The sequence below is a fragment of the Tropicimonas sp. IMCC34011 genome, assembly GCF_003390865.1.
Lineage (GTDB): Bacteria > Pseudomonadota > Alphaproteobacteria > Rhodobacterales > Rhodobacteraceae > Tropicimonas_B.
Map to the genome: position 1 here is coordinate 450681 of NZ_QMEJ01000004.1, position 57399 is coordinate 508079.

Below are 57399 nucleotides of genomic sequence, written 5' to 3' on the forward strand. Positions count from 1 at the left end.
ACCTCCGCCGAGGTCTGGACGCCCGGAGGCAAGGTGCCGGAGCCTCATACGATATTCCGCAACCCGCAGCTCGCCGAAACCTACGACCGCCTCGCCACCATCGCCGATGACGCCGGCGGGCGCGTCGACGGGATCGAGGCTGCACGTCAGGCCTTCCGCGAGGGGTTCGTCGCCGATGCGATCTTCGACTACCTGGACGGCACCGAGGTCGCGGACAATACCGGCGGAACCTACGGTGCGGTTCTGGCGCGAGAGGACATGTCGCAGTGGCGCGCGAGCTTCGAGGCGCCTCTGTCCTACGACTACGAGGGCTGGACGCTGCACAAGACCGGGCCATGGGGACAGGGGCCGGTCCTCCTCCAGGCGCTCGCGATCCTGAAGCACACGCGGATCGGCGCGATGGACCCGATGGGCGCCGAGTTCGTCCACACCGTCGTCGAGGCCATGAAACTCGCCTATGCGGACCGCGAAGCCTTCTACGGCGATCCGGATGCGAGCGACGTTCCGATGGCGACGCTGCTGTCGGACGACTACAACGCCGAGCGCGCCAGGCTGATCGGCGAGGACGCGTCCCTCGACCAGCGTCCGGGGCGGATCGAGGGCTACGAGCACCTCGCCGATGCCGCCATAGCGCGCGCGGCGGACGATTTCGGCGTGACCGGCCCGGTGGCTGCCGAACCGACGATGGCACATCTCGCGCCCAAGAGCGGCGACACCGTTCACATCGACATCATCGACCGCTGGGGCAACGCCGTCTCCGCGACGCCGTCCGGCGGGTGGCTGCAATCCTCCCCGGTCATCCCCGGCCTCGGCTTCGCGCTCAACAGCCGTGCGCAGATGTTCTGGCTGGAGGAGGGGCTGAACACGTCCCTGCGCCCCGGCACCCGCCCGCGCACGACACTGACGCCCACGCTGGCGGAGAAGGACGGCCGCCGCCTCGCCCTCGGCACACCCGGCGGAGACCAGCAGGATCAATGGCAGCTCATCTGGTTCCTGCGATTCGTGCATCACGACCTCGGTCTCCAGGAGGGAATTGATGCGCCGCTCTTTCACTCGCAGCATTTCACCGCCTCCTTCTATCCGCGGCACGCCAAGCCCGGCGCCATGCTGATCGAGCCGTCCGCCGGTGAGGAGGTGATCGAGGAGCTGAAGAGGCGGGGCCACCGCGTCACCGTGACGCCGCCGTGGTCCATCGGACGGCTGACCTGCGCTCTTCGGGAGCCGGACGGGATGCTCCGCGCCGCCGCGACGCCGCGCCTGATGCAGGCCTACGCGGTAGGACGGTAGAGGCGCGCCGTCGGCGCGGGAGTGCCGACGGCCGCCCCGGGAGATGGGTCCGGTCTACCCGCGAGCTTGCATTTCCCGCCCGGCGCTTCTATATCCCGCATCAACAGCGGATGTCGGGCTTCCAAACCTCGGCACCACCGGCACAAAAAAACGGGCCGCTGGCCCGTTTTTTTGTGCCTTGCGCCCACCCGCAGGATCACTGGGACCACCATGACCGACCTGATCGCCAAGACCAATATCGACCGCCGCCTGGCCGAGATCCTCACCCCGGTGATCGAGGGGATGGGGTTCGAGCTGGTGCGCGTGCGCCTGATGTCGGGCAAGTCCAAGACGCTTCAGATCATGGCGCAGCGACCGGACGGGGGAATCGAGGTCGACGAGTGCGGCGAGATCTCCACCATGGTGTCGGCCACGCTGGACGTGGAGGATCCCATCGAGGACGCCTACACGCTCGAAGTCTCCTCCCCCGGGATCGACCGTCCCCTGACCCGGCTCAAGGATTTCGACGACTGGCAGGGCTACGAGGCCAAGCTCGAGACGACCGAGCTGATCGACGGGCGCCGCCGCTTCAAGGGCACGCTGCAGGGCACCGAAGGCTCGGAAGTTCTTGTCGAGATCGAAGACAACACGGACGGCGAGGTCGTGATCGGCCTGCAGTTCGACTGGCTTTCGGACGCCAAGCTCGTCCTCACCGACGAGCTGATTCGCGATGTCCTGAAAAGCCGCAAGGAAACGGGCCAGATCGACGAGGCCCAGTACGACGAAGTCATAACCGAATTGCCCGAAGAGGGTGACGAAACCGCCCCGCACGGCGAAGCGAAGGAGCACTGACAGATGGCGATCACCTCCGCCAACCAGCTTGAACTGTTGCAGACCGCCGAGGCCGTCGCTCGCGAGAAGATGATCGATCCGGGCCTCGTCGTGGACGCGATGGAGGAGAGCCTCGCGCGCGCCGCGAAGTCCCGCTACGGCGCCGAGATGGATATCCGCGTCTCGATCGACCGCCGCACCGGCCGGGCGACCTTCACGCGCGTGCGCACCGTGGTCGAGGATGAGGAGCTGGAGAACTACCAGGCCGAGCTGACCGTCGAGCAGGCGCGCCAGTATCTCTCTGAGCCCAAGGTCGGCGACGAGATCCGCGATGAGGTCCCGCCCGTCGAGATGGGCCGGATCGCCGCCCAGTCCGCCAAGCAGGTCATCCTGCAGAAGGTCCGCGAGGCCGAGCGCGACAGGCAGTTCGAAGAGTTCAAGGACCGCGTCGGCACGATCATCAACGGTCAGGTGAAGCGCGAGGAATACGGCAACGTCATCGTCGATATCGGCCGTGGCGAAGGCATCCTGCGCCGCAACGAGAAGATCGGACGCGAGGCCTACCGCATCGGCGATCGCATCCGCTGCTACGTGAAGGACGTGCGCCGCGAGGTGCGCGGCCCGCAGATCTTCCTGTCCCGGACGGCGCCCGAGTTTATGGCCGAGCTGTTCAAGATGGAAGTGCCGGAGATCTACGACGGCATCATCGAGATCAAGGCCGTGGCCCGCGATCCCGGCTCCCGCGCGAAGATCGGCGTCATCTCCTACGACAGCTCCATCGACCCGGTCGGCGCCTGCGTCGGCATGAGGGGCAGCCGCGTTCAGGCCGTGGTGAACGAGCTTCAGGGCGAGAAGATCGACATCATCCCCTGGAACGAGGACCTCCCGACGTTCCTGGTGAACGCGCTTCAGCCGGCCGAGGTCTCCAAGGTCGTTCTGGACGAGGAAGCCGAGCGCATCGAGGTCGTCGTGCCGGACGAGCAGCTGTCGCTCGCCATCGGCCGCCGCGGCCAGAACGTGCGCCTCGCTTCTCAGCTTACCGGCCTCGACATCGACATCCTCACGGAGGAGGAGGAGAGCCAGCGTCGTCAGGCCGAGTTCGAGAGCCGCACGCAGCTCTTCATGGATACGCTGGACCTCGACGAGTTCTTCGCCCAGCTTCTCGTCGCCGAAGGGTTCACGAACCTCGAGGAAGTCGCCTATGTCGAGCTGGACGAGCTTCTCGTCATCGATGGCGTGGACGACAGCACTGCCGAAGAGCTTCAGGCCCGCGCCCGTGACTATCTCGAGGAACAGAACCGCAAGGCACTGGAAGCCGCGCGCGAGCTCGGTGTCGAACAGTCCCTCATTGATTTTGCCGGCCTCACGCCCCAAATGATCGAGGCGCTCGCCAAGGACGACGTGAAATCCCTCGAGGACTTCGCCACCTGCGCCGACTGGGAGCTTGCCGGCGGCTGGACGACGACCAACGGAGAGCGCGTCAAGGACGACGGCGTCCTCGAACCCTTCGGTCTCTCTCTCGCCGAGGCCCAGGATCTCGTGATGACCGCCCGGGTCCAGCTCGGCTGGGTCGATCCCGAGGAACTGGCGGCAGAGGACGAGGGCGAAGCCGAGGAAGGCGACGCCGAGGCCGAAGAGGCGAGCGACGGAGAGACCGGGGCCTGATCGGCCTCGGGAGGACCGGACGATGAGCAGAGGCGGTCGCGACAAGGACCGGGATGGCATCCCCGAACGGCGCTGCGCCGCGACGGGCAACACCCTTCCGATCTCGGAGATGATCCGCTTCGTCGTCGGTCCCGAAGACGAAGCGGTACCCGACCTGGCCGGCAAGTTGCCCGGCCGGGGCATCTGGATCACCGCAGACATGACCGCGCTGCGGCTCGCGGTAAAGAAGAAGGCCTTTGCCCGATCGGCCAAGGCGCCCGTCACGGCCCCGGCAGACCTGCCGGAGCGGGTCGAGGCGCTGATGGCCGCCCGGGTGGTGGACCTGCTGTCGATGGCCCGAAAGGCCGGACACGCGGTCTGCGGATACGAGAAAGTAAAGGGATGGATCGAGACCGGCCGCGCCCGGGTCCTGATCCAGGCCTCTGACGGGTCCGAGCGGGGCAAGACGAAACTCCGCGCCGGGCCGGAGATGGATCGGTCCATCGGCTGCCTGACGGCCCGGGAATTGGGTTTGTCCTTTGGCCGGGACCATGCAATACACGCCGCGCTGGCCGCTGGCGGACTCGCCAGGCGTATTGTAGAAGACGCCTCGAGGCTATCCGGTCTGCGCCAAGATCACGGAGCCGATGCTCCGGAAAGGACGAATGGATCGCATGAGCGAGAATGACGGCAAGAAAACACTCGGACTGCGCGGTGGACCCCGGTCGGGGCAAGTGAAGCAGAGCTTCAGCCATGGCCGCACGAAGAACGTGGTCGTCGAGACGAAGCGCAAGCGGGTCGTGGTTCCCAAGCCCGGCGCGCCCGGAGGGAAGACCGGCGGTGCCGGCCCCGCTCCCGCGGGCGATCCCTCGCGCCGTCCCGCTGGCATTTCCGATGCGGAGATGGAACGCCGCATGAAGGCACTCGCCGCCGCCAAGGCGCGCGAGTCCGAAGATGCTGAGCGCCGCGCCGCCGAAGAGAAGGCGCGCGACGAAGAGCGTCAGCGCCGCCGCGAGGAAGCCGAGGCCAAGGAACGCGAAGAGCGCGAGCGCGAAGAGGCGCTGAAGGCGAAAGCCGAGGCCGAAGAGCGAGCACGCCAGGAAGCGGAAGCCGAGAAGCGCCGCGCCAAGGAAGCGAGCTCGAAGCCGGCCGCATCCGCCGCACCCAGTTCCGCCGCCGCTGCCAGCCCCGCCGATGCGGAGGCCGCTCAGGGCCGGGCTGCCAAGGGCGGCGCCACGGGGCCCCGCAAGGCGGACCGCGACGATCGCCGTGACCGCGATCAGAAAAGCGGCAAGGGCGGCGACAAGGGCGACCGCCGGTCCGGCAAGCTCACCCTGAACCAGGCTCTGTCCGGGAACGAAGGCGGGCGGCAACGCTCCCTCGCCCAGATGAAGCGGAAGCAGGAACGTGCGCGCCAAAAGGCGATGGGCCAGAACGAGGCGCGCGAAAAGGTCGTGCGCGAAGTGAAGCTGCCCGAGGCGATCGTCGTCTCCGAGCTCGCGAACCGCATGGCGGAACGCGTGTCCGACGTGGTCAAGGCGCTGATGCAGAACGGCATCATGGCGACCCAGAACCAGACGATCGACGCTGATACGGCCGAGCTCATCATCGAGGATTTCGGCCACCGCTCGCAGCGGGTGTCCGACGCGGACGTCGAAGACGTACTGCACTCTGTCGACGACAAGGCCGAGGATCTTCAGCCGCGTGCGCCGGTCATCACCGTGATGGGCCACGTCGATCACGGCAAGACGTCGCTCCTCGACGCCATCCGCAGTGCGAAGGTCGTCTCCGGCGAAGCCGGCGGCATCACTCAGCATATCGGCGCCTATCAGGTGAAGGCCGACAATGGCTCGACGCTGACCTTCCTCGACACGCCGGGCCACGCCGCCTTCACCTCCATGCGGGCCCGTGGCGCGCAGGTGACGGATATCGTGGTCCTGGTCGTCGCCGCGGACGATGCGGTCATGCCGCAGACCATCGAGGCGATCCACCACGCGAAAGCGGCCGGTGTTCCGATGATCGTGGCGATCAACAAGATCGACAAGTACGACGCGACGCCGGACAAGGTCCGCACGGATCTGCTCCAGCACGAGGTGATCGTCGAGAAGATGTCCGGCGATGTTCAGGACGTCGAAGTCTCGGCGATCTCCGGGCAGGGGCTCGACTCACTCCTCGAGGCGATCGCCCTCCAGGCGGAACTGCTCGAACTGAAGGCGAATCCGAACCGGAACGCATCCGGTGCGGTGATCGAGGCGCAACTCGACGTCGGTCGCGGCCCGGTTGCCACGGTTCTCGTCCAGAACGGCACGCTGAAGCGCGGTGACATCTTCGTCGTCGGCGAACAGTGGGGCAAGGTGCGCGCGCTGATCGACGACTCGGGCGACCGTGTTGATCAGGCGGGTCCCTCCGTTCCTGTCGAGGTTCTCGGCCTCAACGGCACGCCCGAGGCGGGCGACGTCCTGAACGTCGTTGAGACCGAAGCGCAGGCCCGCGAAATCGCCGAGTACCGCCAGAAGGCCGCGAAGGACAAGCGCGCGGCAGCTGGCGCAGCCACGACGCTCGATCAGCTGATGGCCAAGGCCAAGGCGGATCAGAACGTCTCCGAGCTTCCGATCCTCGTGAAGGCGGACGTTCAGGGCTCTGCCGAGGCGATCGTTCAGGCGATGGAGAAGATCGGCAACGAGGAGGTCCGCGTCCGGGTGCTGCATTCCGGCGTCGGCGCGATCACCGAGACGGATGTCGGCCTTGCCGAAGCGTCCGGCGCTCCGGTCATCGGCTTCAACGTCCGTGCCAACGCATCGGCGCGGAACACGGCGAACCAGAAGGGCGTGGAGATCCGCTACTACAGCGTGATCTACGACCTCGTGGACGACGTGAAAGCTGCTGCATCGGGCCTTCTGTCCGCGGAAGTTCGGGAGCACTTCATCGGCTACGCGGAGATCCGGGAAGTGTTCAAGGTGTCGAACGTCGGCAAGGTTGCCGGCTGTCTCGTGACCGAGGGCAACGCCCGCCGTGCTGCAGGTGTCCGCCTGCTGCGGGACAACGTCGTGATCCACGAAGGCAACCTCAAGACGCTCAAGCGGTTCAAGGACGAGGTCGCCGAGGTCCAGTCCGGTCAGGAATGCGGTATGGCCTTCGAAAACTACGAGGACATTCGCCCGGGCGATGTCATCGAGATCTTCGAGCGCGAAGAGGTCGAGCGTACGCTCGCCTGATCGCGACAGCGAGAATGCTACGGAAGGGCGCGTCGTCTTCGGACGGCGCGCCTTTTTCGTGGAAGGAGGTTCCGGGGCGCTCGGGGCATCTCGCCGACGTCCTGTCGCCCGCCGCTTGCCGATCGCCCGGAACGAAAAAGGGGCGACCTCGCGAAGGCCGCCCCGTTTCCTGAAAATCAGTTGTTTGCCGCAGACATCCAGAGTGCGGCTGCCAGCGAACCCGCTTTCTGCTGCCTCAGGCCACGAGGGTCCGGCTGACGGGCATGCCTTGGTAAAGCCGCTCGCCGACTTTCACGAGGATCTTTCCGTTGGCCAGATCCTGCACGAACGTGCCCTGAACGGAGACACAGCTCCCGACGATGATGGTTTTCAGCATTGGCTTCCCTCCGGCTGCACTGATGTCGTTCAGAAACGTTAACGGCAAGCCGAGCAGGGATCACGTATAAAAAAGTCACATACTGTCAAATTGCGCTTATTTCGGCGGCATTCACCGAAAAAGACACAAAATTTTCATCTTCAGGTGGAACAAGCCCGGGTCTCGCGGTTTGTCACACCCAATCGCGCAAGATGGGGATGAGCGGGATGTCCGCAGGGGGCATCGGATAGTCGCGGAGCCTCTGCGGTTTTACCCATGCCAACGTCTGCCCTTCCTGCGCGGCAGGAATTCCCTCCCACTTCCGGCAGGCGAAGAGCGGCATGAGCAGGTGGAAGCTCTCATAGGCGTGGCTTGCGAAGGTCAGGGGCGCGAGGCAGCTCGACCACGTGTCGATCCCCAGCTCTTCCTTCAGCTCACGGACGAGCGTGGCCTCGGGGGTCTCCCCCGCCTCGACCTTCCCGCCCGGAAATTCCCAAAGCCCCGCCATGGACTTACCCTCCGGGCGCTGCGCAAGCAGCACCCGTCCGTCCCTGTCGATCAGGGCGACCGCCGAGACGAGGAGGATCGTCACGACCGGTAGTCGGCGTTGATGTCGATGTAGGCGTGGGTGAGGTCGCAGGTCCATGCCGTGAACGCGCCGGACGCGAGCCCGAGATCGACGGCGATGCGCAGGTCCTGCCCCTTCATGTAGGCAGCGGCGGCCTCTTCGCTGTAGTCGGGGGAAACCCATCCCTTCTCGGCAACGAGAATGTCACCGAACCGGATGGCGAGGGCGTCCCGGTCCGCTTCGGCCCCGGATTTGCCGACGGCCATGACGACGCGTCCCCAATTGGGATCTTCGCCGGCGATGGCGGTCTTCACGAGCGGGGAATTGGCGATGGACAGCGCGATGCGTTTGGCATCGGCGTCGTCCCTGGCGCCGGAAACGGCCACCTCGACGAACTTGGTGGCCCCCTCCCCGTCCCGCACGACCTGATGCGCAAGGTCGAGCATCACGGCATGAAGCGCCTCTGCGAAGGCCGTACCCGTGGCGCTGGCAGCGTCCTCTATGCGTGCGGAGCCGCGGCCCGTCGCAGCGAGCATGAGGCTGTCGGAGGTCGATGTGTCGCCGTCCACCGTGATCGCATTGAATGTGGAGGGCGTGGCACCGGCCAGGAACTCCTGGAGGAGGGGCTGCGGCACGGCGGCGTCGGTGAAGATGTAGACGAGCATGGTCGCCATGTCGGGCGCGATCATGCCGGACCCTTTGGCGAAGCCGGCGATGCGGATCGGGCCGGCCTCCGTCTCGATCACGCGGCCGGCGCCCTTTGGATAGGTATCCGTCGTCATGATCGCGCGAGCCGCATCCTCGCCCGCATCTTCGGAAAGGTTGGTCGAGAGAGTTTGGAGCGCGGCGACGATCCTGTCATGCGCCAGTCGCTCCCCGATCACGCCGGTGGACGCGGTGAAGACGCGCGAGGCCGGAAGATCCAGAACGTCCGCAACGCCGGCACAGACGGCCTCGACCGACTCATCGCCTGCACGGCCCGTGAAGGCGTTCGCATTGCCGGAATTGACCAGAATGGCGGCTCCCCGATCGCTCTCTGCCGGCGCGGCGAGCTTGGCCTGGCAGTCGAGCACGGGTGAGGACCGCGTGGCGGAGGTGGTGAACACCCCCGCCACGGTGCTGCCCGGCGCGAGCCGGCACAGCATGACGTCGGTTCGGCCGGCATAGCGGACGCCCGCTGCCGCCGTCGCGAAGGACGCACCCTCGATCACGGGCAGGTCCGGAAAGCTCGCGGGAGCGAGCGGCGAGACGGGCAGCTTACCGGCCATGGAGCGCTCTTACTCTTGAACGAGGTTGAGGTCGCCGAGGATGGACGGGTCGATCTCGGCCTCGCTCTCCTCGACATCGGCGCCGGCCACGGCATCGGCAACGTATTGCTGCACGGCGTTCTGCTCGACCTGCGCGGCCAGCTCGGCGCGGACATCGTCGATCGCCGGAGCATCCTGCATCCGGGTCTCGTTCAGCTTGACCACGTGCCAGCCGAACTGGGTCTGGACGGGATCGGAGATGTCGCCCTCTTCCATGCCGGTCACGGCTTCCTCGAATTCGGGGACCATCATGCCGGGGCCGAACCAGCCGAGCTCGCCGCCGGACGGGCCGGAGGGCCCGGTGCTGCGCTCTTGGGCGAGGGTGGCGAAATCGGCGCCCTCCTCGAGTTCGGTCTTCAGCGCCTGCGCCTCTTCCTCGGTCTCGACGAGGATATGCGACGCGTTCCACTCGCGGGTGGGCTCGGCATCGGAGTACTGCGCGTCGTAGGCCTCCTGAATCGCCTCGTCCGTTACGGCGTCTTCCGCCACGGAGAGAAGGACCTCGCCGGCCATCAGGGCGCTGCGCTGGTTGGCAAGGGTCAGCTCGGTCAGACGGGACGGCTCGTCGGCCTCCTGGCTGAGAACGGTCTGCTGCACGAGCTGGTCGAGGACGCCCTGAAACAGCACCTCGGGCGGGAGCTGCTGGTACTGCTGCGGCAGGGTGGAGCGGGCGACGATCATGTTGCCCACGGTGATCTCGGTGCCATTGACGGTGGCGACGACGGTATCCGCCGTCACGTCGCCGCCGGTGGAGGCGCCTTCGGCGGTCTCGTCCTGAGCGGCGGCGGGCATCGCCAGGGCCAGCGTGAGCAATCCGGCCGTCCAGGGTGCTGTGATGACTCGCGTCATGTGGTCTCCTTCCCTGCCGCGATCGTGCGCGGCGTTGACACTGATGGGGGCGGACCTTACATCGCCCTTGCCTCGGCAGGGGCCGGTGCCGCCGTTTCGTCCGCTACTTAGGGCCGCGCGTAGAGGCGGGCAACCGTCCCGCCGACCAGAAGCACAGGCGGGAGCGCACATGATGGGTATCGGCTCGATCGCGAAGAAGGTTTTCGGCACGGCCAATGACCGCAAGGTCAAGGCGTCGCGGCCTATCATCGCGAAGATCAACGATCTGGAGCCCGAGTTCGAGGCCCTGTCCGACGAGGACCTCAAGGCCCGCACCGGAGCCCTTGCAGAGCGCGCTCGCAACGGCGAAAGCCTCGATGACCTTCTCCCCGAAGCCTTCGCCAACTGCCGGGAGGCGGGCAAGCGGGCCCTCGGCCTCCGCGCGTTCGACGTGCAGCTCCTCGGCGGCCTCTTCATGCACCAGGGTAACATTGCCGAGATGAAGACGGGCGAGGGCAAGACGCTCGTCGCCACCTTCCCGGCCTACCTGAACGCTCTGAGCGGCAAGGGCGTCCACATCGTCACGGTGAACGACTACCTTGCGAAGCGCGATGCGGAGTGGATGAGCAAGGTCTACGGCATGCTCGGCCTGACGACTGGCGTCGTCTATCCCCAGCAGCCCGAAGAGGAAAAGCGGCAGGCCTATGCCGCGGACATCACCTACGCCACGAACAACGAGCTCGGCTTCGACTACCTCCGGGACAACATGAAGTCCGAGCTGAAGGACATGGCGCAGCGCGGGCACAACTTCGCCATCGTGGACGAGGTCGACTCCATCCTGATCGACGAGGCCCGCACGCCGCTGATCATCTCCGGTCCCTCCCAGGACCGCTCGGACCTCTACCGCTCGGTGGACCAGATCGTCCCGGAGCTGACGGACGAGCACTTCACCCTCGACGAGAAGACGCGGAACGTCACCTTCACCGACGAGGGCAACGAGTTCCTGGAACAGCGGCTCCTCGCCGCCGGGATCCTGCCGGAAGGCCAGAGCCTCTACGATCCCGAAAGCACCACCGTCGTCCACCACGTCAACCAGGGTCTGAAGGCGCACAAGCTGTTCCAGCGGGACAAGGACTACATCGTCCGCGATGGCGACATCGTGCTGATCGACGAGTTCACCGGCCGCATGATGGCCGGCCGGCGCCTGTCCGACGGCCTGCACCAGGCGATCGAGGCCAAGGAAGGCGTGGAGATCAAGCCCGAGAACGTGACCCTCGCCTCGGTCACCTTCCAGAACTACTTCCGCCTCTACGACAAGCTCGGCGGCATGACCGGCACCGCGCTCACCGAGGCCGACGAATTCGCCGAGATCTACAAGCTCGGTGTGGTCGAGGTTCCGACGAACCGGCCGATCGCCCGGGAGGACGAACACGACGCGGTCTACCGCACGGCGGGTGAGAAATACGCCGCCGTGGTCCAGACCATCAAGGAAGCCTACGAGCGGCGCCAGCCGGTCCTCGTCGGCACCACCTCCATCGAGAAATCGGAAATGCTTTCCGAGATGCTCAAGAAGGAGGACATCCGCCACAACGTCCTGAATGCCCGGCAGCATGAGCAGGAGGCGCAGATCGTCGCCGATGCCGGCAAGCTCGGCGCAGTGACCATCGCCACCAACATGGCCGGCCGCGGCACGGACATCCAGCTCGGCGGCAACGTCGACATGAAGGTGCTCGAAGCGCTCGCGGACGATCCCCAGGCTGATCCCGAAGAGGTCCGCGCCCGGATCGAGGCCCAGCATCGCGGCGAGAAGGACAAGGTGCTGGAAGCGGGCGGCCTCTTCGTCCTCGCCACCGAGCGCCACGAAAGCCGTCGGATCGACAACCAGCTTCGCGGCCGCTCGGGCCGTCAGGGCGACCCTGGACGCTCCTCCTTCTTCCTCTCCCTCGAGGACGACCTGATGCGGATCTTCGGCTCCGAGCGACTGGACAAGGTCCTGTCCACGCTCGGAATGAAGGAGGGCGAGGCCATCGTTCACCCCTGGGTGAACAAGAGCCTCGAGCGCGCCCAGGCGAAGGTCGAGGGCCGCAACTTCGATATCCGCAAGCAGCTCCTCAAGTTCGACGACGTGATGAACGATCAGCGCAAGGTGATCTTCAGCCAGCGTCGCGAGATCATGGAATCGGCCGACCTCGCGGAGATCGTGGGCGACATGCGCCACCAGGTCATCGACGACCTCGTGGCGGAGCACATGCCGCCCAAATCCTACGCCGACCAGTGGGATACCGACGGCCTCGAAGCTCAGGCGAAGGAGCTTCTGGGCCTCGATGTGCCCATCAGCGCCTGGGCCGCCGAGGAAGGCGTGGCGGACGAGGACATCCGCGATCGCCTCGACGAGGCGTCCGACAAGATGATGGCGGAAAAGGCCGAGATCTTCGGTCAGGACACCATGCGCTCCATCGAGAAGCAGATCCTGCTCCAGACCATCGATGCGAAGTGGCGCGAGCACCTTCTGACGCTGGAACATTTGCGGTCGGTCGTCGGCTTCCGTGGCTACGCGCAGCGCGATCCGCTGAACGAGTACAAGACCGAGGGTTTCCAGCTCTTCGAATCCATGCTCGACTCGCTGCGGACGGACGTCACGAAGAAGCTCGCCCATATCCGGCCGATCTCGCAGGAGGAGCAGCAGGACATGCTCCGCCAGATGGTCGCCCAGCAACGTGCGAAACGGGAGGAGGCCGCCCCGGCCGAGACCCGCGCCGAAGCGGAAGCCGAGGCCGCGCCCGGCACCGTCGCCGCGGGCGCGGAGCCCCGTCCCGCCGAGACGACGGCGAAAGCCGGTTTCGACGAGACCGACAGCTCGACCTGGGGCAACCCGTCCCGGAACGACCCCTGCCCCTGCGGGTCGGGCGAGAAGTTCAAGCATTGCCACGGGCGCCTAGCTTAACTATTGAAAACAATGGCTTAGCATTTTCTTGCTAAGCCATTTTTGTTATGCGAATGTTAGTCAAAGCGTGATTTTGGCATGGATGTTAGGCATTTGTCAGGCCCTGTTGCGCAAAGGCGGATGTAGGATTCATCTCGTGAATCCAGCGTGGTAGCTTGCTCGGTATGAGCAGACCTTTCCCGCCGAGCTACAAAACCAAGAACTGGCCGTCCTACAGTAAGCCGGTGAAGGCGCCACTGGTTCGAGCCCACCGGCGTACGCGCTGAAGCAGCGGGGTTCGCTGACGATCTGGTTTGATCCGGATATGATCTGGGTGCCGCCGCCCACAGGCAAGCAAGGCCGTCAGCCGCAGTATAGCGACACCGCGATCCAGACCTGCCCGACGATGAAGGTGCTGTTCGGCATGCCGCTCCGGCAGACAACAGGTTTCGTCGAGAGCCTTTTGCGTCTGATCGGTCTCGACTGGAGCGTGCCGAATTTCAGCACGCTCAGTATGCGCCAGAAGACCATGGCCGTGGGCATTCCCTACCGTGGCTCGCAGGCCCCACTGAACCTGCTGATCGACAGCACAGGCATCAAGGCGGAAGGCGAAGGCGAAGGCGAGTGGCACGCGCGCAAACATGGTGGTGCCAAACGCCGCCTGTGGCGCAAGATCCACATCGGCATCGACGAGCACACGCTGGAGATCCGAGCCATCGAAGTCACCGGTAGCAATGTCGGCGATGCGCCGATGCTTCCCGAGTTGCTGGATCAGATCCCGGCGGGACGTCGAAATTGGATCGGTCACCGCCGACGGCGCCTATGACACCCGCAAGTGCCATGAAGCCGTCGCCAACCGCGGTGCCGATGCTGTTATACCACCCCGCAAGAACGCCAAGCCCTGGAAGCCCTCGACCGCAGGCGCATTGCGCGGAACGAGGCGCTGCTCGCATCGAAATACCTCGGTCCCGCCATCTGGCGAAAGTGGAGTGGATACCACCGCCGAAGCCGTGCCGAAACGAAGATGCCTTGCGTGAAGCTGCTGGGGCAGCAGCCTCATGGCGCGCGACCTTGATCGCCAAGTCGCAGAACTCCAAGTCCGCGCCGCCGTGTTGAACGGCTACACCGCGCTCGGAATACCTGTCACCGAGCCCAAGGGATAAGTGCGTCCTGGGAAAGGGGAGTGCGGGCGTCACGTCCTTTGCGCAACAAAGCCTTGGTGACGTACGCTACGAAGGTGACAAATACCTCGCGTTCACGCGCTGGTGGACGGAGCGCGTGCGAACGAACAAACGGCGCGGCGAGTTTCTGTTCGCGGAACCGCGGCGCACAGCGTCTGTAAGCGTTGTACACAGCGAGGACGAGGCAGCAGCAGCTGTGGGTAGCGAGGACACTGTCCTGATAGCTGTTAACCTTAACACACCAGCGCAAGCTCTTGGACGCAGGCATCGACATGATCTTGCGGAAACAGATGGGTGGGCTGAAGCGTGGGCGGTAAGTGCGCAACCCCAAGTTCAGCCAGGCGCGCTACAGGCTGGGTAAGGCTGTAAAGGCACCGGCGCTGAAGAAGGCGTTCGCCGTGTACGACATACGCAACACCGCTGCTGCTAAGGGACGAAAAATCTCGAACTGGTACGTGGCGAAGCTGGCAAGGCTGGACTATTGTCAGCGAGAGCGGGCTGATGAGGTGCCGCTGGATGAAGTAGAGCAGCGGCGTGTTGTAAGTGCCATCGTTGCACGGCACGTCAAGGACGCTAACAAAATGATTAATAACGCTACTGTCGGTATTTTCCCATAGGCAGCAACGCAGAGAACTAGAACTTATACGATAAAGAACATTACGGAAATTTATATGAAGTATCGTAGCGAGATTGATGGACTGCGCGCGATTGCGGTTGTTCCAGTAATCTTGTTCCATGCAGGCTATGAAGTTTTTAGTGGTGGTTTTGTAGGTGTTGATGTCTTCTTCGTGATAAGTGGTTACCTTATCACTACTATCATCATAAATGAAATGGACGAGGGCAAATTTAGCTTGCTCAGCTTCTACGAGCGGCGCGCTCGGCGCATTCTGCCTGCGCTCTTCTTCGTTGTGTTGTGCTGTATCCCCGCAGCTTGCCTCCTTCTGTTGCCAAGCGACATGGAGGACTTTGCACAAAGCCTCGTGGCTGTAGCAACGTTTTCTTCTAACATACTATTTTGGCGTGAGAGCGGCTACTTTGCGACTGCCGCTGAGTTAAAGCCATTGCTGCATACCTGGAGTTTAGCTGTTGAGGAGCAGTTTTATATTCTGTTTCCACTATTTTTGATGACAGCATGGCGCTATGGTAACCGCGCTATCGTTTGGGCACTTATTTTTATATTCTTTGTGAGCTTGATGACGGCGCACTGGGGCGCATATAACGAGCCAAGTGCTACATTCTATCTCTTGCCAACACGTGCATGGGAGTTGCTGATAGGTTCGCTTGCTGCATTTTACTTGCAGAAACGTTCTGGCGGTACACCACACAGGCTGAATAGCACACTGTCCGCTATCGGTTTGACTGCAATATGCTACAGTATATTTGCGTTTGACGAAGCTACTCCGTTTCCAAGCCTGTATGCCCTCGTGCCATCTGTCGGCACAGGTTTGGTTATCCTGTTTACAACTAAGGGCACTTTAACGCACACGTTGCTGTCACTCAGAGTTTTTGTTGGCGTTGGGACTATCTCTTACAGCCTGTATCTTTGGCACCAACCCTTGTTCGCATTTTGGCGGCAATACAACGTCTTCGAGCCAACGCATGAGCAGATGCTTTTACTTTCGCTGCTCTGTTTGCCGCTTGCCTACTTTACCTACCGCTTCGTGGAGTCACCATTTCGAGGAAGAACGGGTTGTTTAAGCAGGAAGGGTGTGTTTGGCACTTCTAGCATTTCTATTCTTACATTAATTTTAGCCGGATTTGCTGGACACTTCTCAGCTGGGTTTCCTTCTCGCTTAAGTGTCGATGACAGGGCGTTGATGAACTTGGCAGCGCCAAGTCCACTGCGTGATGATTGCCATTTTGGAAGTAAAGATTACTTTTCCGCATCTGAATCGTGCCGATACTTTGAGAACCCCGGAGCCAGTTGGGCGGTTTATGGTAATAGCCACGGAGTTGAACTTGCCTATGGCATTGCACAGCTCTTGGAGAATCGGGGCGAAGGCGTATGGCATTTCACCATAAGTGGTTGCTCCGCAAGTTTCGATTCCAGCGATGTTAGCTACTGTGACGATTTCTTTCGAAGCAGGTTAGAGTACATAACGCAAACAGAGGATATCGAAAACATTATCCTTGCCTTTCGCTCAGAGACATCGGGCTTGGATGCAGCTGAATCCATGATTCAGCTTGCAAATCATCTGCACCGCTTAGATAAAAATGTATACTTGATTCTGCAAGCTCCCACACTGCCTAACGACATAAATGCATTTATCAGGAGGGCTATTGTGTCTGGCAATACTTTGGGTTCAATCGCGTCCAAGTCTCGGGATGTTTGGAAGGCGGAGTATGGCGATGTATTAAGTTCTCTTAGCCTATTAGAGGAAGGAATAACTATTGTTGATTTGGCTGATGTTTTTTGCGATCATGAATTATGTTACGCTATAAGAAATGGCATACCGCTATACTTTGATGATGATCACATGTCAGTAGCGGCTGCGCAATTGGCTGCGGTGCATATTTTTAAGCAAATCGAATGACAGCCAGCTTCCTCTGAAAGCATAATATGTGAGTAAGTCGAAGGAGACTATTATGGCGCTACTAAACGCACTGACGCTGACGCAATATCAAACTGAGACACACAATCGCCAACACTATCTCGTCGTCGCAAAATGGTTGATAAGATTTCAGAACAAATCAAGTACGCTACTGACACCACCTTTCAGCCAACAAAGTTGATTTGGCACAAGGATGCTGAAGGCAGGGAACACGCGTTACTGTGCCGAAGCGAGTGCGGCGCTGGTGGACGGTGAAAGCTGACGGGACTGTGCTGCTGACGTGCGTTACGGCAGCAAGGCATTGGAGCTAGCAAAGGGTAAGAATGCTATTGTGGTAAACAGCGAAGGAAAACTGCCAACTGTGCTGAAGCTTTTCGTTGAAGCTGTGGAGGCGGGCGAGTTTGATAAGCTGCTAGATGAGCAGGTGAGCTGCGGGAAGCAGGCTGTCGATAAGAAAGTGATTTAGGGTCAGATACTTGCTTGTAAGGAATTTGTCAGGCAGCGTGTTTTTTTAACGTTAACCTGTTGTAAACGAAGCGGAAAAAATATCCGTTTGATTTCAAGCATTGCCTCGGCCAGCTGGTCTGAACGGCACCCTGCGCGCGTCAGGCGCCAAATGACCTGACGCGCGTCAAGATCCTGCCGCCTTTCATGCCCATCTGTCTGGCTCGAACCGCCATGCGGACGAGGAGGCACGATATGACACAGGCCCGAACCACGTTCATCGCCGCGACCGCGCTCGCCCTGTCCATGGGCGTCGCGAACGAGGCGCGCGCGGGCTGGTCCGACTGGTCGTTTCCGAATGTGTTCGGCGCGGGGCCGGCGGAAGCATCGGCGCCGGAAGATGGCGGAATCGCCCTGCCCTCGGAGCCGCGGACGGCCTCCCTTCCCGACGCGCCCGAGCCGGACCTGCTGAGCCTGCGCCTGTCGGCGTCGACCACCAATATGGCCGTGACGGATCCGGGTGCGGATCTCAACGATTACGGGCTGGACTGCGAAGCTGCGTTGGCCCTCGCGCCGGGCGACGGGAACACCGTGTCCCTGTCAATCTCCGCGCCCTGCTATCCCAATTCGGCCGCCAGCATCGAGCATGACGGCCTCGCCTTTTCCGTGCGGCTGGACGAGGCGGGCGAGCTCGACCTCGCAGTTCCCGCCCTGTCGCAGGACGCCTCATTCGCCCTCATGCTTCCCGATGGCGCCCGCACGACCTCGCGGATCGCACTCGAGACCCCCGGCCCCGCCCGCATCGCGCTCCAGTCGGGAAGCGAGATCGACCTGCGGTCCGGAGATGACGGGCAGAGCGTCATCCGTCTGGGCGATGCTAGCATCCCCGGCGGCGCCCTCCTTCAGGTGTTCACCTACTCCGAACAGGATGCGCCCGCGGTCACCATCGATGCGGAGATCACGCTTGCAAGCTGTGGCCGCCGGCTCAGCGCTCTCGCAGCTCTGAAGGATAACGGTGCAGACGCAGCAGAGCCTGCCCGCGTGACGCTGACCATGCCCGGCTGCGATGCGGTGGGCGATCTGCTCGTCATGCCTGTCCCCGCGCCGGTGACGGACGCGGCGGAGCGCGAGGTCGCCGAGGCCGGCTGACCCTCAGAGGTAGCTCTCCGCCCGGAAGCTCAGCTCCCGCTCCTTTCCGACGATGATATGGTCATGCAGCACGAGACCGAGGGCCCGGGCTGCATCGTCGATGGCGGCCGTCATCTGGATATCCGCGGAGGAGGGGGTCGGATCGCCAGAGGGGTGATTGTGGACGAGTATGAAAGCACTCGCATTCAGCTCGAGCGCCCGTTTCACGACCTCCCGTGGATAGACCGGAACGTGATCCACCGTCCCCTCGGCCTGCTCCTCGTCGGCGATCAGGACGTTCTTGCGGTCGAGGTAGAGCACGCGGAACTGCTCCGTCTCCCGGTGCGCCATGGCGGTGTGACAGTAATCGATCAGCTCGGTCCAGCCCGACAGGATCGGCCGCTGCATGACCTTCGAGCGCGCCATGCGGTGGGCGGCGGCTTCTATGATCTTGAAGTCCGTCACGATGGCGTCCCCCACCCCGTCCACCGCCCGCAGCCGCTGTGCGGGCGCGGAGAGGACGCGGTTGAAGTCTCCGAACGTGTCAAGCAGGCGCCGGGCGAGGGGTTTCACGTCCTGCCGGGGGATGGTGCGAAAAAGCAGCAGCTCCAGCAGTTCGTAATCCGGCATCGCCGCCGCACCGCCCGACAGGAACCGGTCCCGCAGCCGCTTGCGATGCCCCTTGATGTAGGAGGGAGGTCCGCCGCGCGGGGACCAGTCGTTCTGCACGGGCGCGTCTGACCTGACCTCCCGGCGTCGGGGGGCACCCTGGGCGGATGCGCCCCGGAACAGGCCGGGGGACAGCTCTCTGAAGAGGTGTAGCGCGTTCATGGCACCCTTGTGCCAGCGCGGTGGTAAACGCCCGATTAAAGTGAACCGGGCGTCTACAGACTGATCCGCAGGATCAGCCCTTCATGCCATCCCAGAAGCTTCGCACCTTGCGGAAGAAGTTGGACGAGTTGGGGTTGTTCGCCTCCTCGCCGATCTTCTCGAACTCCCGCAGAAGCTCCTTCTGGCGCGACGTGAGGCTGACGGGCGTCTCGACGGACAGCTCGATGAACATGTCACCCGTTCCGGCACCGCGCAGGGCCGGCATCCCCTTGGAGCGCAGGCGCATCTGCCGCCCGGACTGGCTGCCGGCCGGGACCTTCACGCGCGAGCGTCCTCCGTCGATCGTCGGCACCTCTATGTCGCCGCCGAGGGCCGCCGTGGTGACGGAGACCGGAACGCTGCAATAGAGATGTGCTCCATCGCGTTGGAAGAGGTCATGCTCCGCCACGTCGATGAAGATGTAGAGATCGCCGGTCGGGCCGCCTCGCAGCCCCGCCTCCCCCTCTCCGGCGAGCCGGATGCGGGTGCCGGTCTCGACGCCCGCGGGAATGTTCACGGACAGCGACCGGTTCTTCTCGATCCGGCCCGCGCCACCGCATTCATTACAGGGGTTCTTGACGATCTGGCCCACGCCGGAACAGGTCGGGCAGACGCGCTCCACGGTGAAGAAGCCCTGCTGCGCGCGCACCTTGCCCATGCCGGAGCAGGTCGGGCAGGTGACGGGCTCGGCGCCGCCTTCGGCCCCGGTGCCCCCGCAGGAGCCGCAGGCCACCGCGGTCGGAACCTGGATCTGCTTCTGGGAGCCGGTGAACGCGTCCTCGAGCGGGATCTGCAGATTGTAGCGCAGGTCGGAGCCACGCGCCGCGCGCTGCCGTCCGCCGGCGCCGCCACGCCCGCCCATGAAATCGCCGAAGAGATCATCGAACACGTCGGAGAAGGCGGAGGCGAAGTCGCCCTGCTGCCCGAAGCCGCCGCGCGCGCCGCCGGGGCGCCCGCCGCCCATGCCACCTTCGAAGGCGGCGTGACCGAAGCGATCATAGGCCGCCTTGCGTTCGGGATCCTTCAGCGCGTCGTAGGCCTCGTTCACTTCCTTGAACTGGGCCTCGGCATCGGGATTGTCGGAGTTGCGGTCGGGGTGAAGCTCCTTCGCCTTGCGGCGATAGGCTTTCTTGAGTTCATCGGCATCGGCACCGCGGGCAACGCCGAGAACTTCATAGAAATCGCGTTTGGCCATCGGCATGTACCTTGTCACACGAAAAAGACGAGGACCGGCCCGGGATCGGGCCGGTCCAGAGAAAGGTCAGGACGGACCGGCGCTCACGAGTTGCGCTTGTCTTCGCCCAGATCCTCGAAGTCGGCGTCGACGATGTCCTCGTCCACGTTGCGGGGGTTTTCCTCCCCGTCGGACGAATCATCGCCGCCGCCCGCCTTTTCCTGCTCGGACTTGTAGATCGCCTCGCCGAGCTTCATCGCGGCCTCGGTCAGGTTCTGGATGCCGGACTTGATCTTGCCGACGTCCTCGCTCTGAAGGGCCTCCTCGAGAGGTTGCATCGCCAGTTCAATCGCCTCGACGGTGGACTGGTCGACCTTGTCGCCATGCTCCTCAAGGGACTTCTTCGTGGAGTGCACGAGGCTCTCGCCCTGGTTCTTCGTCTCGACGAGTTCGCGGCGGCCCTTGTCGGCTTCGGCGTTCTCCTCGGCCTCCTTGACCATGTTCTGGATCTCGTCGTCGGAGAGACCGCCGGACGCCTGGATCGTGATCTTCTGCTCGCGGCCGGTGCCCTTGTCCTTGGCCGACACCGAGACGATGCCGTTGGCGTCGATGTCGAAGGTCACCTCGATCTGCGGCATGCCGCGCGGCGCGGGCGGGATGTCCTCAAGATTGAACTGGCCGAGCATCTTGTTGTCCGCAGCCATCTCGCGCTCGCCCTGGAAGACCCGGATCGTCACGGCGCCCTGGTTGTCCTCGGCGGTCGAGAAGACCTGGCTCTTCTTGGTCGGGATCGTGGTGTTGCGATCGATCAGCCGGGTGAACACGCCGCCCAGGGTCTCGATGCCCAAGGAAAGCGGGGTCACGTCGAGCAGGACCACGTCCTTCACGTCACCCTGCAGGACACCGGCCTGGATCGCCGCACCGAGCGCCACGACCTCGTCGGGGTTCACGCCCTTGTGGGGCTCCTTGCCGAAGAACTTCGTCACTTCCTCGACGACGCGGGGCATCCGCGTCATGCCGCCGACGAGGACGACCTCGTCGATCTCGCCGGTGGACATGCCGGCATCCTTGAGCGCCGCCTTGCAGGGCCCGATGGAGGCCTTGATCAGATCGCCCACGAGGCTCTCCAGCTTCGCACGCGTCAGTTTCATGACCATGTGAAGCGGCTGGCCGCCCTTGGGGTCCATCGAGATGAACGGCTGGTTGATCTCGGTCTGCTGGCTGGAGGACAGCTCGATCTTGGCCTTTTCCGCGGCTTCCTTGAGCCGCTGGAGGGCCATCTTGTCCTTCGTCAGGTCGACGCCGTTCTCTTTCCTGAACTCGTCGGCGAGGTAGTTGACGATCTTCATGTCGAAGTCTTCGCCGCCGAGGAACGTGTCCCCGTTGGTGGACTTCACCTCGAAGAGGCCGTCGTCGATCTCGAGGATCGTGATGTCGAAGGTACCGCCGCCGAGGTCATAGACCGCGATCGTCTTGGATTCCTTCTTGTCGAGACCGTAGGCCAGCGCGGCCGCCGTCGGCTCGTTGATGATGCGCAGGACCTCGAGGCCGGCGATCTTGCCCGCGTCCTTCGTCGCCTGACGCTGCTGGTCGTTGAAGTAGGCCGGGACGGTGATGACGGCCTGGGTCACTTCCTCGCCGAGATAGGACTCGGCGGTCTCCTTCATCTTCTGCAGGATGAAGGCACTGATCTGGCTGGGGGAATAGCGCTCGCCGCGGGATTCGACCCACGCGTCGCCGTTACCGCCGTCGACCACGTCGTACGGCAGGTTCTTCTTGTCCTTCGCGATATCCTCGTCGTCGAAACGACGCCCGATCAGGCGCTTGACGGCGAAGATCGTGTTGGTCGGGTTGGTCACGGCCTGCCGCTTCGCGGATTGGCCGACCAGACGCTCTTCCTCGGTGAAGGCGACGATGGACGGGGTCGTCCGTGCGCCTTCGACGTTTTCCACGACCTTGGGCTGCGCACCGTCCATGATGGCGATGCAGCTGTTGGTGGTCCCCAGGTCGATCCCGATGACTTTGGCCATGTATTTCTACCTCTTCTCTTCGGCGATTTCGTGGGCGCGGGCCCTCTTGGAGGCACCCGCCCCCGATCCCTGTCCGCCCCTCCGGTTCCCCGTCGCGGCGACGGAGCGTATATAGGGAGGGCGCTTTGGGGCTGCAACGCCCCCTCCCCGACCGATCTGGAGGTCAATCGTGGATCTTTTCGGCGAAGCTGCCCCGCCGCGGGACATTCGCGGGGTGATCGTGCACCCCGGCCTTCTGGACCACGCCGCACAGGAGGCGCTGGTTCGCGATGTAAGGACGCTCGTCGAGGCGGCACCGCTTTTCAGGCCCGAGACGCGGCGCGGGCAGAAGATGAGCGTGCGCATGACGTCGGCAGGATCCGTGGGCTGGGTCAGCGACAGGCGGGGCTATCGCTACGAGCCGCAACATCCCGCAGGCGTGCCCTGGCCCGCCATTCCCCGGTCCGTTCTCGCGATCTGGGACGAGGTGGCCGGCGTGGACCGCCAGCCGGACACCTGTCTCGTCAATTTCTACGATGCGGATGCGAAGATGGGGATGCACCAGGACCGGGACGAGGCGGATCTGCGCTGGCCCGTCGTCTCGGTCAGCCTCGGAGACGAGGCGCTGTTCCGCATCGGCAACGAGGAGCGCGGCGGCAGGACCCAGTCGCTTTGGCTGCGCTCGGGAGACGTGGCCGTGCTGGGCGGAGAGGGCCGGATGCTCCACCACGGGATCGACCGGATCCGGGCGGGCAGCTCGACCCTGCTGGCCGGGGGCGGACGGCTGAACCTGACGTTGCGGGTGGCCGGCGCCTAGGGCCTGAGCGTGCAGCAGCCGCGAAGATAGGCGTCTGCGCCCGGCATGGTCCCGATGAGAGCCGCGCGGATGCCGTACGCCCGGTCGCTCATGCCGTCCGAACATTCCTGCCGCTCCAGGAGGACGTCGAACCCCGCGCCCGGCCCACCGAACTCGAGGAGAGCCGCATCCCCCGCAGTCGCCTCGACGTGGCCGTGCAACGGCGTTTCGCGCTCCGGCACCGCGAAGACGGGCCTCTCGCCCAACGCCAGTGACCAGAACGGCTCCGTCCCCGAGCAGCGCTGCGGCATCGGGAATCCCTCTCCCTGTCCCGGCTGCCGCGCAAGATAGTCGAGCGACGCCCATCCCCGCGTCTCGGGAAGGGACACAAGGCCCCATCCGCCTGAGCGGCGCACGATCTCCACACCCGTCTCGTCCGGCGCAAGGGTGGCCACCAGGGGCGCGGACGCCTCGGGCCCCGCCCGCACGTTGAGAACATCGTCCGACGCGACGCCACTGACATCGTAGAGTGCCGGCAGGTCGCCCTGCGCGCTCGCCGCCGAAGCGACCAGCAGCATGAAGAGGGCCGCCGCGGCCCGCATCATCGTTTCGCCTGCCAGCTCAGCGAGGCGTTTCGCCGGGTGTAGAATTCACCCAGAAGGCCGATGAAGATGAGGATCAGGGACACGACGAGCGGATATGTCGTGTTCGAGTAATGCGGGTTGTAGTTGATGAAGACGAACCCGCGGGACTGGTCGATGATGTGGAAGATCGGGTTCCACGTGAACATCGCCAGCATGTATCCCGGCAGCTGGTTCGCCACGAACATCTTGCCCGATGCGATCATGTTGGCGCGGGAATAGATCGTCGTCATCAGTTTCACGAAGCCCGGAAACCAGGGCCGGATCGCGAGAAGCACCATCCCGACGGCGACGCCCGAGAACCACGCCAGAAGGACCATCGCCATGGCGCCGATCGGATCGTCGATCGTGATCGGGTTCATCGCGATGTGGTAGAAGCCGAGGACCACCGCCATCGACAGAACCTGGATGTAGAGCGAGGTCAGCGCCGCGGCGGAGATCGAGATCACCGTGTTCATGGGCGCGTGCTTCATCATCGGGGACGCCGGCCCTTCGGACGAGGCGACGGCGCTCATCGCCTTCGTGTGCGTCATGTAGAGGAAGATCCCGGACATGATGTAGAGCAGGAAATCGCCCCGGATCGCCGAGCTCTTCATGCCAAGGACGGTGAACATGAAGTAGAACGCACCGACGAAGATCACCGTCTGCATCACGTTCAGCGCAAGGCCGATGACGGCGTTGCCATGCTCCTTGCGAAGCGTGCGGACTATGGAGTGATAGGTCAGCTCCCACAGCACCAGGGCGGAGTGGAGCGCCGAGGGCGGCCGGTCCGAGGAGCTGTGCATCGTCATCTCGAGATCCCGTGGCGTCATGTCCGGCCGTCGCGCCCGGCACGAAGGGTGCGCCCCCTGGCACGAAATACGACCAATTCCTTGCCGTTCCTTTAGCCGTTGACGATAAGGAGCACACGCCCCTTGGGTCAACGAACGGATTGGAGAGCGCCTTGGATCATGACCGCCTCGTCACAGTGATGCGACGCCTCGCGCTTCAGGCTGGTGCCCGGATCATGGAGATCTACGCCGCGCCCGATTTCGAGGTGCGCTCCAAGTCGGATGCGAGCCCGGTCACCGAAGCGGACGAGGCGGCGGACGCGCTGATCTCCGCCGGCCTGACGGAGGCCTTCCCGGATACGCTGGTCGTGACCGAGGAGCAGGCCGAGAGCCACACCGAGAGCGCTGAGGCCTTCCTCATCGTCGATCCGCTCGACGGCACGAAGGAGTTCGTCCAGCGCCGCGGCGACTTCACGGTCAACATCGCCTATGTCGAGAACGGCGTTCCCGTGCGCGGCGTGGTCTACGCCCCGGCCCGGAAGCGCCTGTTCTACACGCTGGCTGATGGCAGCGCGGTCGAGGAGACGGGCGATCACGCTCTGGACAAGGCCGGTGAGACCAAGCCCCTTTCCGTCAAGGCGCCGGACAACGGCGCCCTCGTCGTCGTCGCATCCAAGTCCCACCGCGATGCGGCAACCGATGCCTATATCGGCAAGTTCTCGGTCGCGGACATGACGAGCGCCGGGTCTTCCCTCAAGTTCTGCCTCGTCGCTGCGGGGGAGGCGGACCTCTATCCCCGGCTCGGCCGCACCATGGAGTGGGACACGGCCGCGGGGGACGCGGTCCTGCGCGGCGCCGGCGGGGAGATGATCCGCTTCGAAGACCACGCCCCCTTCGCCTACGGCAAGCCCGGCTACGAGAACCCGTTCTTCATCGCCCATGCGCCCGGCGTCGATCTGCCGGCCCCGGGAGGTGCGGCGGAATGAGCGTCCTCGTCGTCATCCCCGCCCGCTACGCCTCCGAGCGCTATCCCGGAAAGCCGCTCGTGCCCCTGCGCGGCGCATCCGGCCGGCAGGCGACCCTCGTTCAGCGCACGTGGGAGGCCGCCCGCGGGATCGACGGCGTCTCCCGTGTCGTGGTCGCCACCGATGACGATCAGATCCGCGAGGCCGCCGAGGGATTCGGCGCCGAGGTGGTGATGACGAGTTCCGAGTGCCGCAACGGGACGGAGCGGTGCGCCGAAGCGTCCGATGCGCTCGGCGGCGGCTTCGAGATGGTGGTGAACCTCCAGGGGGATGCACCGCTGACCCCACGCTGGTTCATTCCCGAGACCATCGAAGGCCTGCGCGCCGCTCCGGATGCCGGTGCCGCGACCCCGGTGATCCGTTGCGATGCGGAAACGCTGAACGGGCTCAAGATGGACAGGCAGGCTGGCCGCGTCGGAGGAACCACCGCCATCTTCGACCGCGATCACCGCGCGCTCTACTTTTCCAAGGAAGTGATCCCCTACACCGCCGACACCGAGAAGGCCGCGGCGGTCTTTCATCATGTCGGTCTCTACGCCTACCGGCCCGAGGCACTCGCCGATTATCCCCGCTGGGACATCGGCCCGCTCGAGCGCACCGAGGGGCTGGAACAGCTCCGCTTCCTCGAAAACGGCCGCTCCATGAGCTGCGTCGAGGTGGAGACGCGGGGGCGCCAGTTCTGGGAACTGAACAACCCCTCCGACGTGACCCGCCTCGAGGAAATGATGGCCACGATGGGGATGGAGTGATCGCGGGTCCGCCCACACTCTCCGTCATCGTCGTCAGCCGTCAGAGGCCGGAGCACCTGCGCCTCTGCGTCGAGAGCCTCGCGCGGCAGACCCATGGCGCGCTCGAACTGGTCGTCGTCACCGACCCAGCGGGCGAGCCGTCGGTCGAGCATCTGCGCGGCCGGATCAAGCTCGCCCGGTTCGACGTCGCGAATATCTCGGAGGCCCGGAATACCGGTCTTGCCCTTGCCGCGGGCGAGGTGGTCGCCTTCATCGACGACGATGCTGTGGCCGAACCGCTCTGGGCCGAGCGCCTCGCCGCCCCCTTTGCCGATCCGCGCGTGAGCTGCGCCACCGGGCCCGTTCTGGGGCGGAACGGCATTTCCCCGCAATGGACGCCGGTCCGCGTGGGCCGGGACGGGATGGACCTGCCGCTCAAGGATGGTCTGCTCTTCGGTCCCGGCTCGGACGGCTCGGCGGTGAAGACGGTCGGCACCAACTGCGCCTTCCGCCGCGCGGATCTCGTCGCCATCGGAGGGTTCGACCCGGCCTTCCGCTACTATCTCGACGAGACGGACGTGAACCATCGGCTCGCCCGCCTGGGCGCCTACACCGCCATCGCGAAGGACGCCGTGGTGCATCACGCCGTCGCCGCGAACGCCACGCGCAAGCCAAGCCGCGCCCCGACGGACCTCGGCCCCGTCGGGGCCAGCGTCGCCGCGTTTCTCGCGCGGCACTGCGAGCCGAAGGAGCGGGAGGGCGCCCTCGCCGCGCACCGCGCCCTTCAGGAGAGCCGTCTGAAGGCACATGTCGCCGCGCGCCGACTGAGACGCCGGGATGTCGCCGCGCTTCTGGAGACGTTCGACCGGGGCGCGGCCGAACCGGCGGAGAGCCCCGCTCCCACGCTTCGCGCCAGCCGGATGAACGCCCCACCGCCATTCAGCCCGCTGCCGCCGACCCCCCAGTCCCATACCGTCCTCGCCGGACGCACGTGGCAGATCCGGGCACTGATGGCCAAGGCGAAGGAGGCGGCGAAGGCCGGCGGCACCGTGTCGCTCTACGTTTTCTCTCCCACGGGGCGACCGCATTCCGTGCGTTTCGTCCTGCCCGGGATCTGGCTGCAGCGCGGGGGCCTCTTCGGACGCTCCGACAGGGACACACCGCGGTTCCGCCTCGTCAGCTTCCCGGAGAGACTCTCCGCCGAGGTGGCCCGAACCGAGGCCGTGCGGGGGGCGCCGACATCGGCCGGGGATGCCGCATTGCGGCGCATTTCATTGAAATCGCAAGACACTGTCGGAACAAGGGCCTAGAATGGGGCATTGACCGGTCGCCGGTCGCACTGTCCGGCGCCGACCGAAACGAGGTACCAAAGCGAATGACACGTAAGATCAGCAAGGCGGTTCTCCCCGTCGCCGGACTTGGAACGCGATTCCTGCCGGCGACCAAGTCGATCCCGAAGGAGATCATGACCCTGGTCGACCGTCCCCTCATTCAATACGCGATCGACGAGGCCCGCGCCGCCGGCATCAAGGAATTCATCTTCGTCACGTCGCGCGGCAAATCGGCGCTCGAGGACTATTTCGACAACGCGCCGGAACTGGAAGCCGCACTTGCCGAGAAGGGCAAGACGGAGATCCAGGAGATCATGAAGGCCACCTACATGGAGAGCGGCCAGATCGCCTATGTCCGCCAGCACAAGGCCCTCGGTCTCGGTCACGCCGTCTGGTGCGCCCGCCGCATGATCGGCGACGAACCCTTCGCGGTCATTCTCCCCGATGACGTGATCGCCGCCGAGAAGCCCTGCCTCCAGCAGATGGTCGAGGCCCACGAGGAATGTGGCGGCGGCTCGATGGTCGCGGCGATGGAAGTCCCGATGGACAAGACCAGCTCCTACGGCATCCTCGACGTCGAACAGACGGATTCGGACGTGCTTCCCATCCGTCGCATGGTGGAGAAGCCGAAGGAGAACCCGCCCTCGAACCTCGCCGTCATCGGCCGCTATATCCTGACGCCGGACGTGTTGGAGACACTGCACAATCAGGACAAGGGTGCCGGCGGCGAGATCCAGCTGACGGACGCCATTGCGGCGGAGATCGATCACGGGCGGCCGGTCAACGGCTTCCGCTTCCGCGGCGAGCGGTTCGACTGCGGCTCGAAGGCCGGTTTCCTGCAGGCGACGGTCGCGTTCGGCCTCGCCCGCGACGAGCTGCGCGACGAGTTTTCGGAGTATCTGCGGGAAATCGTGGCCGTTCCCGAGCCGGCTCAGTAAGCTTCGGCATCAAGTGGCCCGGCCGTCGGTGGCCGGGCCGTCGGCGCACGGGCGAGCGAGGGGTGGTCGCGGATTGGGCAGGATACTCGTCACGGGCGGTGCCGGTTATGTGGGCGCCCATGCCTGCAAGGCGCTGTCCCGCGCCGGGCACACCCCCATCACCTTCGACAATTACAGTACCGGCTGGCGTGATGCGGTCAGGTTTGGCCCGGCCGAGGAGGGCGACCTCATGGATCGCGCCCGCCTGGACGAGGTCTTTGCCGCTCATGCGCCCGATGCCGTCATGCACTTCGCGGCGCTCAGCCAGGTCGGCGAATCGGTCAGGGAGCCGGGCCGCTACTGGCTGGAGAACGTCACGGGAGCGGTGAACCTCGCCGAAGCCGCCGTCGCCGCCGGATGCGGCCGGTTCATCTTCTCCTCCACCTGCGCGACGTATGGGGACCAGGACGGAGTCGTGCTGGACGAAGAGACGGCCCAGCGCCCCGAGAACCCCTACGGCGCCTCGAAGCGGGCCATCGAGGAGATCCTGCGGGATTTCGAGGCCGCCCACGGGCTGCGCCATGTCATCTTCCGCTACTTCAACGTCGCCGGCGCCGATCCCGAGGGCGAGGTGGGCGAGCAGCACGAGCCCGAGACGCATCTCATCCCGCTGATGCTGGACGCCATCGACGGCAGACGGGACGCGCTGACCGTCTTCGGCACCGATTACGACACGCCGGACGGCACCTGCATCCGAGACTACGTGCATGTCTGCGACCTCGCGGATGCGCATGTCCTCGGCTACGAGTGGCTGGACCGCGGGGGACAGAGCCGCGCCTTCAATCTCGGCACCGGCCACGGCTACTCCGTACGCGAAGTGATCGAGCACAGCCGCCGGGTCACCAATCGGTCCGTTCCCGTGGTGGAGGGCGAGCGGCGAGCGGGCGATGCCGTCCGCCTCGTTTCGGGCAGCGAGCGGGCGAAGGCGGAACTGGGATGGACCCCGGCGCGCTCCTCGCTCGACCGGATGATCGAGGATGCGTGGCACTGGCACCAGACGGGCCGCTTTGAGCGCTGAGCCCGCCGCGCGCTGTCTCGATCTCAGCCGCCTCGTGAGCCGGCTCGGTCAGGGCCCCTGGACGGGGGTGGACCGGGTCGAGGCCGCCTATCTCGCGCGGCTGATGCGGGAACCTGTTCCGCTCTGGTCGCTGGTGCGGATGCGTTTCGGGTATGCGCTGCTGGCGCCGGAGGGCACTCATGAGCTTGCGGGGCGGCTCTTCGGCGGACCTTGGGGCCGTGCCGACCTCGCCGCGCGCCTCACCCCCGGACTGAGCGCGGAGGCGGCGCGCGCGGAAGCCGACCTGCGCCGTCTCGCGCGGCGCGTGCTGCCGAGGCCAAGCCTCGCACGGACCCTTCGGAAGCACCTCCCGGCAGGCACCTCTTACGTGAATGTCGGTCATTCGAACCTCACCGCCCGCGTCCTGATCGCGTGGCGCAGCGTGCCGGACGCCCGGATCTCGGTGATGATCCACGACACGATCCCCCTCGATCTCCCCGAAGCGCAGCGGGACGGGAGCCCGGAGAGATTCGCGGCGATGCTGAGCCGGGTCGGCAGTGTGGCGGATCTCGCGATCTACAATTCAGCCGCCACACGGGACGATGCCGAGCGACATTTCGCGAAAGCAGGCCGCGTGCCGCCCGGCCTCGTCGCCCATCTGGGCGTGCCCCGGCCCGAGGTGCCCCGGGCCATGCCCCCCCTGCCGCCGGATCTCGCGGAGCGTCCCTTCTTCCTCTGCCTCGGCACCATCGAGCCGCGCAAGAACCACGCGCTGCTCCTCGACGTCTGGGAGAGCCTGCCAAGCCCCCGCCCGATCCTCGTCATCGCCGGCCGGCGCGGCTGGAAGAACGCGGACGTCTTCGCCCGCCTGGACCGGGCCGGCGCGGATGTGCTGGAATTGCCGGGCCTGCCCGACAGCGCGGTCACATGGCTGATGGCCCACGCGTGCGCGCTTCTCTTTCCGAGCCGCGCCGAGGGGTTCGGCCTCCCCGCCCTTGAAGCCGCGGCGCTCGGAACGCCCGTGATCGCGTCCGACCTGCCCGTCTTCCGGGAGCTTCTCGGCGACTACCCGAGCTACCTTCCCCTCACCGATCCCAATCGCTGGGCCGCTGAGGTCTCGAAAGTGACGATGCCCGGTCACAGGCGCGATCCGATTGTCCCGCCGTCCTGGCAGGAGCATTTCAACGCGGTCTTAAGCGTGGTGTAATACAAGACCGTGTCTTGATCCGCCCGGCAGGGGAGCTCGCTTGAGCGCACTCGACTCATACCGAATGCGTCTGAAGCGCAAGAAGTACCGCATCCGCGCCTTCCGGAAGCGCCGCGAGCTGAAGGTCGTGGCGGACCGTACGGGTGCGATCAAACGCGGGCACCTGCTTGCCTTCACCACGCTCCGGAACGAGCGCGTCCGCCTGCCCTACTTCCTCGACTATTACCGCAAGGCCGGCGTTCGCCACTTCTTCATGGTGGACAACGCATCGGATGACGGCTCCCGCGAGTACCTCGCGGATCAAGAGGACGTCTCCCTCTGGACGACGGAGGCAAGCTACCGTCGCGCCCGCTTCGGGGTGGATTGGCTCAACTGGCTCGCGCTGCGCCATGCCCACGGCCACTGGGCGCTCACCGTCGATGTGGACGAGTTCCTCGTCTACCCGTTCTGCGACACGCGGCCGATCAATGCGCTGACGGACTGGCTGGACGGAAGCGGTCTGCGCTCCTTCTCCGCCATGCTGCTCGACATGTACCCCAAGGGCCCGATCGACGCACAGACCTATGCGGAGGGGCAGGATCCGTTCGAGATTGCCTCGTGGTTCGACAGCGGCAATTACATGATCAGTCGCAACGACCGCTTCCAGAACCTCTGGATCCAGGGCGGGCCCCGCGCGCGGGCCTTCTTCGCGGACGCGCCCACGAACGCCCCCTCGCTGAACAAGATCCCGCTGGTGAAGTGGGATCGTGCCTACTGCTATGTCAATTCCACGCACATGCTCCTGCCGCGGGGGCTCAATCTCACCTATGACGAGGAGGGCGGGGAGAAGACCTGCGGCGCCCTCCTCCATGCCAAGTTCCTGAACACCTTCATCGACAAGACGGAGGAGGAAATCACCCGCCGGGAGCATTTCGCGGGGAGCCGGGAATACCTTGCCTATCACGCCGTCCTGAAGGAGCAGCCCGACCTCTGGACGAAGTGGAGCGAGCAGTACATCAACTGGCGGCAGCTCGAGATCCTGGGTCTCATCTCCAAGGGCAACTGGGCATGACCGTTGGTTTCATCCTTCTGGTTCACACTGCGCTGGACCGGGCGGCGCAGGTCGCTCGGCACTGGGCGCTGAGCGGCTGCCCCGTGGTGATCCATGCCGACCGGAAGGTGACGCGCAGCGCATATGCCAAGCTCCAGCGCCGGGTGAAGGGGATGGACAACGTCCGCTTCGTGACGCCGCGCCGCCATTGTGCCTGGGGCACGTGGGGCATCGTCGGCGCGACGCTGTCCGCGGCGGAGACGATGCTGGCGGAGTATCCGGACGTCCGTCACGTCTACCTCGCGTCGGGCTCCTGCCTGCCGCTCCGGCCGGTGCAGGAGCTGGAAGCCTATCTCGCGGAGCGCCCCCGAACCGACTTCATCGAGAGCGTCACCATCGAGGACGTCGCCTGGTCCAAGGGCGGATTCGAGCGGGAGAGATTCACGCTGCGGTTCCCCTTCTCATGGAAAAGCCACCGGGAGCTCTTCGACCGCTGGGTTGCCATCCAGCGGCGGTTCAAGCTTCACCGTGCGATCCCCGATCCCATCGTGCCGCATCTCGGCTCGCAATGGTGGTGCCTGTCCCGGGCGACACTGACCGCCATCCTCGAGGACCCGAACCGCGAGCGGTACGACAGGTACTTCCGGCGCGTCTGGATCCCGGACGAAAGCTATTTCCAGAGCCTCGTGCGGCTGCATTCGACCTCCGTGGAAAGCCGGTCCCTGACGCTGTCCAAGTTCGACTCGCAGGGCAAGCCTTACGTCTTCTACGACGATCACCTGCAGCTTCTGCGCCGCTCCGACTGTTTCATGGCGCGGAAGATCTGGCCCCACGCGGATCGGCTCTACTCGGCCTTCCTGTCGAACGACCCGAACGTCACCAAGAATGCAGAGCCGCGCCCCGGCCGCATCGACCGGATGTTCGCCAATGCCGGAGAACGGCGGGTCCTGGGGCGGCCGGGGCTCTACATGCAGGGCCGCTTTCCCCGCAACGACCGGGAGAACGGTCGGACGGCCGGTCCCTATTCCGTCTTCGAGGGGTTCGGCGAGCTCTTCGTCGATTTCGACACCTGGCTTGCGCGTGTCACCGGCCATCGCGTCCACAAGCATCTCTATGCGCCGGAACGCGCCGAGCTGGCCGGCGGGGAGCAGGTCTACAACGGCGCGCTCACGGACAGCGCGGCGCTCAGGGACTACAACCCCTGCGCCTTCCTGACGAACCTGATCTGGACGACACGGGGGGAGCGGCAGTGCTTCATGTTCGGGCCGCGGGACAACCAGTTCCCGGCCGGTTTCATGGCCGCCGACCCCAACGCGCAGATCTCGGTGATCGCGGGAGCCTGGGCCATCCCGCTCCACCGCTCCGGCCTCCCGCGCGAGCTGATGCGCAAGGAGGCCGCCCGTCTCCAGCGGATCGAGGCCGGGCACCTGGAGCTTCTGCGCGCGCGATGGGTCAAGGCGCGCGTGCGGATCTGGACGCTGGCCGATTTCGTCGAGGCGCCGATGGAGAAGCTGCAGGACGTCCTCGACGAGATCGTCCCCCTGCAGGGCCGCCGCATGACCGAAGTCCCCCGCATGGCGGATCTCGGCGGCTTCGGTCGCTTCCTGCAGGATCTCAAGAACGATGGTATGAACCTCCACCTCCCCGGGGATTTCCCCGCGGACGACTTTCCGGAAGGCCCGCCGCGCACCATGCCCTATCTCGTGAAGCAGGCCGAATGAGCGCCGCCTTCGACAGCTTCGTGTTGTTCGCGGAAATGCGGACGGGCTCGAACCACCTCGAGGAGAGCCTGAACGCGATCGAGGGCGTGCGCTGTCACGGGGAGGCCTTCAATCCCTACTTCATCGGGCAGGAGGGCAAGACCGAGCTCTTCGGCCTCACGCTTCAGGAGCGGGAGGACGATCCGGGCGAACTGCTGGCGCGGATGCGGGCCGAAACGGACGGGCTGCCCGGCTTCCGCTACTTCCATGACCACGATCCGCGCATCCTGGACGGCATCCTCGCCGACCGCGCCTGCGCGAAGGTGATTCTGACCCGAAATCCGCTCGACAGCTACATCTCGAAGCGCATCGCCGCCGCCACGGGGCAATGGCGGCTGACCGACGTGAAGGACCGCAAGGATGCCCGGGCCGTCTTCGTGCCGGAGGAGTTCGAGGCGCACCTCCATCGGATCCAGTCCTTCCAGCTGCGCCTCCAGCGCGCGCTCCAGATCAGTGGACAGACCGCCTTTCATATCGCCTACGAGGATATCGGGGACGTCGAGGTACTGAACGGACTCGCGGCCTTCCTCGGCGTTCCGGGGCGGCTCGAGAAGGTGCCGGGCCGGCTCAAGCGGCAGAATCCGGAGCCGCATTCCCAGAAGGTGCGCAATTTCGCGGAGATGCAGACGGCGCTCGACGGGCTGGACCGGTTCGGCCTGACGCGTACGCCGAACCTAGAACCCCGCCGCGGCCCGGCCGTGCCGACCTATGTCGCGGCCACCACGGCGCCGCTTCTCTTCATGCCGATGAAGGGCGGGCGCACGGAGGCGATCGAGGGATGGCTCGCGGCGCTCGACGGGGCCGAGCCGGGCGCTCTCCTGCGCGACTTCACCCAGAAGAGCCTGCGGCAGTGGAAGAACCGCTCAAGCGGGGCGCGTGCGTTCACCGTGCTGTCGCACCCGGTCCGCCGGCTCCATTCCGTCTTTCGCCGCTACATCCTGGATGACGGGCCGGGCGCCTTTCTGGAGATCCGCGGCGCGCTCAGGAGCACCTATCGCCTGCCGATCCCCGAGACGGCGCCGGGGCACGACTGGGATCCGGAGACGCACCGCGAGGCGTTCCTGGGGTTCCTGCGCTTTGTGAAGGGCAATCTGGCGGGACAGACGAGCCTGCGCACGGACCCCGCCTGGTCCACACAGGCCGCGACGCTTCAGGGCATGTCGGATTTTCTTCTGCCGGATATTGTGATCCGGGACGATCAGGCCGCGCTCGGTCTCGCCCAACTCTGCCAGCAGATAGGGCGCGCCCGGATGCCCCCCGCGCCGGACCTGACGACCGAGGCCGGGGACGGACCGCGCCTGTCCGACATTCTGGATGCGGACATCGACGCGGCCGCGAGGGACGCCCATGCGCGGGACTACATGGCCTTCGGATTCGGAGCGCTGCGGCCCTGAATTCAGGCCGCGCGGGTGTTCTGGCGCTCGGTGAGGACGGCGTGCAGCGTGAGCGGGTCGTTGTTGGCCCGGAGCTTTGCACAGATGGCACTGTCCCGCATCGTACGGGACACCGCGGCCAGCGCCTTGAGGTGGTCGATCCCGGAATCGTTCGGCGCGAACAACGCGAAGACGAGGTCGACAGGCTGGCGATCCACCGACCCGAACGCCATCGGGCGATCGAGCCGCATGAACACGCCGGTGACCGACGAGATGCAGTTCAGTCGTGCGTGGGGGAGCGCGATCCCCTGGCCGACGCCGGTCGGCCCGAGGGATTCGCGCTCCTGAAGGGCATTCATCGCCTCCGCCGTGCGGATGCCGTAGGCGCTTTCGGCGACCTCGGCGATCCGCTGGAAGAGACGCTTCTTGCTCGTGGCTTCGGACAGGGCCCGAACCGCCTCGGGCTTCAGGATGCTGACAAGTTCCATATGCCTCCAAAAACGGGGGGCCGCTGGTAAGCGGGCCTACCTTCCGTTGCTGCGCGGGTCGATCCAGCCGACATTTCCGTCGTCGCGCCGGTATACCACATTAACGCCGTTATGAGTCTCGTGCCGGAACACCAGGAGCTGACTGCCCGACAATTCCATCTGCATGACCGCTTCGCCGACGGACAGCGTCGGCACCTTGGTTTCCATCTCCGCGACGATGATGGGCTGGAGCGTATCGGGCTCCTGCTCGTCGTCCTCTGCCGTGGCGGCGAGGATATACGAAGGTGCTCCGAAGGATTCAACCGGCTGCTTGCGCTCGCGGCCATGGTCTTTCAGCCTGCGCTTATACCGCCTCAGTTGCTTCTCGAGCTTCTCGCGGCATTGGTCGAACGAGGCGTAGATCTCGGTGGCGTTGGCCTTGGCCGTGGCCGTCATCCCCGTCGAGAGGTGGACGGTCGACTCGCAGGAATACTCGAAGCCCGTCTTCGAGAAGATCACCGCGGCATCCGTGGGACGACCCGCATACTTGCCGACAGCCTCGTCAAGTTCTGTCTGCACGTGAGTTTGCAGCGCCTCACCGATGTCGATTTGCCGACCGCTGATCTGGTAACGCATAGGACCTCCGCATTCTTCAGGGGCGCCGGCCGGCGCCTGCCCGCGGCAAGCGCAAGTCCGACCTCTGTATGGTAACTTCCGAGGCGGCCCGATCAATCCCACCCGAGGCCTGACGTCTGTGTGATCAGCCGATCCTGAAGCCCTGGCCGAGGTAGACGCGGCGCACGTTCTCGTCCGCGACCACCTCGTCCGCCGAGCCGCTCATCAGGACGGTCCCGTCGTGGAGGATGTAGGCGCGATCCACGATCCCGAGGGTTTCACGCACGTTGTGATCGGTGATGAGAACGCCGATGCCCCGCCCGGTCAGCTCGGTGACCAGCGCGCGAATATCGCCGACGGAAATCGGATCGACGCCAGCGAACGGCTCGTCGAGAAGAAGATACTTTGGGTTGGCGGCCAGGCAGCGGGCGATCTCCACCCTCCGCCGCTCCCCGCCCGAAAGCGACAGCGCCGAGGCGCGGCGCAGATGCGCGATGCCGAACTCGGAGAGCAGGTCTTCCAGCCGTTCCTTGCGCTTCAGCCGGTCCCGCTCCCCGATCTCGAGGATGGCGGAAATATTGTCCTGCACGCTCATGCCGCGGAAGATCGAGACCTCCTGCGGCAGGTAGCCGATCCCGTAGCGCGCGCGACGGTACATCGGCAGCGTGGTCACGTCCCGCCCGTCGATCTCCACGAGCCCGCTTTCGGGCGTGACGAGGCCGGCGATGGAGTAGAAACACGTCGTCTTGCCGGAGCCGTTCGGCCCCAAGAGCGCCACCACCTCGCCCCGCCGAAGCTCCAGCGACACGTCCCGGATGACCGGGCGCTTGCGGTAGCTCTTGCACAGGGAGACGACCCGCAGGCCGCCGGCGCCGTCTGTCACGGTGAGGCTCACTGGGCGGCCGGCTCCGCGGCCTCGTCCTGCGGCTGGAAGACGACGCGGACATTGCCCTCCATCACGCCCTGCCCGTCATCGAGACCGACGGTCAGCTTCTCCCCGGCCAGGGCGTTCTGCCCCTGCGTGAGAAGCACGTCGCCCGTCATCACGACCTGCCCCGAGCCAACGGTGTAGACGGCTTCCTGCCCCTCGGCGGCCTCGCCACCGCTTGTCAGGGTGACGCCGCCGGTGGCGTGGAGCCGGTCTATCCCGCCGGTGGAATTTCCGTCGGCATCCGTCGCGTAGGTCACATCCACACGCGGGGCGGTCAAGCGCATGTCGCCCTGGCCGACGATGACGTTGCCCGAAAAGACGGCGGTCCCCGCGGCCTGATCGAGCTGCAGTTCTTCGGCCGTCACCTCGACAGGCTGATCGCCGTCCTGCGGTGTGCCGAACGCGATGCCGGTGCCCTGCGCATGGAGCGGGCCCGCGATGAGAACGGCCAGAGCCGCGGCGATGCGTAGGATCTTCATTGCGGGTCGCTCCCTTGTTCTGCCGGCAGATATACCAGCCGCACCCCCTCGTTGAAAACCACGACCACGTTTCCGGTCCCGGTTTCGCTGGCTGTCATGCGTCCGGCGGTGAGTGTTCCGGCCGGCCCGTCCGCCTCCACCGGGCCGAGCGTGTCCAGACTGATCTGGCCGAGCGTACTGCGTAGCCGCCCTGACCGCACGACGTAACCATCCGCCGTCGTCACGACGACATTGCCCGCGAGATCGACGGTTTCCGCCTCGGTGTCGATCACCCCGCCATCGGAGCTCAAACCGATCTGACCGCCATTCGTCTCGAACGCTCCCGTCAGCATGCGCGCATCGAAGATGCCGGGACCGGCCGCGGAAGGGCGCGCCGTCTCCGCCGTCAGGCTCACGTCCCGGCCCTCCTCGGTCGTTCCCGAATAGGAGGGGCGGCCCAGCCGCTGCTCCCGTGCCAGCTCGTCGATATCAACGTCCGCGAAGGGGATCGCGGTGCGTTCGCCCCGCCCCGGCAACAAAAAGAGTGAGGACAGGAGCGCCAGCGCCGCCAGCGGCAGGATGACCTTCGCCCAGGCCACGAAGCGGGAATAGGGATTGTCCGCGCGGGGCATTCTCAGATCAGCCCGGCCCGGAGGCAGTCATGGATATGGAGAAGGCCGAGGGGCCTGGACGGCATCTCGCCGTCCACCACGAAGAGGCAGGTGATCCGGCGGCGCTGCATCTCCGCCAGCGCCTCTTCGGCCAGCGCTTCGGGGCGGATCGTGCGGGGGCCGGGCGTCATGACCTGACCTGCATTCAGCTCCAGAAGGCCGCCCATGTGCCGGCGGAGGTCCCCGTCCGTGACGATCCCGGACAGGCGCCCGTCGCCGTCCGTGACGCCGGCGACACCGAACGCCTTCTGCGACATGATGATCAGGACTTCGCCCATCGCCGTGTACTCGGCGACGAGCGGCAGCTGGTCCCGCCCGTGCATCAGATCCTCCACCTTGGCGAGCCGCCGGCCGAGTTTTCCGCCGGGATGAAAGTCTCGAAACCGTTCCGGCGTGAACGCCCGCTGCTCCATCAGCGCGACGGCGAGCGCATCGCCGAGCGCGAGCATCATCGTGGTGGTTGTGGTCGGCACGATACCCCGCCCGCAGGCCTCGGCGGCCTCAGGCAGCACCAGCGCGATATCCGAGCGCGTCATGAGGGTGCTGCCCGGAACGCTGCTGATGGAGATCAGCGGAATGCCGAAGCGGCGGGTATAGGCGATCATGTCGGCAAGCTCGGTCGTCTCGCCGGAATTGGACAGAAGGAGCGCGACGTCCCCCTCCTTGATCATGCCGAGGTCGCCGTGGCTGGCCTCGCCCGGATGCACGTAGTGCGCGGGTGTGCCGGTCGAGGCGAGGGTGGCCGCGATCTTCCGGCCGATATGTCCCGACTTGCCCATTCCGGAGACGATCACCCGCCCGGTTGCGGCGAGGATGGTCCGGATCGTCTCCGCGAAGGATGCGCCGAGCGCGCCCGACAGGGCCGTCAGCGCGGCGCTCTCCGTGTCGACGACCCTTCGGCCCGTCTCGATCAGGGCATCGTCGCCACCTGTGACCGAAGCGTTGTTCTGCGCGTCGCCCTCTGTCATCTCAGTGAGTAAAGATGTCCTGATCCGGCCATCCGGCCAGATCGAGCCGCGCGCGCGTCGGCAGGAATTCGAAGCAGGCCTCCGCGATCTCCATCCGCCCCTCGCGCCGGAGCCGCTCGCTCAGCACGTCTTTCAGGCGGTGGAGATAGAGCACGTCCGATGCGGCATAGGATTGCTGCGCCTCGGACAGATCCGGCGCGCCCCAGTCGGAGCTCTGTTGCTGCTTGGAGATGTCCACGCCGAGGAGTTCGTGGGTCAGGGACTTCAGTCCGTGGCGATCGGTGTAGGTGCGAACCAGCTTCGAGGCGATCTTCGTGCACCAGACCGGGGCGGCGAGCGCTCCGAAGGCATGGTACATGGCGGCGATGTCGAACCGGCCGTAGTGGAACAGCTTCAGGCGGGCCGGATCGCTCAGAAGGCGCGCAAGGTTCGGCGCAGCGCCCTGCCCCCTTTCGATCTGCACAAGATGCGCATCCCCATCGCCGGCGGAGAGTTGCACGAGGCAGAGACGATCGCGCAGGGGATTGAGCCCCATCGTCTCGCAATCGATCGCGACCGATGCGCCGAGATCCAGCCCGTCCGGCAGATCCGCCTTGTGAAGATGTATGCTCATGCCGCCCCCGGTCCGACCCTGGCCTTTAGAGCAGCATCTATGGACTGACCCCTCGACTGTCCACCGAAGGCGTCCCGGCGAGATCAGGCGCCCTTGCGCCCGAGCACCACCCGTATCGTCTTGAAGAGAAGGCGCGTATCGAGGGCAAAGGAGGCGTTGCGGATATAGTACAAGTCCGCCGCGGCCTTGGCGCGCGTCGCGTCCACCCCTTCGGCATATCCAAGCTCGACCTGTGCGTAGCCGCTGATTCCCGGCCGGACCCTGTGACGCTCGCGGTAGCCCGGCACCGACCGCGCGAACACCTTGGCGTGGGAGAAATAGTCCGGACGCGGCCCGATCAGACTCATCTGCCCGGCCAGGACATTCAGCACCTGCGGGAGCTCATCGAGGCGGCTGCGGCGCAGGACGTGTCCCAAGGGCATGATTCGATCGATCTCGACGGGATCCTCGACGGAGCGGGAGATCCGCTCCGCCGGCCGCATGGACCGAAACTTGATGGCCCAGAACGCGCGGCAGTCCTGGCCCATGCGCACCTGCCGGTAGAACAGCGGTCCGGGATTGAGAAAAGGGTTCACGATCAGGAGAGCGACGCCCAACACGATCATCGGAACGAGCAGAAGGAGCGAGACCCCGACGTCGAACAGCCTCTTGGACGCCCAGAAGGTGGACGACCCCCCCACCTGATCAGGCGGGCGGGCGCATGAAAATGCAATATTCTCATGGTGTTGAATTGTTTGCATCCATTTCCCCCCACGGGAAGTCCGTCCGCGGTGACCCTAGGTTGATACACCTGCAACGTGCAAGAGCACGTGCGGATACTCTCTCATTTCAACCTGTCGAAATTGTGACCTTGCAGCCCCCCTTGGTTGAGGCCGCGAACAAAACACGATCTATTCTATCCAAGTTAATTAACGCCGTGGCGCGGGGTGAGTTGCGCCGGACAATAACCGCCCGCATAGGTTGAAGCATGCGCGCATACATCTTTGACGGAACAAGATTTGATCCATAACAACTTGTCCAAGATCCCCCATGACGAGCCCCTGCGGGATGCGCGCAGCCGGGATCTGCCCCACCAAGCGCAACCCGGCGCAGCTTCGGAAGAGGACGACGAGATCGACCTGCTCGCCCTTGCAGGCACGCTCTGGCGCGGTCGCCTGTGGATCGCGCTCGCGGTTGCGCTCGGCATCCTGCTCGCCGGATACTACGCCTACTTCCAGACCACCTCCGTCTACAGCGCGAGCACGACTGTCGCCCTCCAGCGCGAGCAGCCGCAGGTCGTGGATTTTCAGAGCGTGGTGTCCGGGGTCTCGACCGACAGCGCCTCGATGAACACCGAGATCGAGATCATGCGCTCGGCGCAACTGCTGACCCGGGTCGCCGACGCTCTCGATCTGCCGCAATATCCCGAATTCGCGCCCCGCCTCCGGGAAGAGCCGACGTTCAGTCTCGGCAAGGCCGTGCAGTGGGTGCGCGAGCTTTTTGGAGACGCAAACGATGCCGTGGTCGCGCCCCCTAACCGGGACAGCCAGCTCCTGACTGCGGCAAACATCCTGCGGAGCAAGATCGACATCTCGCTCCTGCGATCGAGCTACGTCTTCCGCATTCAGGCGACGAGCGAGGACCGCGAGCTCGCCGCCCGCCTCGCGAACACGCTGGCCGAGTTCTACATCCGCGATCAACTCACCCTCAAACAAGAGGCGACCGAGGAGGCGACGGACTGGCTCTCGACACGGGTTTCGGAACTCAAGATCGAGCTGGAGCAGGCCGTGGCGGCGGTGAACACGTTCCGCGCCCAGACCAATCTTGCCAGCACGGAAGCCCTGACGGGCCTCAATGCGCAGGCTCGGGATCTTCGCAGCCGGATCACCGCCGCGCGCGCAGAGGTCGAGAGTGCCGCGGCGCGCCTCGCCGCGCTCGACGCGGCCTCGGGCGATCCCGCCGCCTTCGCGGACCTCGCCGCCGATCCGACATTGTCGCGCATCGCCGCCACGGGCGAGGCGGATGGCGATCTGTTCGAAACACGAGCGACCACCGTCCTCGAACGCGCCGAAGCCGAGCTTGCCCGCGCGGAGGCCCAGCTCGGTACGTTGGAGCGCTCCGCCGCGCAGGTGGACAGTCAGATCTCCGACCAGTCCGGTGACCTCGTTCAGCTCCAGCAGCTTGAGCGCGAGGCCGAGGCAAGCCGGCTGATCTACGAGCACTTCCTGTCGCGGCTGAAGGAAACGTCGGTCCAGCAGGGCATTCAACAGGCGGATGTCCGGCTTCTTTCCGCTGCGAATGTTCCGGGACGCCCGTCGGCCCCCAATCGGTCGCGGATCATCGTTCTGGGGGCGATCCTGGGACTGATGATCGGGGCCGGTCTCATCCTGCTGCGAGAGATGTTGCAGAACACATTCCGCACCACGGAGGATCTGCACACCAAAACGGGCTATGCCGTCATGGGTACGCTGCCGCGCCTCGCCGCGAAAAATCGACGTGCGGTGCTGGACTATGTCTCGTCCAAACCCAACTCCGCGCTGGCCGAAGCCGTGCGCAACCTCAGGACCTCGCTTCTGCTGTCCAACGTGGACAATCCGCCGAAGACGGTGATGCTGACCTCCTCGACGCCGGGCGAAGGCAAGACCACCGCCTCAATCCTGCTGGCGCAGAATCTCGCCGATCTCGGCAAGCGCGTTCTCCTGATCGAAGGGGATCTCCGGCGCCGCGTCTTCGCCGAGTATTTCGACATCAAGGGGGCGAAGGGCATCGTCTCCATCCTGTCGGGAGAGGCGTGCTTCGAGGAAACCGTGGTGCGGGACAAGGACACGGGTGTCGATCTTCTGATCGCCGAGCGGCCGAACGTGAACGCGGCGGACCTTTACGCATCGGATCGATTCGCCGGGTTCATCCGCGAATGCGAGGCTGCCTACGACTACGTCATCATCGATACGCCCCCCGTCCTCGCCGTGCCCGATGCGCGCGTGATCGGGCGCATCTGCGATGCGGCGCTCTACGTCGTGCTCTGGGACGTCACGAAGCAGAAACAGGTGTCGCAGGGCCTCGACCTGCTGCGATCCGTCGGCGTTCCGATCGCCGGAACCATCCTCTCCCGCGTCGATCCCAAGGGGATGAAGCGCTACGGGTACGAGGGATACGGGTACGGTTACGGCAAGGCCTACGCGGGCTATTACGAGAACTGACGCCCAGCCGAGGCGCTCAGGAACCGGACGCGGCCGCCGGGCGAGATCGCGGCGGCGGTCAACCGTCCCGAAAAGTAGGCTCCGGTATCCGCAGGGATGACGCCGTTCGCCGCCGCTGGCAGTTCGACAGGCACGTGGCCATGCAGAACCCATATGCCGTCCGGCCGCGGCACCACGCCGAAGTCCGGGTGGCCCCAGAGAAGCGTCCGCGGCTCCTGCGTGCTCGCGGGTAGGGCCGGATCCGCTGCGGCATGCACCGCAAGGACGTTGCCCGATTGCCAGGACAGCGGCAGGTCCGACAGCCAGCTCAGGAGGCCCGCCTCCCCCAGGGTCTCCGACAGGCGAACCGCCGCGTCTCCGGCGTCGCGCTCCGCCCCGCCGCCGAGGCCCACGCCGAAACTGGCAAGCGTCTGCAGCCCTCCATTGGCGAGCCAGCGCGGCCCACGGCCCTCGGGATCGGCGAGGAAATCGAGCAGCATCTGCTCGTGATTGCCGCGCAGCGCGATGACGTTCTCCGGATCGGCCCGCACCCGGCGGTGAATGATCTCCAGGACCTCCCGGCTGCTATCGCCGCGGTCGATATAATCGCCGAGGAACAGGAGCACCGGCGGAGGGCCGGACAGGGACTCGGCATCCGCATCGATCGTCTCCAGCAACTGCTCCAGAAGCCGGGAACAGCCGTGCAAATCGCCGACTGCATAAATATCGCGCTCGGGCGCCGGCGGGCCGCCTTCGAAGGGAAGGACTGCGGCCTGGCGTTTTCGTCGAACCTTGCGCAGGATCCTGCCGATCAGATGTCTCATCCGGGCTCCGTGGTCTCGAGGTGATGCAAGAACGCAATTCGACCCGGTAGAGGTCCGAATTCAGGTGCTGCCGGCTTGGTGACGCGACGCGATCGGGGTTACAACCAGAGCGTTCAGACAGCCGGCGAATGGGCCGGGCCAAACGGAGGACAGATCCGGCATGATGGCAGCGATCGGTACGAGGCGAGCCGGGCGAAAGGTACTGGCCACGTCGGCCGCGCTTCTGGCCCTCCTGGCACCCGTGGCCACGCTCGGGCAGTACATGACCGGTGAGACCGATATCCGCCTCGCCGCCGGAGCGCTGCCGCCCGCGCCTCCTCCGCCGACGCTCTCCTTCTACGGCACGCCCGGCCTGATCGACATGCCGACGGCGGAGGCCCTGCCGGACGGGCAACTCGCCTTCTCCACCGCGTATTTCGCCGGCTCCACCCGCAATACGCTGACGTTCCAGATCTTTCCCAGGCTTGCCGGCGCGTTTCGCTACTCGATCATCGAGAACGAGAACGCCGGCGGAGGGACGCTCTACGACCGCAGCCTCGACCTTGCCTTCCAACTCGTCGAGGAAGACCGGCGCCTGCCCGGCATCGCCATCGGATTGCGGGACATCGGTGGAACGAGCGTGCTGTCGAGCGAGTATATCGCCGCGACCAAGCACCTCTCCCCGAAGGTCGCCATCACCGCCGGTCTCGGCTGGGGGCGGCTCGGCACCTACGACGGGTTCGACAACCCGCTCGGCGTGCTCGATGACGGTTTCGATGTGCGCGAGACCGAGCGGGACGATCCCGGCGGGCAGCTCTCTGGGAACTACTTCCAGGGCGATGCGGCGATCTTCGGCGGCGTCGAGTGGCGGCCGACGGACCGGCTCAGCCTAGTCGCCGAATACTCGACCGACGACTACGCCTACGAGACCGGCCGAGGCCTTTTCGAGCGCGAGTCGCCCTTCAATTTCGGCGCCAAGTACAAGGTGAACGACAGCATCACGCTGGGAGGCTACGCGCTCTACGGCACCGAAATCGGCATCACCGCGAGCATTTCCTTCAATCCGAAGACGCCGCCGAACGGCTTTGCCGCCGGCGCGCCGCTTCCGGTGTTGCGCCGCGCCCCCGGCGCCGAGCCCCTGCGCGTGACCCCCGCCGTGTCGACCGCCCTGCGGGACGTCGTCGTCACGGCGCTGGACGCCTACGGACTGGGCCTCGATGCGCTCGAAATCTCCGGCCGGCGCGCCACCCTGCGGATGTACAACACCACGTACGAATCGGCGCCGATGGCCGTGGGGCGTGCGGCCCGCGTCCTCACCGCGGTGATGCCCCCGCAGGTGGACACGTTCGTCATCGTGCCGATCGTCAACGGCATTCCGGCGAGCGCCGTCACCCTCCGCCGCGGGGATCTCGAGGATCTGGAATACGCCCCCGACAACGCGTGGACCATCTACGCCCGGTCCCGCCTGACCGGCGGCGCCGCGGAAGGCAAACTGCCGCCCGCCGCTTACCCCGACGACCTCTATCCGAAGCTCGATTTCGGCATTTCCCCCTATCTTCAGCCCGCGCTCTTCGATCCGGACGATCCGTTCCGCGCCGATGTCGGCCTGAGGTTCACCGCCTCCTACGAGCCGTCGCCGGGCCTCGTCCTGTCCGGTTCGCTCAAGAAAAGGCTCCTCGGCAACCGGGACGAGGCGGACAGGGACGATCCTTCCGAGTTGCCCGTCGTCCGGTCCGACATCGCCCGCTACGCCCAGGAAGGCGATCCGGCGCTGGAGTATCTGACCGGGGAGTACTTCTTCCGTCCCGGCCAGGACTATTACGGTCGCGTCACGGTGGGCCTTCTGGAGCGGATGTACGGCGGCGTCTCCGGGGAGGTCCTGTGGAAGCCGGTGGACAGCCGCCTCGGACTGGGCGTCGAGCTGAACTACGCCCGGAAGCGGGACTACGACATCCTGTTCGACTTCCAGGACTACGAGACGGCCACGGGTCATGCCTCCGCCTACTACGATTTCGGCGGCGGCTATCTCGGCCAGATCGATGCCGGGCGTTACCTCGCCGGGGACTGGGGCGCGACCTTCTCGCTCGACCGGGAGTTCGACAACGGGGCCCGGGTCGGCGCGTTCTTCACCCGTACGGACGTCTCCGCCGAGGAGTTCGGCGAGGGTTCGTTCGACAAGGGCATCCGCGTGTCGATCCCACTCAACTACCTCACTGGCCAGCCCGACCGGTCCTCCATCGGCACATCGCTGCGGCTCGTGCAGCGAGATGGCGGTCAGCGACTGAACGTGCGCAACAGGCTCTACGGGGCGGTTCGCGATTATCACCGCCCGGAATACGAAGACCGCTCGGGAGCCTTCTGGAAATGAGATCGCTCGCCCTCTGCCTCGCCCTGACCCTGCTGACCGGCTGCGACCGCGTCCGCGAAGCGATCCCTCTTTTCGGCGGCGCTGCGCCCGAACCCCTGCCGCCGATCACGGCGGCGGAACTCGCCGCGCTCCCCGGCCCGCTGATCCGGGTGGACCTGCCGGTCACCGGCGCGTCGGCCCGGCTCGGCCTTGCCGCGACGAACGGGCCGCACCGTACCTATATCAGCCCCGACCAGATCGGCCTTGTCCTCCGTGAGGGCACGCTCGTCGCCACGCGCGGCTTTTCCTACGACCTGATGTTCGCCGATAACGAGGAGACGCGCGTCGCCCTGCGCAATGGTGGCGGCTCCGCACTGGTCCGCGTCCACCGCACGCTGGACGGGGAGCGCCACGAGGTCATCTCGTCATTCGTCTGCGACCTTCGTCCCGCGGGGACGGACACGCTGGCCATCGCCGGCCAGTCCGTCCGCACGCAACTTTTACGCGAATCATGCACCGGACCGGAGGCGAATTTCGTCAACACGTACTGGATCGCCCCCGGCGGAACGCTCCGCAAGAGCATCGAATGGGTCGGACCGGAGACTGGATATGCGGAAATAACGCATCTGAGACCCTGACAAGGCGCGGAATTCCGCGAGAGCCCCGTTTCTTCGTGGTGTATTCCCTGCGGAACTGATACCTTTGGTTGTAATTGGATCACCATGGGGCAATAGCGCCCCACCTTCCAGAATGGAGGCACCATGAAGAGAATTGCCCTTCTCGCGAGCGTCGCCGCCCTTGCGTTTTCGAACGCCGCCAGCGCTCAACAAGTGCAGGCGCAAGGCACCGCGCCCCTTCCCGCCGGAGCGGGTGCTGGCGCAGGCGCTGCTGCCGGGGCCGGCGCTCTCGGCACCGGTGCGATCATCGGGATCGGCGTCGCCTCACTCGTCGCCGTGACCGTCGCCGCCAACGCCCTGAGCGAAGACGATGACGACAACGATGGCGAGTCGGATATCCCCTCCGGCACGGTCGACTAAGTCGCACGTGCCCTCCGGAATGCTCCGTTTGCGAGCGGCCCGCAGGGGATAGCCTGAAATGATCTGAAACCGGGCCCGCGCCGATCCGCGCGGGCCCGGTTTCGTGACCGGAGCTGCGGGATGAAAGACATGACGACCATCGTTCCTGTGATTCTCTGCGGTGGATCCGGAACGCGGCTGTGGCCTCTTTCCCGCAAGTCCTACCCGAAGCAGTTCGCGAAGCTGACCGGGGAGGACACCCTCTTCCAGCAGTCGGCGAAGCGTTTGACCGGGCCGTCCTATGCGCCGCCCGTTGTCGTTACAGCGTCCGATTTCCGATTCATCGTGACCGAGCAGCTCCTTGCGGCGGGGATCGACCCCGGAGCGATCCTGATCGAGCCGGAGGCCCGCAACACCGCGCCCGCGATCCTCGCCGCCGCTCTCTGGCTCAGGAAAACCGATCCCGGCGGGCTGATGCTCGTAGCCCCCTCCGACCATGTGATTCCCGATGACGCCGCCTTTCGCGCGGCCGTCGAGGAGGCCCGGCCCGCAGCGGCCTCCGGCCAGCTCGTCACCTTCGGGATTGCCCCGGATCGGCCCGAGACGGGCTATGGCTATCTTGAGCTGGGAGACGGGGAGAGAGCCGGCGTCCGCCCGCTTGCCCGCTTCGTCGAGAAGCCGGACGCCGCGGCGGCCGCCGAGATGATCGCAAGCGGCCGGCACCTGTGGAACGCCGGCATCTTCCTTCTCCCGGTGGACGCCATAATTGCCGCGTTCGAAGCCCATGCGCCGGACCTGGTGGACCCCGTCACGCGTGCGGTCGATGAAGCGACGCAGGATCTGGGCTTTCTCCGTCTCGCCCCCGCTCCTTTCGCCGAGGCACGGGACGTGTCGATCGACTACGCGGTGATGGAGAAGGCCGGCAACCTCTCCGTCGTTCCGTTCTCCGGGGGATGGTCTGACCTCGGAGACTGGAACGCCGTCTGGCGCGAGACCGGAGCGGACGAAAACGGCGTCTCCCTGTCCGGCGCGGCGACGGCGATCGCGTGCCGCGACACGCTGCTGCGCTCCGAGGATCCCGACCTCGAGATCGTCGGTCTCGGCCTTACCGATATCGTCGCCGTTGCCATGCCGGATGCTGTGCTCATCGCGGATCGCAATCGTACGCAGGAGGTGAAGCACGCGGTCTCGGCGCTGAAGGCGAAGGGTGCCAGGCAGGCGGAACAGCTGCCGCGGGATTACCGGCCCTGGGGTTGGTACCAGACGCTCGCCCTCGCTCCGCGTTTTCAGGTCAAACGCATCATGGTCCATCCGGGCGCTGCGCTGTCGCTGCAAAGCCATGTCCACCGCGCGGAACACTGGGTGGTCGTGTCGGGCACGGCGCGCGTGACGGTCGACGACGAGGTGCGTCTCGTGACCGAGAACGAATCCATTTTCGTGCCGCTCGGTTCGGTCCACCGGATGGAGAACCCCGGCAAGCTCGACCTGCACCTGATCGAGGTGCAGACCGGAGCCTATCTCGGGGAAGACGACATCATCCGCTACGAAGACGTCTATCGCCGCGACGCCGCCGAATAAGGCGGCGCCGGCAGCTCTGCATCAGGTATCGTTGATGGCCCGATTGACCGGGTTGAGGATCGCCGGCGGGATCTGGGAGATCGCCCTGTTCCAGCGCGTCACGGGCTGCTCGGCCACGAAGATCACGTCGTTCGGCCTGAGCTCGAACCGTGTCGCCAGCACGAAGTTGGCTGCGTTGGTGGCGTCGAGATGCCACGCCGTCACGGCGGCGAAGTCCCGCGGATCGGCAGAGCCGCGCAGCACGTAGATCTGACGCGAGTTGCCCGTCTGGTTCGAGTAGCCGCCTTGCTCGTAGAGCGCATCGGCGAGCGTGGTGTCGTTTTCGTAGGGCATGGCGAAGCGGCTCTGGGTTTGGACCTCCCCCGCGAGATAGACGTAGTCGGGCTGCTCCGCGCCGAGGGACTGGCGGGCCGTGAAATTGCCCCTCTGCTCGGCGAGCGCGGCACGCTGAAAGCCGACGGCGGAATTGAGCTCCGCCAGAGCCTGCGTCCGCGCGTTCTGCTGAAGTTGGCTGCGGGTGATGACCTCTTCGAAGTAAGCCTGCGCCTGAGCGAGATCGTAGGTATCGTCCACGAAGATCGCATCGCCCTTGAGCAGCTTGATGCGGCGGAGCTGGTCGCTCGCATAGAGGTCGTTGACCGGGATCTGGTAGATCTGCCCGTCGCGGTAGATCCGCACCGAAGCATAGTCCACGTCCTGCGCCGTCACGCCGCCTGCATTGGCGAGCGCTTCCTCGAGATACAGCGGCGTCAGGGTGATCGGAATCACGCCCGGGTTCGAAACGGCCCCGCCGAGAGACACGCGGGAGGAGTTGAATTCGGCGATCTCGAGGCTGAACGTCGGGTCGATCTGCGCCTCGACCAGCCGTTGAAAGACCCGGTCCTCGGCTTCGGGCACGGTCATGCCGGACACGCTGATTCGGCCGACATCGGGCACCGCGATCGCGCCATCATCCTGCACGGTGTATCCCTGCCGGCTGTTCTGCGCGGCGAGGAGGCCGGAGAGTTGTTCGACGGAGGAGCCGGTCGGAGTCGCAAGAAGAAGCACGTCTCCGACGCCAATGCGATAAGGCTGCTCCTGCGCTTCCGGGGGCACGCGGAGGGCGAGTTCGCCCGGCCGGTCCTCGGGACGGAAGATCGGGGGCGGAAGCGCGCCGAGCCCGGGACCCGTCGCGGCGGAGGTGCCGGCGGTCTGCCTGAAGGCAGCGGGCAACTGTTTCGGCTGATACGTGGAGCGGTTCGCCGCGAGCACTGTCTGCGGAGTGATCGGAACGACGCGCACAGCCGTATCGTCGCCGGCGAAGCCGCGTCCGACCTGTGGTGAGTTGTAGATGACGCCGCACCCTGCAAGGGCCGCCGCCGCTGCAACCATCAGGATCGGCCGCATCGCGCGCTTCATCATTCCGCTCTCCCCTCGCATATCGAACATGCTCAACTTTGTTGCGCTCATGTTCGGCACGCCACGTCGCTTTGCAACCCTGACAGGGCCGAGGGTCCCCCGGGCGGCGCCGCGTGTTGCTTCATTTCAATCCTGCCGTGCGCGGTGCCGCCGTTTTCGCTTGAACGCGCAGCCTCCCCTCGGCCATCACCGGCTCAGTATCCCTTGGCCCAACCGACCCCAGCTGCAGGAGCCCACGTGAAGCGCGCACTCATCACCGGCATCACCGGGCAGGACGGCTCCTACCTTGCGGAGTTCCTGCTTGAAAAGGGATACGAGGTTCACGGCATCAAGCGCCGCGCCTCCTCGTTCAACACCCAGCGGATCGACCACATCTACGAGGATCCCCACGAGCCCAATCCGAAGCTCAAGCTGCATTACGGGGACCTGTCGGACAGCTCCAACCTGATCCGCCTGATGTCGGAGATCCGTCCGGATGAGGTCTACAACCTCGCGGCGCAGTCCCATGTCGCCGTCAGTTTCGAGGCGCCGGAATACACCGCCGACGTGGACGGGCTTGGCACGCTCCGGCTGCTGGAAGCCATTCGTTTCCTAGGCCTGGAGAAGACGACGCGCTTCTACCAGGCGTCCACGTCGGAGCTCTACGGCAAGGTGCTGGAGACGCCGCAAACCGAGACGACCCCCTTCCACCCCCGCAGCCCCTACGCGGTGGCGAAGATGTATGCCTACTGGATCTGCGTGAACTACCGGGAGGCGTACGGTCTCTATGCCTGCAACGGGATCCTCTTCAATCACGAGAGCCCGCGACGCGGCGAGACCTTCGTCACCCGCAAGATCACCCGTGGCCTCGCCAATATCGCGCAAGGGCTCGAGGACTGCCTCTACATGGGCAACATCGACTCGCTCCGGGACTGGGGCCACGCGAAGGATTACGTCCGCATGCAGTGGATGATGCTTCAGCAGGAAAGTCCCGACGACTTCGTCATCGCCACCGGAAAGCAGTACTCCGTCCGCGAGTTCATCCGCTGGTCGGCAGAAGAGCTGGGCATGACGTTGGAGTTCCGCGGTGAGGGGATCGAGGAGCATGCGGTGGTGACGGACGTGACCGGCGAAGATGCGCCGTCCGTGACGCCGGGGGACGTCGTGATGCGGATCGATCCCCAGTACTTCCGCCCGGCCGAGGTGGAGACGCTGCTCGGCGATTCCTCCAAGGCGAGAACGCTGCTCGGCTGGGAGCCCGAGATCACCGCCCGCGAGATGTGCTCGGAGATGGTCGCTTCGGATCTTCTGACGGCCCGCCGCCACGCGCTTCTGAAGGAGCACGGGTACGCCCTGCCGGTGGCGGTCGAATGAGCGGCGGCATCTTCCTCGCCGGGCATCGCGGCATGGTGGGCGGGGCAATCCTGCGGCAGCTTCGCGCGCGCGGAACGGAGCCGCTCACCCGCTCCCATGCCGAGCTCGACCTTGCCGACCAATCTGCCGTCCGCAGCTTCATGCAAAGCGAGAGACCGGACGCCGTGATCCTCGCCGCGGCGAAGGTGGGCGGCATCCATGCCAACGACACCTATCCGGCCGACTTCATTTACGAGAACCTGATGATCGAGGCGAACGTCATTCACCAGGCCCACGAGGCCGGGGTCCAGCGACTTCTCTTTCTCGGCTCTTCGTGCATCTACCCCCGCCTCGCGCCGCAGCCCATGGCGGAGGACGCGCTTCTGACCGGCAGGCTGGAGCCGACGAACGAGCCCTACGCCATCGCCAAGATCGCCGGGATCAAGCTGTGCGAAAGCTACAGCCGCCAGCATGGCCGCGATTACAGATCCGTCATGCCGACGAACCTCTACGGCCCGGGCGACAACTTTCACCCGCAGAACTCCCATGTCCTGCCCGCCCTCATCCGCCGCTTCCATGAAGCCGTGCGCGATGGTCGCGAGGAGGTCACGATCTGGGGCACCGGCACACCGCGCCGGGAGTTCCTGCACGTGGATGACATGGCGGCCGCGTCCCTCTTCGTCATGGCGCTTTCGGACGAGACCTACGCGGCAGAAACCGATCCCATGCTCAGCCACATCAACGTCGGCACCGGCGAGGACATTTCCATCGCCGAGCTTGCCCGCCTCGTCGCCGAGGTGACCGGCTATGAGGGGCGGATCGGTTTCGACACGGCCAAACCGGACGGCACGCCGCGAAAGCTCATGGACGTCAGCCGCCTCTCCCGCCTCGGCTGGACCGCGAGAACATCGCTCGAAGACGGCGTGCGTGAGACATATGCGTGGTTCCTGAGCGCTCAGGACGCAGACGCCTTGAGAGCGTAACGGGATACAGCCGGCGGCCCGATATCGCCGCCGTCGTTAGCTGCTCCCTTGTATTCAGAACCTGCCCTGTCACAGGGCTCCGACTTCTCGACGGAAATGCGGGAGGAAGGCGATCACTGCGTCGCCTTTCCCCCCACACCCCGAGCACGACCGATTTGCGCGCATTGAAATGAGCCGGCGCTGGACAAACTCACGAAGACCGAATTGAAGTTCACTCCTGAAAAGGGGCGCCCCGCGATAGTTCATTGGTCCGGGCCGGGCGCCTTCTCATTCATCGCCTGATACTGTTTTAGCCATTTTCCAATACCTTGGAGCGCTGCGAGCGCCTTGACCTGAATCAATTTCTTTCATGCCAACGCGCCGGCCGAAACCGGCAGATGCCGCGCGACCACGCCCAATCCGGCCTTGGACGGAACGCGTGACCTGATCCGGCATTATTCCACCAATCAGGCCTTCAATTCTCCTGATCATTGACAGAAATTGGAACTCCATTATGGAAGGGTCCGGGATGCGCGAGACATTCAATCGAGAGCGATCGGCGTGAAGAAGATGGACGACATCGATCCGGAAACTTCGGATGTCACGCGCCAGGACGAAACCACGGCACGCATGCTCGCCGCGATCGGCCGCCGGATCCGCTACTTGCGCAAGTCCCGTGACATGACGCTTCAGCAGCTGGCCGCCTCGAGCGGTGTCAGTGCCTCGATGCTCAGCCTCGTGGAGCGCGGCCTCACCTCTCCTTCCATAGGATCCCTCATCGTCGTCGGCGAAGCGCTCGGTGTGAGAATCTCCGAGCTGATGGCGACGGACGACCACGCCGGCGATCTCGTGGTGCGCCACAGGAACGTGCAGCCCGTCGTCCTGCCCGAGCAGGTGATGCGACGCATGATGAGGGAGGATCATGCGACCGGCATCAGCCTTTCGGTCGACGAATACGCCCCCGGCACGTCCACCGGGCCGGCTCCGATCCGTCAGCGCGTCGTCGGGCATGGCTTCGTCATCGAGGGCACGCTCACGATCGATATCGAGGGCACAAGTCACGTCCTCGAGGAAGGCGATCTGATTTCATTCGCGTTCGACCGGCCGCACACGATCCGGAATCATGGCGAAACGCCGGCCCGCACCGTCTGGGTGAACGCGGAGCGCCGCTAGGGCTTCGCGCGCCCTATCGCCGTCCCGGGACGCAGCGTTTTACCCTCCCGCCCCTGCCCGCTATCTATCCCGGCAGGATGCCAGGGAGTGACGGTATGAACGATCTGCAGACGCGGCTTTCGGAAACGCTCGGCCGCGGAGGCTGGCTCGCCGCAGACGAGGCCGGCGGCCGCACGCGGGACTGGCTGGACCGGTTCGGGGAGAGACCGCTCGGCATCGCGCGCCCCGCCTCGACCGAGGAGGTCGCCGGAATCGTCGCCGCCTGCGCCGAGGCCGGCGTTCCCATCGTGCCACAGGGCGGCAATACCGGCCTTTGCGGCGCGGCGGTGGCGGGGCAGGCGGGCGCCGTGATCCTGACCCTCGAGCGCATGACACGGATCGGCGAGGCGGATGCGGATGCCGGATGCATCGAGGTCGAGGCCGGCGCCGTGCTGTCCGACCTGCATTCCGCACTCGACGGGACGGGACTGATCTTTCCGCTGCATCTGGGCGCCGAAGGGTCGGCTCGCATCGGCGGCCTCATCGGCACCAATGCCGGCGGCAGCCACGCCGCGCGCTACGGCATGATGCAGGACCTCGTCCTCGGTGTCGAAGCGGTGCTGGCGGATGGCAGTGTCTGGTCAGGCCTCCGCGCGGTCCAGAAGGACAATGCGGGCTATCAGCTCCGCAAGCTCTTCTGCGGCGCCGAGGGGACGCTCGGGATCGTCACGAAAGCCGTGTTGCGGCTCCATCCCGCGCCCGCCCGCACCGAAACCGCGCTGCTCGCCCTGCCCGACGCAGCCTCGCTGATCGCCTTCGGAACGGCCCTGCGGCGGGAGGCGGGGGAGTTCGTCACCGGCCTCGAATTCTTCTGCGAGACCGGGATGGAGCTGGTTCTGCGCAACGTCTCGGGTGTGGACCTGCCGCTGGACAGCCGGGCACCGTTCTATCTGCTCGTGGAGTTGACCTGCGGGTCCGAGAAGGTGCCGCTCTCCGAGATCCTCGAAGCGGCGCTGGAGAGCGGAATGGAGGCCGGCCACGTGACGGACGGAGCCCTCGCGATGTCGGAAGCCCAGCGCGCGCATTTCTGGCGCCTGCGGGAGGAGCAGCCGGAGGGCCAGCGCCTCGAGGGCAAGCAGCTCAAGCACGACATCTCGGTCCCGCCCGGGCGGCTCGCGGCGTTCCTCGAAGAGGCGGAAGGGATCTGCGAGGCGGCCCTGCCGGGGGTGCGGATCAACCCGTTCGGGCATCTGGGCGACGGGAACGTGCACTACAATCTCAGTCCGCCGGAGGGGTCGAACGACTTCGGCGATACGGCGCAGCGCTTGGGCGAGGAGATTGGCGCCCTGGCTGAACGCATGGGCGGAAGCTTCGCCGCGGAGCACGGCCTCGGCCGCTCCAAGATCGCTCTTGCGGACCGCTTGAGGAGCGAAACGGAACGCCGGGCGATGGCGCGGATCAAGGCCGCGCTCGATCCCGAGGGGCTGATGAACCCGGGCGTGATCGTGCCCGGCGACGGGTAGGCCCGCTGCCCGCCATGCCTGATCTCGACGGGACCGCCCGGCGCCGCTAGGCTCCTTTCCCTGATCTCAGGGGGGCGGACTTTATCGATGAAGCAGGCGGCGCGACTTCGCGGGATCGGGGGGACGCCCGCCCTGCCCCTTGCCGTGCTGATCGCGCTTGTCGCCGGAGCGTCCCTCCTGCTGCTCTCCCATGTCTTCCGGAAGGAAGCGGTCGAGGATGGTTCGGCGACGGTGGAGCGCGTGTCCGAAACCATCGAGACCTGGTTTGCCCGGTACAGCGCCCTTGCGCCGATCTACGCCAGAGATCCGCGCGTCATCGCGGCGATGGAGCAAAGCCGGGCGCCGGGGGATCTCAGGGCACTGAACCTCGAACTCGAGGCATGGAACCGCCTTGCCGGCTCGTCGGACACGTATGTCATGGCACCGGACGGCACCACGCTTGCGGCGTCCAACTGGAACGGCGAGGTCAGCTTCGTCGGCCGGAACTTCGCCTATCGTCCCTACTTCAAGAACGCGATGGCGGGCGAGCCGGCGGAGTTCTTCGGGCTGGGGACGACGTCGGGCCTCAGAGGATACTACTTCTCCGCCCCCATTGTCGGAGAAGGGGATGCGATCCTTGGGGTGCTCGTGGTGAAGATCACCATCGATGCGCTGGAGCGGACGCTTCGCGACACGGCACATCCCGTCTTCGTCACGGACGAGGCGGGGATCATCATCCTTTCCGGCAATCCGGCCCTGCGGCTCACGGCCCTCGGGGAGATCGACGAAACCGACCGCGCCCGGATCGAGGAAACCCGCAAGTTCGCCCTGTCCGCGGTAACGCCCGCGCCGATCGAACCCGCCGGGTCATGGCTCGGCGGCGAATACCCGGTCGTGCGGGCCCCCGCACCGAACGCAAGCCAGGACCAGCGCTCCTACCTGCACCTCTCCCGCGCGCTGCCGAGCCGGGACTGGCGGCTGCATCTGCTCTACGACGCGACCGGTCTGAACCGGCAGTTCTGGACGGCTGCGCTCGCGCTCGCCGCGGCGGCGATTGCCATTTCGGCGCTCATCGCGCTGGCGCTTCAGCGGCGGCGGAGACTGATCGAGCGTCTGGGGGAGCGGGAGCGGGCGCGGGACGCGCTCGAGCGACGCGTGGCGCTGCGCACCGCGGACCTGACGCGGGCGAACGAGCGTCTGGAGGCGGAGGTCGCCGAGCGGCGCGCGGCGGAGGCGGAACTGCGGCGGACGCAGAGCGAGCTCATCCAGGCGGGGAAACTCGCAGCCCTCGGCCAGATGTCCGCCGGCCTCAGCCACGAGTTCAACCAGCCGCTGACCGCCATCCGCTCCTACTCCGAGAACGCCATCGCCTTCTTCGAGGCCGGGCGCGGTGATCGGGCCGCGGAAAACCTCGGCCGCGTCCTGCGCCTGACGGAACGCATGGCCCAGCTTTCCAAGCATCTCACCCGCTTCGCCCGCCGCTCGCCGGACGGCGTTTCCCCGGTGACCGTGGGACCGGTGATCGCGGAGGCGCTGGCGTTGCTGTCCGCCCGGATCGAGCGGGCGGAGGCGCGCGTGACGGTCGAGGGGCGGACGGACATGCAGGTCTTCGGTGGGGCGGTGCGGCTTCAGCACGTGGTGATGAATCTCGTCGGCAATGCACTCGACGCCTCACCCTCCGGCCCTCCCGTCATCGCCATCAGGCTCGAGCCGAGGGGCGAGGAGGTCGCCATGATCGTCGAGGACAACGGTCACGGCATTCCGGACGCGGCACTCGACTCCATCTTCGATCCGTTCTTCACCACGAAGGACGTGGGCAAGGGGCTCGGCCTCGGCCTCTCGATCTCCTACAACATCGTCCGGGATTTCGGTGGCACGATGCAGGCGGAAAACCGAAGCGAGGGCGGTGCCCGGATGATTGTCACGCTGCGCCGCGCCGAGGCGTCCGCACAGGAGGCCGCGGAATGAGCGGAGCGGTGATCCTGATCGACGACGAGGAGGATATCCGAGTCTCGCTTGAGCAGACGCTCGAGCTCGGCGGCTTCGACGTGACGACCTTCGCCCGGCCGGAGCGTGCGCTGGACCGGATCGGGCCGGGCTTCGACGGTGTCGTCGTGTCCGACATCAGAATGCCCCGCATGAGCGGGATCGACCTTCTGGAGGCGGCGCTTGAGATCGACCCCGCCCTCCCGGTCATCCTGATCACCGGTCATGGGGACGTGCCGCTTGCGGTGGAGGCGCTCGGCAAGGGCGCCTACGATTTCATCGAGAAACCCTTCGCGAGCGACCGCCTCGTCTCCTCCATCCGGCGCGCCCTCGAAAAGCGGCGTATGGCAATGGAGATACGGGGCCTCCGGGCCAGGGCGGCCGCGCCCGCCGCCGATCCCCTCGACGACATGATCCTCGGCCACGCTCCCGATATCGCCGAGCTTCGGCGAAAGGTCCGGACCATCGCCGGAACCACGCTCGACGTTCTCGTCACCGGCGAGACGGGCACC

General features: G+C 65.6%; 50 protein-coding genes and 1 pseudogene (2 of these 51 running past the window's edge). 32 read left to right on the plus strand and 19 right to left on the minus strand.

The genetic code is table 11. From position 1 onward, the window contains the following. From DQG15_RS14155 to infB, 5 genes are all read left to right on the plus strand, one after another. Positions 1-1287 carry the 3' portion of a gamma-glutamyltransferase family protein gene (locus tag DQG15_RS14155; RefSeq protein WP_116086205.1) on the plus strand. It extends 501 nt beyond the left edge of the window, so only the last 1287 of its 1788 coding nucleotides appear in the window; the start codon falls outside the window, past its left edge; its stop codon occupies positions 1285-1287. A gap of 210 nt (positions 1288-1497) precedes the next feature. Further along, positions 1498-2118, plus strand: coding sequence for a ribosome maturation factor RimP (rimP, locus tag DQG15_RS14160; RefSeq protein WP_116086208.1), 621 nt, complete (start codon positions 1498-1500; stop codon positions 2116-2118). A gap of 3 nt (positions 2119-2121) precedes the next feature. Further along, positions 2122-3762 carry a transcription termination factor NusA gene (gene nusA, locus DQG15_RS14165; protein WP_116086210.1) on the plus strand — a complete coding sequence of 547 codons (1641 nt, stop codon included), beginning with the start codon at positions 2122-2124 and terminating at the stop codon, positions 3760-3762. 22 nt (positions 3763-3784) lie between these two features. Beyond that, positions 3785-4429: an RNA-binding protein gene (locus DQG15_RS14170; protein WP_116086212.1), complete on the plus strand. Its 645-nt coding sequence runs from the start codon at positions 3785-3787 to the stop codon at positions 4427-4429. Then, positions 4416-6956: a translation initiation factor IF-2 gene (infB, locus tag DQG15_RS14175; RefSeq protein WP_116086388.1), complete on the plus strand. Its 2541-nt coding sequence runs from the start codon at positions 4416-4418 to the stop codon at positions 6954-6956. The genes DQG15_RS14170 and infB overlap by 14 nt, the downstream gene beginning before the upstream one ends. 235 nt (positions 6957-7191) lie before the next feature. Here the strand turns inward: infB and DQG15_RS18425 are convergent, their stop codons facing one another. The 4 genes from DQG15_RS18425 to DQG15_RS14190 all read right to left on the minus strand — a co-directional run bounded on the left by DQG15_RS18425 (position 7192) and on the right by DQG15_RS14190 (position 10035). Next, positions 7192-7332 (minus strand): hypothetical protein, encoded by a 141-nt coding sequence (locus tag DQG15_RS18425; protein WP_198665156.1) that lies wholly within the window; start codon positions 7330-7332, stop codon positions 7192-7194. Between the two features lie 172 nt (positions 7333-7504). Further along, complete coding sequence (locus DQG15_RS14180) at positions 7505-7903, minus strand: (deoxy)nucleoside triphosphate pyrophosphohydrolase (protein ID WP_116086214.1); 399 nt, start codon at positions 7901-7903, stop codon at positions 7505-7507. Next, positions 7900-9147 (minus strand): bifunctional glutamate N-acetyltransferase/amino-acid acetyltransferase ArgJ, encoded by a 1248-nt coding sequence (gene argJ / locus DQG15_RS14185; RefSeq protein ID WP_116086216.1) that lies wholly within the window; start codon positions 9145-9147, stop codon positions 7900-7902. Before argJ ends, DQG15_RS14180 begins: the two co-directional genes overlap by 4 nt. A gap of 9 nt (positions 9148-9156) precedes the next feature. Next, positions 9157-10035: a peptidylprolyl isomerase gene (locus tag DQG15_RS14190; RefSeq protein WP_116086218.1), complete on the minus strand. Its 879-nt coding sequence runs from the start codon at positions 10033-10035 to the stop codon at positions 9157-9159. 169 nt (positions 10036-10204) lie between these two features. Between DQG15_RS14190 and secA the strand changes: the two genes are divergently transcribed. From secA to DQG15_RS14210, 6 genes and pseudogenes are all read left to right on the plus strand, one after another. After that, complete coding sequence (gene secA / locus DQG15_RS14195; protein WP_116086220.1) at positions 10205-12958, plus strand: preprotein translocase subunit SecA; 2754 nt, start codon at positions 10205-10207, stop codon at positions 12956-12958. A 164-nt stretch (positions 12959-13122) separates the two neighbouring features. Further along, positions 13123-14100 (plus strand): annotated as a pseudogene (locus DQG15_RS14200) (IS5 family transposase). A 335-nt stretch (positions 14101-14435) separates the two neighbouring features. Beyond that, complete coding sequence (locus tag DQG15_RS18235) at positions 14436-14735, plus strand: hypothetical protein (protein ID WP_157969004.1); 300 nt, start codon at positions 14436-14438, stop codon at positions 14733-14735. A 54-nt stretch (positions 14736-14789) separates the two neighbouring features. Next, a complete protein-coding gene (locus tag DQG15_RS14205) occupies positions 14790-16652 on the plus strand; it encodes an acyltransferase family protein (protein WP_116086222.1) in 1863 nt (620 codons plus the stop codon). Positions 16653-16950: 298 nt separating this feature from the next. Beyond that, positions 16951-17136, plus strand: coding sequence for a hypothetical protein (locus DQG15_RS18240; RefSeq protein ID WP_157969005.1), 186 nt, complete (start codon positions 16951-16953; stop codon positions 17134-17136). A gap of 233 nt (positions 17137-17369) precedes the next feature. Continuing rightward, positions 17370-18263: a hypothetical protein gene (locus DQG15_RS14210; protein ID WP_116086224.1), complete on the plus strand. Its 894-nt coding sequence runs from the start codon at positions 17370-17372 to the stop codon at positions 18261-18263. 3 nt (positions 18264-18266) lie between these two features. On the opposite strand, the gene radC is transcribed toward DQG15_RS14210, so the two are convergent. The 3 genes from radC to dnaK all read right to left on the minus strand — a co-directional run bounded on the left by radC (position 18267) and on the right by dnaK (position 22316). Further along, positions 18267-19073: a DNA repair protein RadC gene (gene radC / locus DQG15_RS14215; RefSeq protein ID WP_116086226.1), complete on the minus strand. Its 807-nt coding sequence runs from the start codon at positions 19071-19073 to the stop codon at positions 18267-18269. Positions 19074-19146: 73 nt separating this feature from the next. Beyond that, positions 19147-20307 carry a molecular chaperone DnaJ gene (dnaJ, locus tag DQG15_RS14220; protein WP_116086390.1) on the minus strand — a complete coding sequence of 387 codons (1161 nt, stop codon included), beginning with the start codon at positions 20305-20307 and terminating at the stop codon, positions 19147-19149. 83 nt (positions 20308-20390) lie between these two features. Continuing rightward, the gene (dnaK, locus tag DQG15_RS14225) at positions 20391-22316 is read right to left on the minus strand and encodes a molecular chaperone DnaK (RefSeq protein ID WP_116086228.1); all 1926 of its coding nucleotides are present in this window, start codon (positions 22314-22316) and stop codon (positions 20391-20393) included. A gap of 169 nt (positions 22317-22485) precedes the next feature. On the opposite strand from dnaK, the gene DQG15_RS14230 reads away from it, so the two are divergent. Then, positions 22486-23112 carry an alpha-ketoglutarate-dependent dioxygenase AlkB gene (locus DQG15_RS14230; RefSeq protein WP_116086230.1) on the plus strand — a complete coding sequence of 209 codons (627 nt, stop codon included), beginning with the start codon at positions 22486-22488 and terminating at the stop codon, positions 23110-23112. On the opposite strand, the gene DQG15_RS14235 is transcribed toward DQG15_RS14230, so the two are convergent. Both DQG15_RS14235 and DQG15_RS14240 read right to left on the minus strand, forming a co-directional pair. Next, positions 23109-23696, minus strand: coding sequence for a COG3650 family protein (locus DQG15_RS14235; protein ID WP_116086232.1), 588 nt, complete (start codon positions 23694-23696; stop codon positions 23109-23111). The genes DQG15_RS14230 and DQG15_RS14235 overlap by 4 nt on opposite strands. Then, a complete protein-coding gene (locus DQG15_RS14240) occupies positions 23693-24517 on the minus strand; it encodes an ABC transporter permease (protein WP_116086392.1) in 825 nt (274 codons plus the stop codon). Before DQG15_RS14240 ends, DQG15_RS14235 begins: the two co-directional genes overlap by 4 nt. Before the next feature lie 158 nt (positions 24518-24675). Between DQG15_RS14240 and cysQ the strand changes: the two genes are divergently transcribed. The 9 genes from cysQ to DQG15_RS14285 all read left to right on the plus strand — a co-directional run bounded on the left by cysQ (position 24676) and on the right by DQG15_RS14285 (position 34951). Continuing rightward, positions 24676-25488 carry a 3'(2'),5'-bisphosphate nucleotidase CysQ gene (gene cysQ, locus DQG15_RS14245; protein ID WP_116086394.1) on the plus strand — a complete coding sequence of 271 codons (813 nt, stop codon included), beginning with the start codon at positions 24676-24678 and terminating at the stop codon, positions 25486-25488. Further along, a complete protein-coding gene (locus DQG15_RS14250) occupies positions 25485-26276 on the plus strand; it encodes a 3-deoxy-manno-octulosonate cytidylyltransferase (protein ID WP_116086234.1) in 792 nt (263 codons plus the stop codon). The genes cysQ and DQG15_RS14250 overlap by 4 nt, the downstream gene beginning before the upstream one ends. Further along, a complete protein-coding gene (locus tag DQG15_RS14255) occupies positions 26273-27565 on the plus strand; it encodes a glycosyltransferase family 2 protein (protein WP_157969006.1) in 1293 nt (430 codons plus the stop codon). The genes DQG15_RS14250 and DQG15_RS14255 overlap by 4 nt, the downstream gene beginning before the upstream one ends. Before the next feature lie 65 nt (positions 27566-27630). Next, a complete protein-coding gene (locus DQG15_RS14260) occupies positions 27631-28524 on the plus strand; it encodes a UTP--glucose-1-phosphate uridylyltransferase (RefSeq protein ID WP_116086236.1) in 894 nt (297 codons plus the stop codon). A gap of 73 nt (positions 28525-28597) precedes the next feature. Continuing rightward, on the plus strand, positions 28598-29581 hold the full coding sequence (gene galE / locus DQG15_RS14265; RefSeq protein WP_116086238.1) for a UDP-glucose 4-epimerase GalE: 984 nt from the start codon (positions 28598-28600) through the stop codon (positions 29579-29581). Further along, positions 29571-30767: a glycosyltransferase family 1 protein gene (locus DQG15_RS14270; protein WP_232830857.1), complete on the plus strand. Its 1197-nt coding sequence runs from the start codon at positions 29571-29573 to the stop codon at positions 30765-30767. The genes galE and DQG15_RS14270 overlap by 11 nt, the downstream gene beginning before the upstream one ends. Before the next feature lie 64 nt (positions 30768-30831). Beyond that, positions 30832-31818, plus strand: a complete 987-nt coding sequence (locus DQG15_RS14275; RefSeq protein ID WP_198665160.1) for a glycosyltransferase family 2 protein — start codon at positions 30832-30834, stop codon at positions 31816-31818. Next, a complete protein-coding gene (locus tag DQG15_RS14280) occupies positions 31815-33518 on the plus strand; it encodes a beta-1,6-N-acetylglucosaminyltransferase (protein WP_116086242.1) in 1704 nt (567 codons plus the stop codon). Before DQG15_RS14275 ends, DQG15_RS14280 begins: the two co-directional genes overlap by 4 nt. Next, the gene (locus tag DQG15_RS14285) at positions 33515-34951 is read left to right on the plus strand and encodes a nodulation protein NodH (protein WP_116086244.1); all 1437 of its coding nucleotides are present in this window, start codon (positions 33515-33517) and stop codon (positions 34949-34951) included. The genes DQG15_RS14280 and DQG15_RS14285 overlap by 4 nt, the downstream gene beginning before the upstream one ends. A 2-nt stretch (positions 34952-34953) precedes the next feature. Here the strand turns inward: DQG15_RS14285 and DQG15_RS14290 are convergent, their stop codons facing one another. The 8 genes from DQG15_RS14290 to DQG15_RS14325 all read right to left on the minus strand — a co-directional run bounded on the left by DQG15_RS14290 (position 34954) and on the right by DQG15_RS14325 (position 40333). Beyond that, positions 34954-35418: a PTS sugar transporter subunit IIA gene (locus DQG15_RS14290; RefSeq protein WP_116086246.1), complete on the minus strand. Its 465-nt coding sequence runs from the start codon at positions 35416-35418 to the stop codon at positions 34954-34956. A 36-nt stretch (positions 35419-35454) separates the two neighbouring features. After that, positions 35455-36033 (minus strand): ribosome hibernation-promoting factor, HPF/YfiA family, encoded by a 579-nt coding sequence (gene hpf, locus DQG15_RS14295; protein WP_116086248.1) that lies wholly within the window; start codon positions 36031-36033, stop codon positions 35455-35457. A 124-nt stretch (positions 36034-36157) separates the two neighbouring features. Continuing rightward, positions 36158-36907, minus strand: coding sequence for an LPS export ABC transporter ATP-binding protein (gene lptB, locus DQG15_RS14300; RefSeq protein WP_116086250.1), 750 nt, complete (start codon positions 36905-36907; stop codon positions 36158-36160). After that, positions 36904-37422 (minus strand): lipopolysaccharide transport periplasmic protein LptA, encoded by a 519-nt coding sequence (gene lptA / locus DQG15_RS14305; protein WP_116086252.1) that lies wholly within the window; start codon positions 37420-37422, stop codon positions 36904-36906. The genes lptB and lptA overlap by 4 nt, the downstream gene beginning before the upstream one ends. Beyond that, on the minus strand, positions 37419-38033 hold the full coding sequence (locus DQG15_RS14310) for a hypothetical protein (protein ID WP_116086254.1): 615 nt from the start codon (positions 38031-38033) through the stop codon (positions 37419-37421). The genes lptA and DQG15_RS14310 overlap by 4 nt, the downstream gene beginning before the upstream one ends. 2 nt (positions 38034-38035) lie before the next feature. After that, a complete protein-coding gene (locus DQG15_RS14315; protein WP_116086256.1) occupies positions 38036-39040 on the minus strand; it encodes an SIS domain-containing protein in 1005 nt (334 codons plus the stop codon). A gap of 1 nt (position 39041) precedes the next feature. Continuing rightward, positions 39042-39653, minus strand: coding sequence for a ribonuclease D (locus DQG15_RS14320; RefSeq protein ID WP_116086258.1), 612 nt, complete (start codon positions 39651-39653; stop codon positions 39042-39044). An 83-nt stretch (positions 39654-39736) separates the two neighbouring features. Then, complete coding sequence (locus tag DQG15_RS14325) at positions 39737-40333, minus strand: sugar transferase (protein WP_232830858.1); 597 nt, start codon at positions 40331-40333, stop codon at positions 39737-39739. Between the two features lie 333 nt (positions 40334-40666). Here DQG15_RS14325 and DQG15_RS14330 point away from each other — a divergent pair, with 333 nt between their 5' ends. Further along, positions 40667-42832 carry a polysaccharide biosynthesis tyrosine autokinase gene (locus tag DQG15_RS14330; protein ID WP_232830859.1) on the plus strand — a complete coding sequence of 722 codons (2166 nt, stop codon included), beginning with the start codon at positions 40667-40669 and terminating at the stop codon, positions 42830-42832. Here the strand turns inward: DQG15_RS14330 and DQG15_RS14335 are convergent. Next, on the minus strand, positions 42820-43635 hold the full coding sequence (locus DQG15_RS14335; protein ID WP_116086262.1) for a serine/threonine protein phosphatase: 816 nt from the start codon (positions 43633-43635) through the stop codon (positions 42820-42822). The genes DQG15_RS14330 and DQG15_RS14335 overlap by 13 nt on opposite strands. 160 nt (positions 43636-43795) lie before the next feature. Here DQG15_RS14335 and DQG15_RS14340 point away from each other — a divergent pair, with 160 nt between their 5' ends. The 4 genes from DQG15_RS14340 (at position 43796) to DQG15_RS14355 (ending at position 48555) form a co-directional block, all read left to right on the plus strand. Then, positions 43796-45982, plus strand: a complete 2187-nt coding sequence (locus tag DQG15_RS14340) for a YjbH domain-containing protein (RefSeq protein WP_116086264.1) — start codon at positions 43796-43798, stop codon at positions 45980-45982. Then, positions 45979-46599 carry a YjbF family lipoprotein gene (locus DQG15_RS14345; protein ID WP_116086266.1) on the plus strand — a complete coding sequence of 207 codons (621 nt, stop codon included), beginning with the start codon at positions 45979-45981 and terminating at the stop codon, positions 46597-46599. Before DQG15_RS14340 ends, DQG15_RS14345 begins: the two co-directional genes overlap by 4 nt. 123 nt (positions 46600-46722) lie before the next feature. Further along, complete coding sequence (locus DQG15_RS18245; protein WP_157969007.1) at positions 46723-46998, plus strand: hypothetical protein; 276 nt, start codon at positions 46723-46725, stop codon at positions 46996-46998. A gap of 129 nt (positions 46999-47127) precedes the next feature. Then, positions 47128-48555, plus strand: coding sequence for a mannose-1-phosphate guanylyltransferase/mannose-6-phosphate isomerase (locus DQG15_RS14355; RefSeq protein ID WP_116086402.1), 1428 nt, complete (start codon positions 47128-47130; stop codon positions 48553-48555). Positions 48556-48576: 21 nt separating this feature from the next. Here the strand turns inward: DQG15_RS14355 and DQG15_RS14360 are convergent, their stop codons facing one another. Beyond that, complete coding sequence (locus tag DQG15_RS14360; protein ID WP_232830866.1) at positions 48577-49953, minus strand: polysaccharide biosynthesis/export family protein; 1377 nt, start codon at positions 49951-49953, stop codon at positions 48577-48579. 237 nt (positions 49954-50190) lie between these two features. Here DQG15_RS14360 and gmd point away from each other — a divergent pair, with 237 nt between their 5' ends. The 6 genes from gmd to DQG15_RS14390 all read left to right on the plus strand — a co-directional run. Next, on the plus strand, positions 50191-51306 hold the full coding sequence (gene gmd / locus DQG15_RS14365; RefSeq protein WP_116086270.1) for a GDP-mannose 4,6-dehydratase: 1116 nt from the start codon (positions 50191-50193) through the stop codon (positions 51304-51306). Further along, on the plus strand, positions 51303-52268 hold the full coding sequence (locus DQG15_RS14370) for a GDP-L-fucose synthase (protein ID WP_116086272.1): 966 nt from the start codon (positions 51303-51305) through the stop codon (positions 52266-52268). The genes gmd and DQG15_RS14370 overlap by 4 nt, the downstream gene beginning before the upstream one ends. A gap of 549 nt (positions 52269-52817) precedes the next feature. Beyond that, positions 52818-53420 carry a helix-turn-helix domain-containing protein gene (locus DQG15_RS14375; protein WP_232830867.1) on the plus strand — a complete coding sequence of 201 codons (603 nt, stop codon included), beginning with the start codon at positions 52818-52820 and terminating at the stop codon, positions 53418-53420. A gap of 95 nt (positions 53421-53515) precedes the next feature. Beyond that, positions 53516-54922, plus strand: a complete 1407-nt coding sequence (locus DQG15_RS14380) for an FAD-binding oxidoreductase (protein ID WP_116086276.1) — start codon at positions 53516-53518, stop codon at positions 54920-54922. Between the two features lie 87 nt (positions 54923-55009). Then, positions 55010-56869 (plus strand): ATP-binding protein, encoded by a 1860-nt coding sequence (locus DQG15_RS14385; protein ID WP_116086278.1) that lies wholly within the window; start codon positions 55010-55012, stop codon positions 56867-56869. Beyond that, positions 56866-57399: the beginning of a sigma-54 dependent transcriptional regulator gene (locus tag DQG15_RS14390; protein ID WP_116086280.1), read on the plus strand. Its footprint extends 801 nt past the window's final position; the window shows 534 of its 1335 coding nt (coding positions 1-534); the start codon lies at positions 56866-56868; its stop codon lies beyond the right edge, outside the window. The genes DQG15_RS14385 and DQG15_RS14390 overlap by 4 nt, the downstream gene beginning before the upstream one ends.

What these genes read in the sequence shown, in the direction of transcription:
- DQG15_RS18425 (WP_198665156.1), bottom strand. Translation starts at nt 7,332, where the DNA reads ATGCTGAAAACCATCATCGTCGGGAGCTGTGTCTCCGTTCAGGGCACG.
- DQG15_RS14250 (WP_116086234.1), top strand. Translation starts at nt 25,485, where the DNA reads ATGAGCGTCCTCGTCGTCATCCCCGCCCGCTACGCCTCCGAGCGCTAT.
- secA (WP_116086220.1), top strand. Translation starts at nt 10,205, where the DNA reads ATGATGGGTATCGGCTCGATCGCGAAGAAGGTTTTCGGCACGGCCAAT.
- DQG15_RS14320 (WP_116086258.1), bottom strand. Translation starts at nt 39,653, where the DNA reads ATGAGCATACATCTTCACAAGGCGGATCTGCCGGACGGGCTGGATCTC.
- DQG15_RS14235 (WP_116086232.1), bottom strand. Translation starts at nt 23,696, where the DNA reads ATGATGCGGGCCGCGGCGGCCCTCTTCATGCTGCTGGTCGCTTCGGCG.
- DQG15_RS14335 (WP_116086262.1), bottom strand. Translation starts at nt 43,635, where the DNA reads ATGAGACATCTGATCGGCAGGATCCTGCGCAAGGTTCGACGAAAACGC.
- DQG15_RS14355 (WP_116086402.1), top strand. Translation starts at nt 47,128, where the DNA reads ATGACGACCATCGTTCCTGTGATTCTCTGCGGTGGATCCGGAACGCGG.
- dnaK (WP_116086228.1), bottom strand. Translation starts at nt 22,316, where the DNA reads ATGGCCAAAGTCATCGGGATCGACCTGGGGACCACCAACAGCTGCATC.
- DQG15_RS14170 (WP_116086212.1), top strand. Translation starts at nt 3,785, where the DNA reads ATGAGCAGAGGCGGTCGCGACAAGGACCGGGATGGCATCCCCGAACGG.
- DQG15_RS14260 (WP_116086236.1), top strand. Translation starts at nt 27,631, where the DNA reads ATGACACGTAAGATCAGCAAGGCGGTTCTCCCCGTCGCCGGACTTGGA.
- nusA (WP_116086210.1), top strand. Translation starts at nt 2,122, where the DNA reads ATGGCGATCACCTCCGCCAACCAGCTTGAACTGTTGCAGACCGCCGAG.
- DQG15_RS14375 (WP_232830867.1), top strand. Translation starts at nt 52,818, where the DNA reads ATGGACGACATCGATCCGGAAACTTCGGATGTCACGCGCCAGGACGAA.
- DQG15_RS14345 (WP_116086266.1), top strand. Translation starts at nt 45,979, where the DNA reads ATGAGATCGCTCGCCCTCTGCCTCGCCCTGACCCTGCTGACCGGCTGC.
- argJ (WP_116086216.1), bottom strand. Translation starts at nt 9,147, where the DNA reads ATGGCCGGTAAGCTGCCCGTCTCGCCGCTCGCTCCCGCGAGCTTTCCG.
- DQG15_RS14370 (WP_116086272.1), top strand. Translation starts at nt 51,303, where the DNA reads ATGAGCGGCGGCATCTTCCTCGCCGGGCATCGCGGCATGGTGGGCGGG.
- DQG15_RS14290 (WP_116086246.1), bottom strand. Translation starts at nt 35,418, where the DNA reads ATGGAACTTGTCAGCATCCTGAAGCCCGAGGCGGTTCGGGCCCTGTCC.
- DQG15_RS14190 (WP_116086218.1), bottom strand. Translation starts at nt 10,035, where the DNA reads ATGACGCGAGTCATCACAGCACCCTGGACGGCCGGATTGCTCACGCTG.
- rimP (WP_116086208.1), top strand. Translation starts at nt 1,498, where the DNA reads ATGACCGACCTGATCGCCAAGACCAATATCGACCGCCGCCTGGCCGAG.
- DQG15_RS14280 (WP_116086242.1), top strand. Translation starts at nt 31,815, where the DNA reads ATGACCGTTGGTTTCATCCTTCTGGTTCACACTGCGCTGGACCGGGCG.
- DQG15_RS14340 (WP_116086264.1), top strand. Translation starts at nt 43,796, where the DNA reads ATGATGGCAGCGATCGGTACGAGGCGAGCCGGGCGAAAGGTACTGGCC.
- DQG15_RS18245 (WP_157969007.1), top strand. Translation starts at nt 46,723, where the DNA reads ATGAAGAGAATTGCCCTTCTCGCGAGCGTCGCCGCCCTTGCGTTTTCG.
- DQG15_RS14310 (WP_116086254.1), bottom strand. Translation starts at nt 38,033, where the DNA reads ATGCCCCGCGCGGACAATCCCTATTCCCGCTTCGTGGCCTGGGCGAAG.
- DQG15_RS14360 (WP_232830866.1), bottom strand. Translation starts at nt 49,953, where the DNA reads ATGAAGCGCGCGATGCGGCCGATCCTGATGGTTGCAGCGGCGGCGGCC.
- DQG15_RS14380 (WP_116086276.1), top strand. Translation starts at nt 53,516, where the DNA reads ATGAACGATCTGCAGACGCGGCTTTCGGAAACGCTCGGCCGCGGAGGC.
- DQG15_RS14315 (WP_116086256.1), bottom strand. Translation starts at nt 39,040, where the DNA reads ATGACAGAGGGCGACGCGCAGAACAACGCTTCGGTCACAGGTGGCGAC.
- DQG15_RS14285 (WP_116086244.1), top strand. Translation starts at nt 33,515, where the DNA reads ATGAGCGCCGCCTTCGACAGCTTCGTGTTGTTCGCGGAAATGCGGACG.
- DQG15_RS14210 (WP_116086224.1), top strand. Translation starts at nt 17,370, where the DNA reads ATGACACAGGCCCGAACCACGTTCATCGCCGCGACCGCGCTCGCCCTG.
- DQG15_RS14205 (WP_116086222.1), top strand. Translation starts at nt 14,790, where the DNA reads ATGAAGTATCGTAGCGAGATTGATGGACTGCGCGCGATTGCGGTTGTT.
- DQG15_RS14240 (WP_116086392.1), bottom strand. Translation starts at nt 24,517, where the DNA reads ATGCACAGCTCCTCGGACCGGCCGCCCTCGGCGCTCCACTCCGCCCTG.
- hpf (WP_116086248.1), bottom strand. Translation starts at nt 36,033, where the DNA reads ATGCGTTACCAGATCAGCGGTCGGCAAATCGACATCGGTGAGGCGCTG.
- radC (WP_116086226.1), bottom strand. Translation starts at nt 19,073, where the DNA reads ATGAACGCGCTACACCTCTTCAGAGAGCTGTCCCCCGGCCTGTTCCGG.
- dnaJ (WP_116086390.1), bottom strand. Translation starts at nt 20,307, where the DNA reads ATGGCCAAACGCGATTTCTATGAAGTTCTCGGCGTTGCCCGCGGTGCC.
- DQG15_RS14275 (WP_198665160.1), top strand. Translation starts at nt 30,832, where the DNA reads ATGCGTCTGAAGCGCAAGAAGTACCGCATCCGCGCCTTCCGGAAGCGC.
- lptA (WP_116086252.1), bottom strand. Translation starts at nt 37,422, where the DNA reads ATGAAGATCCTACGCATCGCCGCGGCTCTGGCCGTTCTCATCGCGGGC.
- infB (WP_116086388.1), top strand. Translation starts at nt 4,416, where the DNA reads ATGAGCGAGAATGACGGCAAGAAAACACTCGGACTGCGCGGTGGACCC.
- DQG15_RS14385 (WP_116086278.1), top strand. Translation starts at nt 55,010, where the DNA reads ATGAAGCAGGCGGCGCGACTTCGCGGGATCGGGGGGACGCCCGCCCTG.